The sequence below is a fragment of the Agrobacterium sp. ST15.13.013 genome, from assembly GCF_027956525.1.
In the GTDB taxonomy this organism is placed as follows: domain Bacteria; phylum Pseudomonadota; class Alphaproteobacteria; order Rhizobiales; family Rhizobiaceae; genus Agrobacterium; species Agrobacterium salinitolerans.
In genome coordinates this window covers 1-57,315 of the sequence record NZ_JAQKGP010000029.1, presented here as the reverse complement: position 1 = coordinate 57,315, position 57,315 = coordinate 1, and the positions used below count along the sequence as shown (strand labels likewise).

Annotated in this window: 51 protein-coding genes, 1 other RNA gene and 1 riboswitch; of the genes, 25 read left to right on the top strand and 27 right to left on the bottom strand. The window is 59.2% G+C overall.

All coding sequences use genetic code 11. The features are described from left to right. Positions 1-10 precede the first annotated feature (10 nt). A riboswitch (cobalamin riboswitch) is annotated at positions 11-234 on the top strand. A 256-nt stretch (positions 235-490) separates the two neighbouring features. The 4 genes from nrdH to nrdF are packed head-to-tail and all read left to right on the top strand — an operon-like array spanning position 491 to position 4,288. Next, positions 491-712 (top strand): glutaredoxin-like protein NrdH, encoded by a 222-nt coding sequence (nrdH, locus tag PL597_RS22485; RefSeq protein WP_020011298.1) that lies wholly within the window; start codon positions 491-493, stop codon positions 710-712. 12 nt (positions 713-724) lie between these two features. After that, positions 725-1,123, top strand: coding sequence for a class Ib ribonucleoside-diphosphate reductase assembly flavoprotein NrdI (gene nrdI, locus PL597_RS22480; RefSeq protein WP_020812691.1), 399 nt, complete (start codon positions 725-727; stop codon positions 1,121-1,123). Then, positions 1,111-3,297: a class 1b ribonucleoside-diphosphate reductase subunit alpha gene (gene nrdE, locus PL597_RS22475; RefSeq protein WP_269825325.1), complete on the top strand. Its 2,187-nt coding sequence runs from the start codon at positions 1,111-1,113 to the stop codon at positions 3,295-3,297. The genes nrdI and nrdE overlap by 13 nt, the downstream gene beginning before the upstream one ends. 16 nt (positions 3,298-3,313) lie before the next feature. After that, positions 3,314-4,288, top strand: a complete 975-nt coding sequence (gene nrdF / locus PL597_RS22470) for a class 1b ribonucleoside-diphosphate reductase subunit beta (RefSeq protein ID WP_271366282.1) — start codon at positions 3,314-3,316, stop codon at positions 4,286-4,288. Between the two features lie 29 nt (positions 4,289-4,317). Here nrdF and PL597_RS22465 read toward each other — a convergent pair whose 3' ends face one another. Then, on the bottom strand, positions 4,318-5,430 hold the full coding sequence (locus PL597_RS22465; protein WP_271366281.1) for an alpha/beta hydrolase: 1,113 nt from the start codon (positions 5,428-5,430) through the stop codon (positions 4,318-4,320). Positions 5,431-5,581: 151 nt separating this feature from the next. Here PL597_RS22465 and recF point away from each other — a divergent pair, with 151 nt between their 5' ends. The 3 genes from recF to PL597_RS22450 are packed head-to-tail and all read left to right on the top strand — an operon-like array spanning position 5,582 to position 7,972. Then, positions 5,582-6,709, top strand: a complete 1,128-nt coding sequence (gene recF, locus PL597_RS22460; RefSeq protein WP_137409535.1) for a DNA replication/repair protein RecF — start codon at positions 5,582-5,584, stop codon at positions 6,707-6,709. Positions 6,710-6,731: 22 nt separating this feature from the next. Beyond that, the gene (locus PL597_RS22455) at positions 6,732-7,499 is read left to right on the top strand and encodes a molybdopterin-synthase adenylyltransferase MoeB (RefSeq protein WP_271366279.1); all 768 of its coding nucleotides are present in this window, start codon (positions 6,732-6,734) and stop codon (positions 7,497-7,499) included. Further along, the gene (locus PL597_RS22450) at positions 7,496-7,972 is read left to right on the top strand and encodes a GNAT family N-acetyltransferase (protein WP_142914234.1); all 477 of its coding nucleotides are present in this window, start codon (positions 7,496-7,498) and stop codon (positions 7,970-7,972) included. The genes PL597_RS22455 and PL597_RS22450 overlap by 4 nt, the downstream gene beginning before the upstream one ends. Before the next feature lie 6 nt (positions 7,973-7,978). On the opposite strand, the gene PL597_RS22445 is transcribed toward PL597_RS22450, so the two are convergent. Continuing rightward, positions 7,979-8,983, bottom strand: a complete 1,005-nt coding sequence (locus PL597_RS22445; RefSeq protein WP_077983282.1) for a 2-hydroxyacid dehydrogenase — start codon at positions 8,981-8,983, stop codon at positions 7,979-7,981. Between the two features lie 180 nt (positions 8,984-9,163). On the opposite strand from PL597_RS22445, the gene PL597_RS22440 reads away from it, so the two are divergent. Next, on the top strand, positions 9,164-9,697 hold the full coding sequence (locus PL597_RS22440) for an SH3 domain-containing protein (RefSeq protein ID WP_169538602.1): 534 nt from the start codon (positions 9,164-9,166) through the stop codon (positions 9,695-9,697). On the opposite strand, the gene PL597_RS22435 is transcribed toward PL597_RS22440, so the two are convergent. Then, positions 9,690-10,682 carry an adenosine kinase gene (locus PL597_RS22435; RefSeq protein ID WP_271366278.1) on the bottom strand — a complete coding sequence of 331 codons (993 nt, stop codon included), beginning with the start codon at positions 10,680-10,682 and terminating at the stop codon, positions 9,690-9,692. The two genes, PL597_RS22440 and PL597_RS22435, sit on opposite strands and share 8 nt — an antisense overlap. A 478-nt stretch (positions 10,683-11,160) precedes the next feature. On the opposite strand from PL597_RS22435, the gene PL597_RS22430 reads away from it, so the two are divergent. Then, positions 11,161-12,105, top strand: a complete 945-nt coding sequence (locus PL597_RS22430; RefSeq protein ID WP_077983301.1) for an AEC family transporter — start codon at positions 11,161-11,163, stop codon at positions 12,103-12,105. Between the two features lie 17 nt (positions 12,106-12,122). Here the strand turns inward: PL597_RS22430 and PL597_RS22425 are convergent, their stop codons facing one another. The 9 genes from PL597_RS22425 to rimP form a co-directional block, all read right to left on the bottom strand. Then, the gene (locus PL597_RS22425) at positions 12,123-13,139 is read right to left on the bottom strand and encodes a class I SAM-dependent methyltransferase (protein ID WP_269826208.1); all 1,017 of its coding nucleotides are present in this window, start codon (positions 13,137-13,139) and stop codon (positions 12,123-12,125) included. A gap of 75 nt (positions 13,140-13,214) precedes the next feature. Then, positions 13,215-15,362 carry a polyribonucleotide nucleotidyltransferase gene (pnp, locus tag PL597_RS22420; RefSeq protein WP_077983279.1) on the bottom strand — a complete coding sequence of 716 codons (2,148 nt, stop codon included), beginning with the start codon at positions 15,360-15,362 and terminating at the stop codon, positions 13,215-13,217. 279 nt (positions 15,363-15,641) lie between these two features. Further along, complete coding sequence (gene rpsO, locus PL597_RS22415) at positions 15,642-15,911, bottom strand: 30S ribosomal protein S15 (RefSeq protein WP_003492949.1); 270 nt, start codon at positions 15,909-15,911, stop codon at positions 15,642-15,644. Positions 15,912-16,075: 164 nt separating this feature from the next. Beyond that, positions 16,076-17,023, bottom strand: a complete 948-nt coding sequence (truB, locus tag PL597_RS22410; RefSeq protein WP_271366277.1) for a tRNA pseudouridine(55) synthase TruB — start codon at positions 17,021-17,023, stop codon at positions 16,076-16,078. A gap of 3 nt (positions 17,024-17,026) precedes the next feature. Next, positions 17,027-17,443: a 30S ribosome-binding factor RbfA gene (rbfA, locus tag PL597_RS22405; RefSeq protein WP_004439055.1), complete on the bottom strand. Its 417-nt coding sequence runs from the start codon at positions 17,441-17,443 to the stop codon at positions 17,027-17,029. Between the two features lie 135 nt (positions 17,444-17,578). Beyond that, on the bottom strand, positions 17,579-20,317 hold the full coding sequence (gene infB, locus PL597_RS22400; RefSeq protein ID WP_142914230.1) for a translation initiation factor IF-2: 2,739 nt from the start codon (positions 20,315-20,317) through the stop codon (positions 17,579-17,581). Positions 20,318-20,419: 102 nt separating this feature from the next. Beyond that, positions 20,420-21,121: an RNA-binding protein gene (locus PL597_RS22395; RefSeq protein ID WP_077983275.1), complete on the bottom strand. Its 702-nt coding sequence runs from the start codon at positions 21,119-21,121 to the stop codon at positions 20,420-20,422. Beyond that, complete coding sequence (gene nusA, locus PL597_RS22390; protein ID WP_077983274.1) at positions 21,118-22,734, bottom strand: transcription termination factor NusA; 1,617 nt, start codon at positions 22,732-22,734, stop codon at positions 21,118-21,120. The genes PL597_RS22395 and nusA overlap by 4 nt, the downstream gene beginning before the upstream one ends. A gap of 63 nt (positions 22,735-22,797) precedes the next feature. Further along, entirely contained in the window at positions 22,798-23,394 is a 597-nt protein-coding gene (gene rimP / locus PL597_RS22385; RefSeq protein WP_077983273.1) for a ribosome maturation factor RimP, read from the bottom strand. A 286-nt stretch (positions 23,395-23,680) separates the two neighbouring features. On the opposite strand from rimP, the gene PL597_RS22380 reads away from it, so the two are divergent. Next, entirely contained in the window at positions 23,681-25,309 is a 1,629-nt protein-coding gene (locus PL597_RS22380; RefSeq protein WP_271366276.1) for an MFS transporter, read from the top strand. A gap of 22 nt (positions 25,310-25,331) precedes the next feature. Here PL597_RS22380 and PL597_RS22375 read toward each other — a convergent pair whose 3' ends face one another. Both PL597_RS22375 and recR read right to left on the bottom strand, forming a co-directional pair. Next, entirely contained in the window at positions 25,332-26,597 is a 1,266-nt protein-coding gene (locus tag PL597_RS22375) for a lytic murein transglycosylase (RefSeq protein ID WP_271366275.1), read from the bottom strand. Positions 26,598-26,634: 37 nt separating this feature from the next. Next, complete coding sequence (gene recR, locus PL597_RS22370) at positions 26,635-27,240, bottom strand: recombination mediator RecR (protein ID WP_077983270.1); 606 nt, start codon at positions 27,238-27,240, stop codon at positions 26,635-26,637. 37 nt (positions 27,241-27,277) lie between these two features. Between recR and PL597_RS22365 the strand changes: the two genes are divergently transcribed. Further along, positions 27,278-27,913, top strand: a complete 636-nt coding sequence (locus PL597_RS22365; RefSeq protein ID WP_271366273.1) for an MOSC domain-containing protein — start codon at positions 27,278-27,280, stop codon at positions 27,911-27,913. A gap of 55 nt (positions 27,914-27,968) precedes the next feature. Here PL597_RS22365 and PL597_RS22360 read toward each other — a convergent pair whose 3' ends face one another. The 3 genes from PL597_RS22360 to ffs form a co-directional block, all read right to left on the bottom strand. Beyond that, entirely contained in the window at positions 27,969-28,292 is a 324-nt protein-coding gene (locus PL597_RS22360) for a YbaB/EbfC family nucleoid-associated protein (RefSeq protein ID WP_271366272.1), read from the bottom strand. Positions 28,293-28,316: 24 nt separating this feature from the next. Then, positions 28,317-30,191 (bottom strand): DNA polymerase III subunit gamma/tau, encoded by a 1,875-nt coding sequence (locus PL597_RS22355; protein WP_271366270.1) that lies wholly within the window; start codon positions 30,189-30,191, stop codon positions 28,317-28,319. A gap of 79 nt (positions 30,192-30,270) precedes the next feature. Beyond that, positions 30,271-30,367: signal recognition particle sRNA small type (ffs, locus tag PL597_RS22350), an RNA gene on the bottom strand. A gap of 64 nt (positions 30,368-30,431) precedes the next feature. On the opposite strand from ffs, the gene PL597_RS22345 reads away from it, so the two are divergent. Together PL597_RS22345 and nudC are read left to right on the top strand one after the other, a co-directional pair. Beyond that, positions 30,432-30,860, top strand: coding sequence for an HIT domain-containing protein (locus PL597_RS22345; RefSeq protein ID WP_162520627.1), 429 nt, complete (start codon positions 30,432-30,434; stop codon positions 30,858-30,860). 2 nt (positions 30,861-30,862) lie between these two features. After that, positions 30,863-31,822, top strand: a complete 960-nt coding sequence (gene nudC, locus PL597_RS22340; RefSeq protein WP_162854311.1) for an NAD(+) diphosphatase — start codon at positions 30,863-30,865, stop codon at positions 31,820-31,822. A gap of 15 nt (positions 31,823-31,837) precedes the next feature. On the opposite strand, the gene PL597_RS22335 is transcribed toward nudC, so the two are convergent. Then, positions 31,838-32,701: a prephenate dehydratase gene (locus tag PL597_RS22335; protein WP_080791958.1), complete on the bottom strand. Its 864-nt coding sequence runs from the start codon at positions 32,699-32,701 to the stop codon at positions 31,838-31,840. Between the two features lie 11 nt (positions 32,702-32,712). After that, on the bottom strand, positions 32,713-33,468 hold the full coding sequence (locus PL597_RS22330; RefSeq protein ID WP_271366268.1) for a 3-deoxy-manno-octulosonate cytidylyltransferase: 756 nt from the start codon (positions 33,466-33,468) through the stop codon (positions 32,713-32,715). A 150-nt stretch (positions 33,469-33,618) separates the two neighbouring features. On the opposite strand from PL597_RS22330, the gene PL597_RS22325 reads away from it, so the two are divergent. After that, positions 33,619-34,194, top strand: a complete 576-nt coding sequence (locus tag PL597_RS22325; RefSeq protein WP_080791954.1) for a c-type cytochrome — start codon at positions 33,619-33,621, stop codon at positions 34,192-34,194. Positions 34,195-34,275: 81 nt separating this feature from the next. On the opposite strand, the gene PL597_RS22320 is transcribed toward PL597_RS22325, so the two are convergent. From PL597_RS22320 to PL597_RS22310, 3 genes are all read right to left on the bottom strand, one after another. Then, entirely contained in the window at positions 34,276-35,004 is a 729-nt protein-coding gene (locus PL597_RS22320) for a sugar transferase (RefSeq protein ID WP_080791952.1), read from the bottom strand. Positions 35,005-35,291: 287 nt separating this feature from the next. After that, positions 35,292-37,586 carry a transglycosylase domain-containing protein gene (locus PL597_RS22315; RefSeq protein ID WP_271366266.1) on the bottom strand — a complete coding sequence of 765 codons (2,295 nt, stop codon included), beginning with the start codon at positions 37,584-37,586 and terminating at the stop codon, positions 35,292-35,294. A 146-nt stretch (positions 37,587-37,732) separates the two neighbouring features. Then, on the bottom strand, positions 37,733-38,191 hold the full coding sequence (locus PL597_RS22310; protein ID WP_077984594.1) for a YbaK/EbsC family protein: 459 nt from the start codon (positions 38,189-38,191) through the stop codon (positions 37,733-37,735). A gap of 459 nt (positions 38,192-38,650) precedes the next feature. Between PL597_RS22310 and PL597_RS22305 the strand changes: the two genes are divergently transcribed. Then, a complete protein-coding gene (locus PL597_RS22305; protein WP_003492998.1) occupies positions 38,651-38,860 on the top strand; it encodes a cold-shock protein in 210 nt (69 codons plus the stop codon). 408 nt (positions 38,861-39,268) lie between these two features. Here the strand turns inward: PL597_RS22305 and PL597_RS22300 are convergent, their stop codons facing one another. The 3 genes from PL597_RS22300 to PL597_RS22290 all read right to left on the bottom strand — a co-directional run bounded on the left by PL597_RS22300 (position 39,269) and on the right by PL597_RS22290 (position 41,958). Further along, complete coding sequence (locus tag PL597_RS22300) at positions 39,269-40,660, bottom strand: dipeptidase (protein ID WP_271366265.1); 1,392 nt, start codon at positions 40,658-40,660, stop codon at positions 39,269-39,271. Positions 40,661-40,826: 166 nt separating this feature from the next. Beyond that, positions 40,827-41,261, bottom strand: coding sequence for a MarR family winged helix-turn-helix transcriptional regulator (locus tag PL597_RS22295; protein ID WP_162520634.1), 435 nt, complete (start codon positions 41,259-41,261; stop codon positions 40,827-40,829). Positions 41,262-41,577: 316 nt separating this feature from the next. Further along, positions 41,578-41,958 (bottom strand): hypothetical protein, encoded by a 381-nt coding sequence (locus PL597_RS22290; RefSeq protein WP_271366263.1) that lies wholly within the window; start codon positions 41,956-41,958, stop codon positions 41,578-41,580. A 90-nt stretch (positions 41,959-42,048) separates the two neighbouring features. Between PL597_RS22290 and polA the strand changes: the two genes are divergently transcribed. The 10 genes from polA (at position 42,049) to PL597_RS22240 (ending at position 53,722) form a co-directional block, all read left to right on the top strand. Next, on the top strand, positions 42,049-45,033 hold the full coding sequence (gene polA, locus PL597_RS22285; protein WP_271366286.1) for a DNA polymerase I: 2,985 nt from the start codon (positions 42,049-42,051) through the stop codon (positions 45,031-45,033). Positions 45,034-45,108: 75 nt separating this feature from the next. Next, on the top strand, positions 45,109-45,849 hold the full coding sequence (locus PL597_RS22280; protein WP_271366262.1) for a DUF1868 domain-containing protein: 741 nt from the start codon (positions 45,109-45,111) through the stop codon (positions 45,847-45,849). 171 nt (positions 45,850-46,020) lie between these two features. After that, positions 46,021-46,206 (top strand): 50S ribosomal protein L32, encoded by a 186-nt coding sequence (gene rpmF, locus PL597_RS22275; protein WP_003507205.1) that lies wholly within the window; start codon positions 46,021-46,023, stop codon positions 46,204-46,206. Between the two features lie 186 nt (positions 46,207-46,392). Beyond that, positions 46,393-48,195, top strand: coding sequence for a sensor histidine kinase (locus PL597_RS22270; protein WP_271366261.1), 1,803 nt, complete (start codon positions 46,393-46,395; stop codon positions 48,193-48,195). Continuing rightward, positions 48,192-49,538, top strand: coding sequence for a sigma-54-dependent transcriptional regulator (locus tag PL597_RS22265; protein ID WP_271366260.1), 1,347 nt, complete (start codon positions 48,192-48,194; stop codon positions 49,536-49,538). The genes PL597_RS22270 and PL597_RS22265 overlap by 4 nt, the downstream gene beginning before the upstream one ends. 197 nt (positions 49,539-49,735) lie before the next feature. Then, positions 49,736-50,719 carry a tripartite tricarboxylate transporter substrate-binding protein gene (locus PL597_RS22260; protein ID WP_077984628.1) on the top strand — a complete coding sequence of 328 codons (984 nt, stop codon included), beginning with the start codon at positions 49,736-49,738 and terminating at the stop codon, positions 50,717-50,719. A gap of 100 nt (positions 50,720-50,819) precedes the next feature. Beyond that, the gene (locus tag PL597_RS22255; protein ID WP_269824898.1) at positions 50,820-51,281 is read left to right on the top strand and encodes a tripartite tricarboxylate transporter TctB family protein; all 462 of its coding nucleotides are present in this window, start codon (positions 50,820-50,822) and stop codon (positions 51,279-51,281) included. Positions 51,282-51,290: 9 nt separating this feature from the next. Beyond that, a complete protein-coding gene (locus PL597_RS22250; protein WP_142914269.1) occupies positions 51,291-52,796 on the top strand; it encodes a tripartite tricarboxylate transporter permease in 1,506 nt (501 codons plus the stop codon). Between the two features lie 148 nt (positions 52,797-52,944). Continuing rightward, the gene (locus PL597_RS22245; RefSeq protein ID WP_077984626.1) at positions 52,945-53,157 is read left to right on the top strand and encodes a SlyX family protein; all 213 of its coding nucleotides are present in this window, start codon (positions 52,945-52,947) and stop codon (positions 53,155-53,157) included. 13 nt (positions 53,158-53,170) lie between these two features. Further along, a complete protein-coding gene (locus tag PL597_RS22240; RefSeq protein WP_137409551.1) occupies positions 53,171-53,722 on the top strand; it encodes a DUF924 family protein in 552 nt (183 codons plus the stop codon). Positions 53,723-53,789: 67 nt separating this feature from the next. Here the strand turns inward: PL597_RS22240 and dnaJ are convergent, their stop codons facing one another. Then, on the bottom strand, positions 53,790-54,923 hold the full coding sequence (dnaJ, locus tag PL597_RS22235; protein ID WP_077984581.1) for a molecular chaperone DnaJ: 1,134 nt from the start codon (positions 54,921-54,923) through the stop codon (positions 53,790-53,792). A 90-nt stretch (positions 54,924-55,013) separates the two neighbouring features. Next, complete coding sequence (gene dnaK, locus PL597_RS22230; protein ID WP_077984580.1) at positions 55,014-56,915, bottom strand: molecular chaperone DnaK; 1,902 nt, start codon at positions 56,913-56,915, stop codon at positions 55,014-55,016. Positions 56,916-57,315 lie beyond the last annotated feature (400 nt).

Genomic DNA, 57,315 nt, shown 5'->3' with positions numbered 1-57,315 from the left:
ATCCTCATATACTATATGTGGTGTTCGAGGTTCTTCCGATTCGCAAGGATTGGGAGCTAAGACGGGAATTCGGTGCGTGACGCCATCAGGGCGAAGCAAGGCCGAAACTGCCCCCGCAACTGTAAGCGGCGAGCATCGTTCCGATTTGGGTCACTGGAGCTTAGCGCACCGGGAAGGCTGGAATAGATGTTGTGACCCGCAAGTCAGGAGACCTGCCTTGAGCGCAAACGTCCACGGGCGGGGTGTCCGGAGGAAGGTGTCTGACGCAAATGATTTGCGTGCGCCCTTTTCTGCCCCCTCCAGAACAAGCTTCGGGGTGAAGTCATGCCAGTGCATTTGTTTGAGTTGCTGCGCTCGTCGGCGTAGACAGTGATTTTACGCGGCTAAAAGCTGCGCATGCCCACCCTAATGAAAGATCCATCGCCGCCCGATTGTGATTGCAATCGGCAATGTTGAGCCGTGTCCGAAACCGGCTTCGAGAGAGGAAATTATGACCGTCACCGTTTACAGCAAGCCGGCCTGCGTCCAATGCACTGCCACTTACCGCGCCCTCGACCGCATCGGCGTTCCCTATGAGATCATCGATATTTCCGAAGATGCTGACGCGCTCGATCATGTTCGTGGCCTCGGTTACATGCAGGTTCCGGTGGTCGTTGCCGGCGAACGCCATTGGGCGGGTTTCCGGCCGGATATGATCGGCGCGATCAGCTGAGGCGGCAGGGCGATGGGCCTGATCGTCTATTATTCCAGCCGTTCTGAAAACACCCATCGTTTCCTTCTGAAACTGGGACGGCGATTGTTTCGCCTGCCGCTTGGCGTTGAGGAAGATGTTCCCCACGTGTCCGAGCCCTATGTGCTCGTCACCCCCACCTATGGGGGTGGCGGTACAAAAGGGGCCGTGCCGAAACCGGTCATCCGGTTTTTGAACGAGCCCTCCAACCGAAATCTCATTCGCGGCGTCATCGCGGCGGGCAACACGAATTTTGGCGCAGCTTTCGCATCCGCCGGAGATATCGTCTCGCGTAAATGCGCTGTGCCGTTTCTCTATCGTTTCGAGCTTCTCGGCACGGAAGAAGATGTCGCCAACGTCAAACATGGATTGGAACGATTTTGGACACGCTGACCTCAAGCGCGCTGCGCAAGGATGCCAAACAGCCCGTAGCCGCAAGCCAGAAACCGGTTGATGCGGCTCTGGACTACCACGCGCTGAACGCGATGTTGAACCTTTATGACGAGAACGGGAAAATCCAGCTCGACAAGGATCGCCTGGCTGCCCGGCAATATTTTCTCCAGCACGTCAACCAGAACACTGTGTTTTTCCATAATCTCAGGGAAAAGCTCGATTATCTGGTGGCGGAAGGATATTACGAGCAGGAGGTACTGGACCAGTACTCCTTCAATTTCGTTCGCGACCTCTATGACGAAGCCTATGCCCGGAAATTCCGCTTTCCGACATTTCTTGGGGCGTTCAAATATTATACCTCCTACACGCTGAAGACTTTCGACGGAAAACGTTACCTCGAGCGTTACGAGGATCGCGTCTGCATGGTGGCGCTGGCCCTTGCGCGCGGTGATGAGCAGCTTGCCCGCAATCTGGTCGATGAGATCATTTCCGGCCGCTTCCAGCCGGCAACCCCAACATTCCTCAACGCCGGCAAGAAGAGCCGCGGCGAGCTGGTCTCGTGTTTTCTGCTGCGTGTGGAAGACAATATGGAAAGCATCGGCCGCTCCATCAATTCGGCGTTGCAGCTTTCCAAGCGCGGCGGCGGCGTGGCCCTGTCCTTGACCAATATTCGCGAAGCCGGCGCGCCGATCAAGCAGATCGAAAACCAGTCATCCGGCGTCATTCCCGTGATGAAGCTGCTGGAAGACAGCTTTTCCTATGCCAACCAGCTTGGCGCGCGCCAGGGTGCCGGCGCGGTCTATCTGCACGCCCACCACCCGGATATCATGCGCTTCCTCGACACCAAGCGCGAAAATGCCGACGAGAAAATCCGCATCAAGACGCTGTCGCTCGGCGTGGTGATCCCCGATATCACCTTCGAACTCGCCCGCAATAATGAGGATATGTATCTGTTTTCGCCCTATGATGTGGAGCGGATCTATGGCGTGCCTTTCACCGAAATCTCGGTCACCGAAAAATACCATGAAATGGTAGCCGACAGCCGCATCCGTAAGAAGAAGATCAAGGCGCGCGAATTCTTTCAGGTGATCGCCGAAATCCAGTTCGAGAGCGGTTACCCCTACATCATGTTCGAAGATACGGTGAACCGCGCCAATCCGATTGCCGGCCGTATCAGCATGAGCAATCTCTGCTCGGAAATCCTGCAGGTCAGCGAAGCCAGCGAGTTCAACGCCGATCTCTCCTATAGCCAAATGGGCAAGGATATTTCCTGCAATCTCGGCTCGCTCAACATTGCTGCGGCAATGGATTCGGCCGATTTCGGCAAGACCATCGAGACCTCCATCCGGGCGCTGACGGCGGTATCGGATATGAGCCACATTTCCTCCGTTCCCTCGGTGGAAAAGGGCAATGATGCGAGCCACGCTATCGGCCTCGGCCAGATGAACCTGCACGGTTATCTGGCGCGCGAACGCATCTTTTATGGCTCCGAAGAAGGCGTCGATTTCACCAATATCTACTTCTATACCGTCACCTATCACGCCATCCGTGCCAGCAATCGGCTGGCCGTAGAACGGGGCCAGAGCTTCAAGGGCTTTGAGAACTCCAAATATGCCTCGGGCGACTATTTCGACAAATATACCGAAAAGGAATGGCTGCCCGCGACGGAAAAGGTCCGTGAGCTCTTCGAAAAGGCCGGCATTGCCATTCCGACACAGGACGACTGGAAGGCACTGAAGCAGAACGTGATGGCATCAGGTCTCTATAACCAGAACCTGCAGGCCGTACCGCCAACGGGTTCGATCTCCTATATCAACCACTCCACATCCTCCATTCATCCGATTGTCTCGAAGATCGAAATCCGCAAAGAGGGCAAGATCGGCCGCGTTTATTATCCGGCTTCCTATCTCTCGAACGACAATCTTGAATATTATCAGGATGCCTATGAGATCGGCCCGGAAAAGATCATCGACACCTATGCGGCGGCCACCCAGCATGTCGATCAGGGCCTGTCGCTGACGCTGTTCTTCCGCGATACGGCCACGACGCGCGATATCAACCGGGCGCAGATCTACGCCTGGAAGAAGGGCATCAAGACCATCTACTACATTCGGTTGCGCCAGATGGCGCTGGAAGGCACGCAGGTTCAGGGCTGCGTTTCCTGCACGCTCTGATTTGAGGGACAAAAGAATGAATATCGCCGTAAAACCCGCGTCCCGCATCCGCGCGGTCAACTGGAACCGCATTGAGGACGACAAGGACCTTGAAGTCTGGAACCGCCTGACCTCGAATTTCTGGCTACCGGAAAAGGTGCCGCTCTCCAACGATATCCCCTCCTGGGGGACGTTGAAGCCGGAAGAGCAGAAACTGACGATCCGTGTCTTCACCGGGCTGACATTGCTCGACACCATCCAGAACGGCGTCGGCGCCGTGCGCCTGATGCCGGATTCGGCGACGCCGCATGAGGAGGCCGTGCTTTCGAATATCTCCTTCATGGAGGCGGTGCACGCCCGTTCCTATTCGTCGATTTTCTCGACTCTGTGCTCCACGCCTGACGTTGACGACGCCTATCGCTGGTCGGAGGAAAACGAGTTTCTGCAACGCAAGTCCGCGATCATCATGCGGGAATATGACAACGGCGATCCGCTGAAGAAAAAGATCGCCAGCGTCTTTCTGGAAAGCTTCCTGTTCTATTCCGGCTTCTACCTGCCGATGTTCTGGTCAAGCCGTGCCAAACTCACCAACACGGCAGACCTCATCCGCCTCATCATCCGCGATGAGGCCGTGCACGGCTATTATATCGGTTACAAGTTCCAGCGGGCGCTGGACCGCCTTGGCGAGACGCAAAGGCAAGAGATCAAGGACTTCGCTTTTGATCTCCTGCTCGAGCTTTACGACAACGAGGCGAAATATACCGAGGATCTCTATGACGGTGTCGGCCTGACGGAAGACGTCAAGCAGTTCCTGCATTACAACGCCAACAAGGCCCTGATGAATCTGGGTTATGAAGCGCTGTTTCCCGCCGAGGCCTGCCGGGTCAATCCGGCGATCCTTTCGGCGCTCTCGCCCAATGCCGATGAAAATCACGACTTCTTCTCAGGCTCCGGTTCGTCCTATGTCATCGGCAAGGCGGTCGCCACCGAGGATGAAGACTGGGATTTCTGAAGCCGGAACTGTCAGCACGAGCCCGCACACTATTGCGGGTTCACCACCTGGCTCGCAAGCCGGAAGGGGCTGGAGACGGTTGCGCCGATTGCATCGAACACGAAGGCGCCGGCGCGACCGAGGCCGTTTTGTCCATTGCTGTTGCGGCTCGTCTCCAGTTGCGGCACGAGCGACGCCAGTGCGGCATAGCGGTCATGATTGAGCGGGTCCGAGGCTTTCAGGTTGGAAATATCCACGAACTGGACACCTTCCTTCAACGCCGCGTCCTGCACCTTGGGATCGGTGACATCAAGTGCGCCAATCCGTGTCACGTCCGCACCCAGGATGGACGAAGCCTTGAGGGCGCGGTCATCCTTGGAGACCAGGACCGTGAGCGGCGGATTGAGCCTTCCGACCACCTCGATCTGCTTGCGGAAAACATCGGCATCGATATCGGGTGCGGCCAGCACCACCTGCAGCTTGGCGATAACGTCATTTCGGCCCTCGAAGCGCAGCTGTCGCAGCGCCTCCATGACCAGCCAGCCGCCCATGCTGTGACCGAAGACGAAGATGTTCTTGCGTGGAGACTGGCGCGTAAGATCGGTCAGCAGATTGGCAAGGGCATCGCGCGAATAAGTCGCCGATTCTTTGTCCGCCACATAGCCTGTGACATTGGCCTGCGATGGCCAGGAAAAAACCAACGGTACGCCATCGAGATTGGCATCGGCAGCCATCTGCGCTGCGCGGAAAAGTGCCTCCTGATAGCTGTAGTTATAACCGTGCACAAAAAGCGCGATCTGCTTGCGGGATCGCGTAATATCGCCGAGGTCGCTGTTGAAACTCGCCCTATCCAGCATCTGCGCCTGTGTGACGACGAAATCCTTCTTGGCATCCGGTTTTCCAGTCGACCATTCGATTTTTCCGCTCTTGTGGGTCGGTGGTATCGAAATATCGAAGCGGGCATAATTCGGCTCGGCCGCGCGAAGGGCGCTGAACCCCTTTTTTGCCTCTTCGCTTTTTTCACGCGTACTCGCCACATAGGCCGTAACGATTTTAGCGTCCTTCGCCCTTGTATTGACGGCTTGCAGCACATCCGCTCCCGGCCGTCCGGCGCAGGATGACAGAAGGCTGATCATAAGAACGAAAGAAAGAATGAGGCGCATGGACGGGTTACCGGTGACAACGAAAGTCCATAAATAGCTGCCCGCTAAAAAAGTTGCCACTACTGAATAATTCGCGTGGTTTTGACGCTCGTCGATGGGCTCGGGCATTCGCCACCTTGCCATCCGGCCAGCTTCGTTTTAGGCCGTAAAGATGACGAACAAGGTGTCGCTTTCCCGACTTAAACTCACGGACTTCCGCAACTATGCGGCCGCCGCACTTGTGCTTGATGGGCGCCACGTGGTGCTGACCGGTGACAACGGTTCCGGCAAGACCAACCTTCTGGAGGCGGTTTCGTTTCTTTCGCCGGGACGTGGCCTGCGCCGTGCCGTCCTGTCCGACGTCACCCGCGTGGGTGCAGAGGCAACCGGGTTTTCGATCTTCGCCGATGTCGAGGGCATGGATGGTGAGGTCGCGATCGGCACCGGGATCGAAGGTGATGGCGAGGTGGTATCGCGTCGCCTGCGGCTGAACGGCACGCCGGTGAAGTCCGTCGATGAATTGACCGACCATTTGCGGGTTCTGTGGCTGACGCCTGCCATGGATGGCCTCTTTACCGGTTCGTCATCGGACCGCCGGCGTTTTCTCGACCGGCTGGTCCTGTCGCTCGATCCGGGTCACGGCCGGCGCGCAAGCGATTTCGAAAAGGCCATGCGTGGCCGCAACCGCCTGCTTTCGGAAGGCCGTTTTGATCCGGTCTGGCTGGATGGCATTGAAAAACAGATGGCGGAACTCGGCATCTCCATGGCGGTCGCCCGTTATGAAATGCTCGGCCTGCTGAAGACCCTGATCGAAGGAAGGGCTGGCAATGCAGCCTTCCCATCCGCGGCGCTGTCGCTTGCCGGCTTTATGGATGACAGGCTCAACCGTCCGGCTGTCGATCTGGAAGACGAATATGGTCTTATGCTGCGGGACGGCAGGTATCGGGACGCGGCCGCAGGCCGCACGCTGGAGGGGCCGCACCGTGTCGATCTTTTCGTGCGCCACGCGGAAAAGGACATGGAAGCCGAACGCTGTTCGACCGGAGAGCAAAAAGCGTTGTTGGTGGGGCTGGTGCTTGCCCATGCGCAACTGACAGCCAATATGACCGGTTATGCGCCGGTTCTATTGCTGGACGAAATTGCCGCCCATCTGGACGAGGGCAGGCGGGCCGCCCTGTTCGATCTCATCCACGCGCTGGGCGGTCAGAGTTTCATGACCGGAACGGATGCGGCCATGTTCTCCGCTCTCGGCGAGCGGGCACAGTTCTTTAATGTCTCCCATGGGGGCATCACGGCATGACGGCAGAGAAATGGAGTACGGCATGGACCCGCTGAGCCCGGAAGAAATCGAACGTTACAAGCGGCACATTCTGCTGCCGGAAATCGGTGGCACCGGGCAGCAACGGCTGAAGGCGGCACGGGTGCTGGTAATAGGCGCCGGCGGCCTCGGCGCTCCCGTCCTTCAATATCTTGCCGCCGCCGGTGTCGGCACGCTCGGCATGATCGATGATGATGTGGTCTCCCTCTCCAATCTCCAGCGGCAGGTGATCCATGACACCGGCACCATTGGCGAGTTGAAAACGGAAAGTGCCCGCCAGACTATCGCCCGGCTCAATCCGCATGTCCGCACGCTTATGTATGAAGAACGTTTCTCGCAGGTCTGGGCGCATGACCATCTGCAATCCTTCGATCTCCTTATAGACGGCTCGGATAATTTCGATACGCGTTATACGGCCGCCGATGCCGCGGAGGCTGCGAAAAGACCATTGGTAACGGGAGCTGTCGGCCGTTTTGATGGTTCGGTGACGGTGCTGAAACCCTATGGGACAAATACCGAGGGCGCTCGGCTGCCCGGCTATCGTGACCTGTTTCCGGAACCGCCGCCGCAGGGCCTCATTCCCAGTTGCGCGGAAACAGGCATTGTCGGCGCGCTGACGGGGGTTATCGGTACGCTTATGGCCATGGAGGCGATCAAGGTTATCACCGGTGCCGGAGAGCCGTTGATCGGTCGCCTGCTCCTCTATGACGCCCTGTCGGCCCGTTTCGAAACCGTGCGATACAAGCGGCGTCCAGGAGGGAAAAAACCATGACGGAGATTGTCAGGATCGGGGAGGAGTTCGATCGCTGGCAGGAATTGCTGGCGCTTATCGTGTCCTCCTTCGCTTATATGGATGGCGTCATCGACCCGCCGTCTTCGGCTCATCGCCTGACGCTGGAAAATCTTGCCGAGAAGGCGAGGGCGGAGATCGCTTTCGTGGCGCTTGATGGCGATGAGATTGTCGGTTGCCTATTTTGCCGACCGGAGCCGCCGGCCTGTCTTTATGTCGGCAAACTCTGTGTTTCCCCCAAAGCGCAGGGAAAGGGTATAGGCGGGATGCTGCTGGAGCAGGCCGAAGCGCTCGCCCGCGAATTGGCGTTACCGGCGCTGCGGCTGGAAACTCGCATCGAGCTTATCGCTAATCATACCAAATTCGCCGCCTGGGGTTTCGTCAAGACCGCCGAAAACGCCCATGCCGGCTATAATCGCACGACCTCGATCGAAATGACCAAATTCATCGGCTGAACCGGCTCAGTTCCGCCCCGGCAGCACCCGGTTCGGCGGACGGTGGCCGTCGAATAGCGTGCGGATGTTGATGATGACCTTATCACCCATCTCGATACGGCCCTCGATTGTTGCAGAGCCCATATGCGGAAGCAGCACGACCTTGCCTTCCTTGGCCAGCTTGATGAGCTTGGGGTTTACGGCAGGCTCGTTCTCATAGACATCGAGACCGGCGCCTGCGATCTTGTCTTCGCGCAGGCACTGGATCATCGCCGCCTCGTCGATAATATCGCCGCGCGCGGTATTGACGATGTAGCTGGTGGGCTGCATCAGGGCCAGCCGCCGGGCCGAGATCAGGTGATAGGTCGCGGGCGTCGAGGGGCAATTGACGGAGACGATATCCACCCGCGCCAGCATCTGGTCGAGACTGTCCCAATAGGTCGCTTCAAGCTCTGCTTCCGTTGCCGGATTGACGCGTTTGCGATTGTGATAATGAATGGAGAGGCCAAAGGCCTTGGCGCGCCGTGCCACCGCCGTTCCGATGCGGCCCATCCCGACAATGCCGATGCGCTTGCCGGAAATGCGCCGTCCCAGCATCCATGTCGGCGACCAGCCGAGCCACTCGTCCGCGCCATTGGCAAGCACCCGCGTGCCTTCGATCATGCGGCGCGGCACGGCGAGCACGAGAGCCATGGTGATGTCGGCGCTGTCCTCAGTCAGCACATTGGGCGTGTTGGTGACGGTAATGCCCTTTCGGGCCGCGGCATCCACATCCACATGGTCGATACCGTTGGAGAAGCTGGCGATGAGTTTCAGTTGCGGTCCTGCCTGCTCAATCATCGCTGCGGTGATGCGGTCGGTAACGGTGGGCACGAGCACGTCTACCCTTTGCATGGCGGCGACAAGCTCTGTCTCGCTGCGCGGCGTATCGTCTATATTCAGTTCGGCATCGAAGAGTTCGCGCATTCTGGTTTCGACGACGTCAGGCAATTTGCGGGTTATATAGACTGTCGGTCTCTTCTTGTGGGTCATCGTTTGCCGCTGCCTTGTTCAGAAGTCATTAACCAGAAAGAGCGATAATTTCTTTCAATCAGGGCGTTTCTACCAGACCCACCGGCGAAGACAAACAAAACTCGCTGAAGCTTGAGGCATGTGGAAACGAGCCTCCTTAAATATCATCCGGTTTGCAGAAGGCGGGAAACGGAAATGGGCATGCGCAGTGTGGTTTCTATCGTTTGCATTGCATTGTCTTTGGGCCTCTTCGGTGCGGCAACCGAAGTCATGGCGCAGGGCGCCGCCAAAGGCGCGAGCGGCCTGCCGCTGCCGCGTTTTGTCAGCCTGAAATCAAAGCGCGTCAATATGCGCATCGGCCCGAGTACGGATTATGCCGTGTCCTGGATGTATTTGAAATCGGGAATGCCGGTCGAAATCATCCAGGAATATGAAAACTGGCGGCGCATCCGCGATGCCGATGGTACGGAAGGCTGGGTCAATCAGGCCCTGCTCTCCGGTGAGCGAACGGCCGTTGCGGCCCCGTGGATGCGTGGCAAGGGCAAGGAAGTTTACGTGAACATGCGCCGCGAGGCGCAGTCGGGCGCTGCCGTTGTGGCGCGGCTTGAGCCGGGCGTCGTCTTCAGGATCGGCGAATGCAATGGCGACTGGTGCCGCGCCGAGGCCGGTCAGGCCTCGGGCTGGGTTTCGCAAGGTGAAATCTGGGGTGCTTACCCGGGCGAAGCCTTTAAATAAGGCCGTGCTTTTCGCCAAGCGCCTTGAGCGATGACATCGGGCGCGGGCCGATCTGCTGAATGACGGCGGCAGCCGCAAGGCAGCCAAGCTTGCCGCAATCTTCGAGCGAACGGTCCTGCGTATAGCCGAACAGGAAGCCTGCGGCGAAAAGATCGCCGGCGCCCGTCGTGTCGACAACGTCATGCACCGGATAGGCTTCAACCTTCACACGTTCCGTTCCGCGCAGGATGACGGCGCCTTCCTCGCTCATCGTCACCGCGGCGATCTTGCAGTCGGCGGCGATTCTGGTCAGTGCAAGCTCGAAGTCGTCGGTTTCGTAAAGCGAAAGCGCTTCCTGCTTGTTGGCGAAAACAATGTCCACCGTGCCGGAGCGCATCAGGTCCAGAAACTCGTCGCGATAGCGGCCGACGCAGAAGCTGTCGGAGAGAGTCATGGAGACTTCACGGCCATTCTCATGCGCAATGCGGGCGCATTCGCGAATGGCGTCCTTGGCACGCGGCGGGTCCCACAGGTAACCTTCGAAATAGGTAACCTTTGTCTCAGCCACCACATCTTCTTCCACGTCTTCCGGGCCGAGATCAACACAGGCGCCGAGATAGGTGTTCATCGAACGCTCGCCGTCTTCGGTCACGAAGATCATTGAGCGGGCGGTCGGCGGGAACGTGCCTTCCGGCTTGGTTTCGAAATAAACACCCTGTGCGCGGATATCGTGCTGGAAAATTTCCCCGAGCTGGTCTTCGGCCACCTTGCCGAAATAGGCGGCTCTGCCGCCGAAATTCGCCACGCCCGCCGCCGTGTTGCCAGCACTGCCGCCGGAGGCTTCAAGAGCCGGCCCCATCAGCGAATAAAGCAGCTCCGCCCGTTCCGCATCGATGAGGTTCATCGCGCCTTTGGTAATGGCATTGTCGTTGAGAAAGCGATCGTCGCAGCGGGAAATGATGTCGACGATGGCATTGCCGACAGTCAGTACGTCGAATTTCGTCATAGGCCCTATCCGTTTCGCACGGGGTGTGCGTATTTTTCGAAAGGTCTTAAACATTTCTGGCGGCAAGAAAAGCCCAAACAGAAAATATGCGGTTCCGCGCGAGGAGCGAAAACGCGTCATCTGCTTGTAATGTAGGTAGGTTATTTCATTTGTCAGAGCAAAAGGTGTGTGAATGCATACCGGAATGGAAGACATGATGGTCTTCTGGCTCAACCGTTATCTCCGCCACGGATGTACTGGCGGCATATAACGGACATAAAAGGCGGGGGAGACCCCGCTTTTTCTTTTTTAGTAACGTTAGGCCTTGCGGATTTTACGGGCCAAGATGAGCTTTCTACCCAAAGCGGCTCAAGAGTTTTGTCTTTCTTGGGCGCCATGTGGAGAAAACAAAGAGTGGGAGCGTTTTCGCGATTCCATTCCCGTGGAAAACGCTCTAAAGCGGATTATCTCCCGCAAAAGCCGCGAAAGCTTTCCCTCCATGTCTGCCGTTGCCGCGAATGTCGCCCCGATTTTCATTCTCATCCTTATCGGGTGGCTCACCGTCAAGGCGGGTCTGTTCAGGGCCGATGCCGGCGATATTCTCAGTGACTTCGTGTTCAAGATCGCGGTGCCGACATTGATCTTCCGCACGCTTGCGGAAGCGAATTTTCACGGCGCATCGCCGTTCCGGCTCTGGATCACCTATTTCGCCGGCGTGACCGTCACCTGGACGGTCGGGCATATCGTCACCCGTTATGTCTTCAGGCAGGATATGCGCATTGCCGTCATTGCCGGCATTTCCTCAGCATTTGCGAACAATATCTTCATCGGCCTGCCGTTGGTCGGACGCTCCGTCGGCGATGAGGGGCTGGTGGCTCTCTCCATCCTGCTCGCCATTCACCTGCCGGTGATGATGATCGCCGGCACGATCCTCATGGAAAACGCCACACACAAGGCGGTCGGCGGCGAAAGGCGCAGCATGGCTGCGGTGTTCAGGCAGGTGGGCCGCAATCTCATCACCAATCCGCTGGTGATCGGCCTTGTCATCGGGCTTTCGACCAATGTCTCCGGCGTCGCATTAACGCCCATTCTGAAAACCGTGGTCGATCAGATCGCGTCTATGGCGGGGCCGGCGGCGCTTATTTCGCTTGGCATGGCGCTGACCAAATACACCATTCGCGGCAATATGGGTATTGCCGTCACCATGACGGTGTTCAAGCTCCTGCTGCTGCCCGCCTGTGTGTGGGCAATGGGTCATGCGCTCGGTCTCAGCCGGGAATGGACGGCGGCGCTCGTGCTCACCTCGTCGGTGCCGACGGGAGTGAATGCCTGGCTTATCGCCAACCGCTTCGGCATCGGCCACAGCGTTGCCGCCTCCACCATCAGCATTTCCACAGCGACCGGCGTTCTTTCCGTGTCGCTATGGGCATGGCTGTTGAGCTGATTATTCCGCGGCCTTGATTATTTCTGGGCGCTCAGAATCTTGAAGCGGGCGTTGCGGCACACTTCAGTGCTGGTGCGGAATTCAGCCGCGAGCACCGGCTCATAGGGCATTCCGCGATTGGCGACCATCAGCAGCTTGCCGCCGCTGCGCAGCGCGCCGGCGGCAGCCTTGATGAAGGCCTGACCGAGGGCAGGTTCTGCTGCCTGTCCCGCCGCATGGAAAGGCGGGTTCATGATGATGAGGTCGTATTTTTCCTTCGGCGGCTCGTTTGCCAGATCCTGCCAGAAGAAGCGCGCCGTCAGCCGCGGATTGTTTTCGAGAAGATTGGTCTTTGCAAATTCCAGCGCGTTCCAGTCTGCTTCGAACAGATCGATACGGGCCGTGCGCGGCGATTTCTCGGCCAGCATGACGGAGAGGTAACCCCAGCCCGCGCCGAAATCGGCGGCGTTGCCGTCAAAATCGGTCGGCAGGCGCGATGCGAGCAGTTCCGAGCCGTCATCCACGCGGTCATGGGAAAACATGCCGGGGAGGGCGGTGAAGCGGCCTTCAACCGTTACCGGCCTCTGGGCGAGCTTCAATACGACGGCCGCAACATCGTCCGGTCGTTTGAACCAGAGCGCGACGCCATGGTATTTTGGTGTCGATTCCGCTTCGATGCCAAGTTTCGCCAACGTCTTGCGCAGCGTCACGATACCGTCTTCTTTCGATCCGGCTGCGACGATGAGGCCGCCGGCCTTTACGCGCGAAAGCGCTTCGGCGACGCGGTTTTCATTCTCGCCGCGATGTTTGCCGCAAAGCAGCAGAGCCACATCGTAATCTTCGCCCGAAATATCAGGAGTCACTTCTGCGCCTTGAGCCTGCAGAGCACGATAAAGCGGACGTAGATGTTGAACCGCGACGATCTCCGCGTCGAATCCATCCAGCCGCGGACCGGCTTCCGCTCCCAGAAACAGAACGCGTTCGCCCTCCTTCGGCATGGAAAGCATGTCCGAGGCAAAGGGGTGGAAAAGGGTTTTCACGGCGTCACGGCTCATGGGAGCATCCTCAAGGTCAAATAGAAAAAAGGCGCGGGCAAAACCCGCGCCTCGATAGGGTCTGGCGGGGCTGCCTTATTCGGCAGCGGCTTCGCCGTCTTCCTTCTTCTTGTCTGCAACGACTTCCTTGCCGGTCGCCTGGTCGACAACCTTCATGGACAGGCGAACCTTGCCGCGCTCGTCGAAGCCCATCAGCTTGACCCAGACCTTGTCGCCTTCCTTGACGACGTCGGAGGTCTTGGCAACACGCTCGGAAGCGAGCTGCGAGATGTGGACGAGGCCGTCACGCGCGCCGAAGAAGTTGACGAAAGCGCCGAAGTCAGCGGTCTTGACAACAGTGCCTTCATAGATGGCGCCGACTTCCGGTTCCGCAACGATCGAGTGGATCCACTTGCGGGCCGCTTCGATTTCCTTGCCGGAAGAAGAGGCGATCTTGACGGTGCCGTCGTCTTCGATGTTGATCTTCGCGCCGGTCTTTTCGACGATTTCGCGAATGACCTTGCCGCCGGAGCCGATGACTTCACGGATCTTGTCGACCGGAATGTTCATGACTTCGATGCGCGGTGCAAATTCGCCGAGCTGGCCGCGGCTCTCGGTGATGGCGTTGGCCATTTCGCCGAGAATGTGCTTGCGGCCACCCTGTGCCTGCTCGAGAGCGATCTTCATGATCTCTTCGGTGATACCGGCGATCTTGATGTCCATCTGAAGCGAGGTGATGCCGTCGGCCGTACCTGCGACCTTGAAGTCCATGTCGCCGAGGTGGTCTTCGTCACCGAGGATGTCGGAGAGAACCGCAAAGCGCTCGCCTTCGAGGATGAGGCCCATGGCGATACCGGCAACCGGCTTTGCCAGCGGAACGCCGGCGTCCATCAGTGCAAGCGAGGTGCCGCAAACGGTTGCCATCGACGAGGAGCCGTTGGACTCGGTGATTTCGGAAACAACGCGTAGCGTGTATGGGAACTGCTCTGCAGTCGGCAGCATCGGGCGGATAGCGCGCCATGCGAGCTTGCCGTGACCGATTTCGCGACGGCCCGGGGAACCCATGCGGCCTGTTTCGCCGACCGAGTAGGGCGGGAAGTTATAGTGCAGCAGGAAGCGTTCCTTGTACATGCCGGTGAGGCTGTCGACATACTGCTCGTCTTCGCCGGTGCCGAGGGTCGCAACAACGATCGCCTGGGTCTCGCCGCGGGTGAACAGCGCCGAACCGTGGGTACGCGGCAGCAGGCCAACTTCCGAAACGATCGGACGAACGGTCGACAGGTCGCGGCCGTCGATGCGGCTCTTGGTGTCCAGAACGTTCCAGCGAACGATCTTGGCCTGAAGGTGCTTGAAGACAGCGCCGATTTCTTCCGGCGTGTACTTGGCTTCGCCTTCTTCCGGCAGGAAGTGTGCCTTCACCTTGGCCTTGACGGCGTCGACGGCGGCGTAACGGGCGGCCTTTTCGGTGATCTTGTAGGCGGCGCGCAGTTCGGTTTCAGCAAGACCGAGCATTTCGTTTTCGAGAGCGGAAAAATCTTCCGGTTCGAATTCGCGCGGTTCCTTGGCGGCAACTTCGGCGAGCTTGATGATCGCGTCGATAACCGGCTGGAAGCCGCGATGACCGAACATGACGGCGCCGAGCATGATTTCTTCGTTGAGTTCCTTGGCCTCGGACTCAACCATCAAAACGGCGTCCTGCGTACCGGCAACGACGAGATCGAGAACAGACTCGTCCATTTCGTCCAGATGCGGGTTAAGGACATATTCACCGTTGATGTAGCCAACGCGCGCGCCGCCAACCGGGCCCATGAAGGGAACGCCAGAGAGCGTCAGCGCTGCGGAAGCCGCAACCATCGATAGGACGTCCGGATTGTTTTCCAGATCGTGCTGGATAACGGTGACGACGACCTGCGTGTCGTTCTTGTAGCCTTCAGGGAAGAGCGGGCGGATCGGGCGGTCGATCAGGCGCGAAACGAGGGTCTCGTTTTCGCTCGGGCGGCCTTCGCGCTTGAAGTAGCCGCCGGGGATCTTGCCGGCTGCGTAGGTCTTTTCCTGGTAGTTGACGGTGAGCGGGAAGAAGTCCTGGCCGGGCTTCGGAGACTTTGCGGAAACCACGGTCGCGAGAACCATCGTCTCGCCGTAGGTTGCGATGACGGCGCCGTCAGCCTGACGGGCAACCTTGCCGGTCTCGAGCTTCAGCGGGCGGCCTGCCCATTCGATTTCCACGGAGTGTTGATTGAACATATCTTGTCCTTGGTTGTGGCTGCCGCACCGGTATCGTGCCGGCGGTGGCAGCGCGGTGACGCAATCACGGGCAAGACAGCGGGAGGCTTTCGACAAGCAAGCATCCGGCAATCCTGCCCCATGACAGGTCTGCGGTTGAAAAAGGCGGCACCGGCCCATCCGGGTCACCCTTATCGTCCGGGGGCCACATCAGCGGCAAGCGCCCGGAAATTCATGTGGCCTCAAAAGACCGGATATAAAAACCGGCGGGCATCGTTGCGAAACCCGCCGGAGAAGTTATTAGCGGCGAATGCCGAGAGCACCGATCAGCTTGGAGTAACGGGCTTCGTCCTTCTTCTTCAGATAGTCGAGAAGCGAACGACGGCTCGAAACCAGCGTCAGAAGGCCACGACGGGAGTGGTTGTCCTTCTTGTGGTCCTTGAAGTGACCGGTCAGGTTGTTGATCCGCTCGGTCAGGATAGCGACCTGAACTTCCGGAGAACCGGTGTCGCCTTCCTTCGTGGCATATTCCTTGATGAGGGCGGCTTTGCGCTCTGCAGTAATCGACATCGGACGATCCTTTCTATTTTAAGGAAAAATGGGACGCCAAAGAGCCGGGATGTCGTCCAGCTCTGGCCATTCAGTAGCGCAGGCAAAGCCTAAGCTGGCGCTGCCTATAAACTATTCCGGGTGCAATGGAAAGAGGCGATTGATTCCCGCCCGCGCCGCCCGGCTCAGCCGAAAACCCGCTTCGGCCGGAACTCGCCTTCGCCGATCTCGCCGATGGCGACGAGCTTGCCATGCGCAGTGGCATAGGCTTCCGGATGGTTGGCGGGCGCGTCGCGCCCGCGCAGCAAGATGGGGTTGCCCATCTTCAGCCGGTGCGCCTGGTCGTCGTTGATGATGAGGCGGGGAAGGGCGGAAAGCGCCTCCGCCGTATCGATCAGATAGGCATCCAGCGCTTCCAACCGCTCGTCGCGGTCTTCCATGGCTTCCAGTGCCGTCAGCGTTTCGAGCGGCACCATCATCTCTTCGCTGAAGGGTGCGACCATGGTGCGGCGCAGTTCCGAGATATGGCCGAAACAGCCGAGATCGCGGCCCATGTCGCGCGCCAGCGCCCGCACATAGGTGCCCTTGCCGCACTCCACTTCAAAATGCGCTGTATCGGCATCGGGGCAGGCCAGCAGCGTCAGGCGATGGATTTCCACCTCGCGTGCGGGAATTTCCACGGTCTCGCCGTCTCGCGCCAGATCATAGGCACGCTCGCCGGCGATCTTGATGGCGGAAAATTGCGGCGGAGTCTGCATGATCACGCCGGTATAATGGGGTAGAATATCGCGGATTGCCTGTTCGTCCGGGCGCCGATCAGAGGAATCGACCACCTCGCCTTCCAGATCGTCGGTCGCGCGTTGCTCGCCCCAGGTCACGGTGAATTCGTAGATCTTCCGGCCGTCCATGACGTAAGGCACCGTCTTGGTGGCGTCACCGAGCGCGATCGGCAGCATGCCGGACGCGAGCGGATCGAGCGTGCCGGCATGGCCGGCCTTCTGGGCGTTGAACAGCCACTTGATCTTGGAAACGGCCTCGGTGGAGCCGAAATCGAGCGGTTTGTCGAGGATCAGCCAGCCCGAAATCGGACGGCCCTTGGGTTTGCGGTTCTGCTGTTTGCGTGGTTTGGACATGCTTCAGTTCTGTTCGTCGTCTTTTTCGTTTGAAGGCCCAAGATCGCGCTGCACTTCGGGTGAGCGCAGGAGCGCGTCGATCTTCTGGTAATTGTCGAAACTCGTATCGTCGCGGAAACGCAGTTCCGGCATGTATTTCATCTGCCGAAGCTGCGGTCCGAGGCGACCACGCATGAACTTGGCGTGGCGGTTGAGTGCCGTGATGATGTCGGTGTGATCGGCAACGCCAAGCGGCGTCACGTAGGCGGTAGCGATCTTGAGATCGGGAGACATTCGCACTTCCGAAATGGAAATGACGGTGCTTTCGATCAGATCGTCGCGGACTTCGCCGCGCTGGAGAATTTGTGTCAGGGCGGCGCGCACCTGTTCGCCAACGCGCAGCATGCGTTGGGAAGGGGCCGATGATGTAGCTTTTGCCATGGGTTATGCCTCAAACGGAGCGAGCGCCGGTTAAGCCGGCGCCCGACAGTAAAGTCCTGTTTTGCGGCGAGAACGCTCTTTGTTCTATCGCATTTCCGGACGGAAAACCGGGGATCCACTTTTCCTGGAAATGCTTTAGAGCGTTCTCGTGATGTGTTCGACGCGGAAGCACTCGATGGTGTCGCCGGCGCGGATGTCTTCGTAGTTTTCGAAGGCCATACCGCATTCCTGACCGACCGGCACTTCTGCCACTTCGTCCTTGAAGCGCTTGAGGGTCTTGAGCTTGCCTTCGTGGATGACGACGTTGTCGCGAACCAGACGAACACCTGCACCACGCTCCACCTTGCCTTCGACGACGCGGCAACCCGCGACCTTGCCGACCTTCGTGATGTTGAACACCTCGAGGATTTCGGCATTGCCGAGGAAGGTCTCGCGACGTTCCGGCGAAAGCAGGCCCGACATCGCCGCCTTCACGTCATCCACCAGATCGTAGATGATGTTGTAGTAGCGGATTTCGATACCGGCGCGTTCGGAGGCCGTACGGGCCTGTGCGTTGGCGCGAACGTTGAAGCCGATGATCGCGGCGTTGGAGGCCTCGGCAAGCGAGATATCCGATTCCGTGATGGCACCAGCGCCCGAGTGAACGATACGAGCGCGGACCTCGTCGGTGCCGAGCTTGTCGAGCGAAGCGATAATGGCTTCGACCGAGCCCTGCACGTCGGCCTTGATGACCAGCGGGAATTCCTTCATTCCCGAAGTCTGCAACTGGCTCATCATCTGTTCCAGCGAACCGCGCTGGCCCGTCTGACGGGCGACAGCCTTGTCGCGTGCCAGACGCTGGCGGTACTCGGAAATCTCGCGAGCACGGCTTTCGTTTTCGACAACCGCGAAACGGTCACCGGCAGATGGCGTGCCGGAAAGACCGAGAATCTCGACAGGCATAGCCGGACCGGCTTCCTTGACGTGCTCGCCCTTGTCGTTGACGAGGGCGCGAACGCGGCCCCACTGGTCACCGGCCACGATGATCTGACCGGGCTTCAGCGTGCCCTTCTGCACGAGAACTGTAGCGACGGCGCCGCGGCCGCGGTCGAGTTCCGCTTCGATGACGGTGCCTTCCGCGGTACGGTTCGGATCTGCCTTGAGGTCGAGAATTTCAGCCTGCAGCAGGATCGCTTCGAGCAGTTTGTCGAGACCAAGCAGTTTCTTGGCCGACACTTCCACGTCAAGCACTTCACCGCCCATCGATTCCACGAAGACTTCGTGCTGCAGGAGCTGCTGACGAACCTTTTCAGGGTTTGCCTCGTGCTTGTCGATCTTGTTGATCGCAACGACGATCGGAACACCCGCCGCCTTGGCATGGTTGATGGATTCGATCGTCTGCGGCATGACGCTGTCGTCTGCGGCGACCACCAGAACGGCAATATCCGTCGCCTGTGCACCACGGGCACGCATGGCCGTGAAGGCGGCGTGGCCGGGGGTGTCGATGAAGGTGATCTTCTGGCCGTTCTTCTCGACCTGATAAGCACCGATATGCTGGGTGATGCCACCGGCTTCACCGGCAACCACATTCGCCTGACGGATGGCGTCGAGCAGCGAGGTCTTGCCGTGGTCGACGTGACCCATGATGGTGACGACGGGCGGGCGGGAAACCATTTCGCCTTCATCGTCCGTCTGGTTGAAGATGCCTTCTTCGACGTCGGATTCGGAAACGCGCTTGACGGTATGGCCGAATTCGACCGCGATCAGTTCGGCCAGATCGGCGTCGATTACGTCGCCCGGCTTCATCATCTGGCCTTCCTTCATCAGGAACTTGATGACGTCGACGGCGCGTTCGGACATGCGCTGTGACAGTTCCTGAATGGTAATGGTTTCCGGCAGGATCACTTCGCGCATAACCTTTTCACGGGTTTCCTGCATCTGGCTGCGGCGGAATTTCTCCTGACGGCGGCGCATGGATGCCATGGAGCGGCCGCGCGGTGTGCCGTCTTCATCCAGATTGGACGAGGTGACCGTAAGCTTGCCGCGACGGCGTTCTTCTTCGGTCTTCAGGCGGGCGGCGGGCTTCGCAGGTGCAGGTGCTGCAACCTTGCCACGGACCGGCAGGTTACCACGGCGTGCACCGCGATCGTCCTCATCGTCGCCATCGGTGCGACGCCCACGCGGAGCGACGGTTTCCGTGGTTGCGCGACCAGGTGCGGCAGCGGCGGACTGAGGGCGAGCATCCGAGCGCGGCGCCGGCTGAGTGGCGATTGCCGGCTTTTCAGCGGCCTGTTCGGATTTCGCTTCCACGGCCGGCTGGCTTGCCGCCACCTTGGCGGCTTCGGCTTCCTCGGCGGCACGGCGCGCAGCTTCTTCCTTCTCGGCGGCAATGCGGCGTTCTTCCTCGACCTTGCGGCGGGCTTCGTCTTCGGCCCGCTGCTTGGCTTCGATCACGTCACGAGCCTGCGCTTCCATCAGCGCGCGGCGGCGGGCTTCCATCTCGCCTGCGGACAGATCGTGCAGGACGTTCCCGCGCGGACGCTCAGGCTGGCGCTGCTGCGGTGCGGACGAGCCGGGACGCTGCTGCGACTGGGAGGAACCTGGACGCTGCTGCTGGCCGCTGGGCTGGTGGATGCGCGGCTGCGGAGCCTGCGGACGCGGTGCTGCCGCGGGGGCAGGGGCGGCCGGCTTCGGAGCGGGCGCTGCGGTCGAATGAACCTGCTTCTCGTCTTCCGGACGCAGGGGGCGGCGCTTGCGTGTTTCCACGACAACCGCGTTCGTGCGACCTCGACCCATATCCTGCCGCACGGTGCCCTGATTCATCCCGCCCGGCTTGAGGGTGAGAGTCTTCTTAGGCTGTGCGTTAAGTGTCTTGTCGTCGTTGTTGTCGGTCATTCCGTTCCCGTTCCTTCGGACGAGAACCGGATGACGTCCATCAGGCCTCGTCGTTCAATTGCTGCATCGGAACGCGGCGACCGTTGATGTCGGTTAACCGCGTCATTGTTCTGTCCGGGCAGCGTCGCGTTCCGCCTGAGATTGGCCGCCAAGGCGGTACTGCTCAAGCATCGTTGCGCGCTTCACTACACCCTCACCCGCCTGCCCTGCAAGCGCGCAGGCATGGATAAAAGCATTCTGGCCCATCAACTCGTCCATTTCGGCTTCGCTAAAGAGCCGGAAGGACGGAATTTCATTGCCGGCATCGCTGCCGAGCGCCCAGGCCTTGCGGGCCTGGTCCAGTTTTCTGACGCCATCGGCCGCAGCATCGGTCGCGTGAAACACGGCAATCGCGTTCCCGGACCGGACGGCAGCATCGACTTTCGTCGCGCCGCTGATGAACTGGCCCGCCTTGCGCGCCATATTCATCATACCAGCCACATGCTGCGCCATCAGCCGGTCGAGAAGAGTAAGAAGCTCGGCCCCGGCCTTGACGTCGCGTTTGAGAGCCCGCGCGAAGAGCTTCTTCGCGATGGCCTTCTCGATCAGGGCGCGCTCGGGTGTCACCCAGCAACCGCGCCCCGGCAATTGGCGTTTCAGGTCCGGCACGACGTTGCCGTCCGGTCCTGCGACGAAGCGGATCAGCTCATCCGGCGATCCGCTCTGCCGTGTCACAATGCACATACGTCCATTGACGTCGCCCTTGATCCGCCCGTCGTCATCCGTTTCGGGCAGATCGTCCGGCTCATGCGCCTGCGATGTCATTCCTGTTCGGCGGTATCCGCCTCCTCGGCAGCTTCCGCATCGGCTTCTTGTTCGGAAGCGAGCTCTTCGGCGGTGATCCAGCCTGCCAGAAGGCGAGCCTGCACCACCATGTTTTCGGCCTCGACGCGCGAAACGTCGAGCTTGGAGAAGATGCCTTCGAACTTCTTCGTCTCGCCGTCCTTGCGCTCGCTCCAGCCAACCAGATCGTCCGCTGCACAGCCGGCAAAGTCCTCGATGGTCTTGATGCCGTCTTCACCGAGCGCAACCATCATCTGCGAAGTCAGGCCATCGATCTGGCGCAGCTCGTCGGAAACGCCGAGTTCCTTGCGCTTGGCATCCATTTCGGCTTCCAGGCGCTCCAGATATTCGCGGGCGCGGGTCTGGATCTCATCGGCGGTGTCTTCATCGAAGCCGTCGATCGAGGTAATTTCGTCGAGATCGACATAGGCCAGTTCTTCAACCTGCGCGAAGCCTTCCGAAGCCAGAACCTGGCCGACCATTTCGTCGACGTCGAGAGCTTCCATGAAGAGGGCCGTGCGCTCGTTGAATTCCTTCTGGCGACGCTCGGATTCTTCCTGTTCGGTCATGATGTCGATATCCCAGCCGGTCAGCTGCGATGCCAGACGCACGTTCTGACCGCGACGACCGATGGCAAGCGACAGCTGCTCGTCGGGAACAACCACTTCGATACGCTCGGATTCTTCATCCAGAACGACCTTGGCGACTTCCGCCGGCTGCAGGGCGTTGACGATGAAGGACGCCGGTTCCTGGCTCCACGGAATGATGTCGATCTTCTCACCCTGAAGTTCGCCGACAACGGCCTGGACGCGCGAACCGCGCATACCGACGCAGGCGCCGACCGGATCGATCGAGCTATCGTTCGAGATGACGGCGATCTTGGCGCGCGAACCGGGGTCACGGGCAACCGACTTGATCTGGATGATGCCGTCGTAGATTTCCGGGACTTCCATGGTGAAGAGCTTCACCATGAATTGCGGATGGGTGCGCGACAGGAAAATCTGCGGGCCACGCTGTTCGCGGCGAACGTCGTAGACGTAAGCGCGCACGCGGTCGCCGTAGCGCATGTTTTCGCGCGGGATCATCTCGTCGCGACGGATGATGCCTTCGCCACGGCCGAGATCGACGATGACATTGCCGTATTCGACGCGCTTGACGGTGCCGTTGACGATTTCGCCGATACGGTCCTTGAATTCGTCATACTGACGGTCGCGCTCGGCTTCACGTACCTTCTGCACGATCACCTGCTTGGCGGACTGGGCGGCGATACGGCCGAAATCCATCGGCGGCAGCGGATCGGCGATGAAGTCGCCGAGCTTGGCGTCGGGGTTGCGGTCGCGGGCGAGCTCCAGCGGGATCTGGGTCGAATAGTCCTCAGCCGCTTCGACCACTTCCAGAAGACGCTGCAGGCGGATTTCGCCGGTCTTGGAGTTGATGTCGGCGCGGATGTTGGTTTCCGAACCATAGCGCGAGCGGGCGGCTTTCTGGATAGCGTCGGCCATTGCGGCAAGCACGATTTCGCGGTCGATGACCTTTTCGCGCGCCACAGCATCGGCGATCTGCAGAAGCTCAAGCCGGTTAGCACTCACTGCCATTTTTTTATCTCCGTAAGTCGCATAATTGCGGGGATCGCCCGTTTCCCGGGCTTTACGTTGGAATTAGTCTTCGTCTGCTTCGTTTTCGTCGTTCTGGTTTGCGGCGGCGGCCTTTGCCGCCTTGTCTGCCCGCAGCGCATCACGAATAAGGTCGTCCGTCAGAATGAGCTTCGCATCCGAAAGCGCGGTGAACGGAACAATGACTGTCGGCTCTTCGCCATAAGCGATCTGGTCGCGTTCCAGCTTGAAACCGTCAGCATCAACCTCAACGATCTTGCCGCGAAACCGCTTGCGGTTCTCGACCAGAATGGAGGTTTCGACCTTCACCAGATGGCCCTGCCAGCGGGTGAAATCCGATTTGCGAACCATCGGCCGGTCGATACCGGGCGAGGAAACTTCGAGATGATACGCTTTATCGACCGGATCTTCCACATCAAGAACCGGTGAAATCGCCATCGAAATGGCTTCGCAGTCCTGAACGGTCATGGTTCCGTCTTCGCGCTCGGCCATCACCTGCAGCGTCATGCCGTTCTGGTTGGAGAGCCGCACGCGCACCAGAAGATAGCCCATGCCCGTCAGAACAGGCTCGATGATCTCGGCAATGCGCTGGTCGATGCCTGTTTCGGTTATCAGTCGCGGTTCTTGTGCGGTATCTGCCATCTGGCCTTCCGGTCTTTGATGTTCATCGGGCAGTCAGCCCGTGGTTTCCGGTTCGCCTAACGAAAAAGAGCGGAGCCTTGCGGCCCCACTCTTCATCAAGCGATCAAGAATTTCAAAGGTCATATAGACCTATTGGGGCAGGATTGCAAGGTTTTCGCAGGCGTCTGCGTTTCAGTAACGGTCCCGCCACATTTTCACCCTTACCATGCCGGAAAGGCTGGCATGATCGTCGGCACTGTCTATAGTTGCCGTTTGACAAATCGCAGTTGCATCAAGTGGACAGAGCGTGCCTGACCGTAAATCGCCACTCGCGCCTTTAAGGCATTTGACTTACAGACGAATCTGGATCGCCAGCCTTGCCTCGAACTTTGGCGGACTGATCCAGGCGGTGGGCGCCGCATGGATGATGACCTCGCTTTCGAGTTCGGAAAACATGATCGCGCTGGTGCAGGCCTCCACCTCTTTGCCGATCATGCTGTTCTCGCTGATTTCAGGCGCGCTGGCTGACAGTTTCGACCGTCGCCGCATTATGATTTCGGCGCAGCTGCTGATGCTGACGGCCTCCGTGCTGCTCACCGTCTTTGCCTGGTCTGGCTGGCTCACGCCCTGGCTGTTGCTGTTCTTCACCTTCATGATCGGTTGCGGCACGGCGCTCAACAATCCCTCTTGGCAGGCGTCGGTCGGCGAAATGGTGCCGCGTGAGGATCTGCCCGCCGCCGTGACGCTGAACAGCGTCGGCTTCAACATCACCCGCAGTGTCGGCCCGGCCATCGGTGGTATCATCGTCGCCGCCGCGGGTGCGGCTGCCGCGTTTTTCGTGAATGCGCTGAGCTATTTCACCCTGATCTACGCACTATTTCGCTGGCAACCGCCCAAATATGCCTCAACCCTGCCGCGTGAGCAGCTTCTGGCCGCCATCTCCGCCGGCATGCGGTATGTGGCGATGTCGCCCAATATCGGCAAGGTGCTGGTGCGCGGTTTTCTCTTCGGTCTTTCCGCCAGCGCCATCCTTGCCCTGATGCCCATTGTCGCCCGTGATCTGGTCGAGGGCGGCCCGCTGACCTACGGTGTCATGCTTGGCGCTTTCGGCGTCGGCGCGATTGGTGGAGCCCTTATCAGCGCCAGATTGCGCGAAGTCCTGTCCAGCGAATGGATCGTGCGCGTCGCCTTTTTAGGCTTCGCTTTCAGCGCTGGCGTAACGGCGGTCAGCACGAGCGCCATCATCACGTCGATTGTACTGACCATTGCCGGTGCGTGCTGGGTGCTGGCCCTGTCGCTCTTCAACACCATCGTCCAGCTCTCCACCCCACGCTGGGTGGTGGGCCGGGCACTGTCGCTTTACCAGACATTGACCTTTGGCGGCATCGCCGTCGGCAGCTGGCTGTGGGGTGAGTTGGCGGAAGATTATGGCATTTCCTATTCGCTTCTCTGTTCGTGCGTTTTGATGCTGCTCGGCGTTCTCGTCGGCCTCAAGCTCGCCATGCCGGCTTTCGCTTCGCTTAATCTCGATCCGCTCAACCGTTTCGTGGAGCCGCCGCTGAGGCTGGACGTCAAGCCGCGCAGCGGCCCGATCGCCATTCTCATCGATTATGAAATTCATGATGAAGATCTCGGCGAATTCCTGCCGCTGATGGCGGAGCGCCGCCGTATCCGCATCCGGGACGGTGCCCGCAACTGGAACCTGATGCGCGATCTCGAAAACCCCGATATCTGGACGGAAAGTTACCATGTGCCGACATGGGTGGAATATGTCCGTCACAACCACCGCCGTACCCAGGCGGATGCCGAGGCCTGGGACCGGCTGCTGGAGCTTCACCGTGGCAAGACGCGGCCGCGGGTGCATCGGATGATCGAACGGCAGACCATTCCGCCGACCGACGATATCTTCCACAAGCCGCATACCGACCAGCATTGAGAGACGATGGGCTGGCGGCGGATTATTTCAGCTTCGCCTTCAGCGTGGCATCGGGAAAACATGTCGGTGTGAGGCCGTTTTTCGACTGCCAGTCGCCGAGTGAGCGGCGCGTCTTGAAACCCGCCAGCCCGTCCGCCTTGCCGACATCGTAACCCTTGGCGACCAGCGCCTTCTGCATGGCCAACACGTCGGAGCGCAGCATCGACCCGACATTGCCCCAACCACCCTTGAACGGCCCTGCGCCATGGGCGATGCGATCGGCGAGATTGCCGATGAAGAGCGCGTAAAGATCGGAATTATTATATTCCTTGATGACGTAGAAATTCGGCGTCACCACAAATTCCGGCCCATGCCGCCCGGCCGGCACCAGCATCATGCCATCGGCGGTCAGGTCATTGGCAGGAAAGGCTTTTCCGGAAATACGGGTAATGCCCATCTTCGCCCAGTCGGCCACCGGCCGGGCCAGATCCGGGCCTTCCTGTGCGCAGGAAACATTGGCGGGGATGGAGACTTCGAAACCCCAGTCGCGATTGCGCTGCCAGCCACGCTCGGAAAGATAGTTCGCTATGGATGCCAGTGCATCCGGCACGGAATTCCAGATATCGCGGTGGCCATCACCATCGAAATCCACGGCATATTTCAGATAGCTTGATGGCATGAACTGCGGCTGGCCAAGCGCGCCGGCCCAGGAACCCATCATGCGTGATGCCGCGATATCGCCGCTTTCGACGATCTTCAGCGCGTCGATCAGTTCCGTTCGGAACATCTCCTTGCGGGTCGACATATAGGCTTTCGTGGCCAGCACATCGACCACCGAGTGCGGCAGTTTCGCACGGCCAAAACCGGATTCGCGGCCCCAGATCGCAACGACGATCTCGCCAGGCACACCATATTTCGCCTCTATCCTCCGCAGCGTCGCCGCATGCGTTGCCGCAAGCGAGCGGCCGGTGCCGGCAAGTCCCTGTAGTCGCTTTTCGGAGAAATAAGCGCCGGGCGATGAAAATTCCGCCTGGCTCTGGCTCTGCTCCTTTGGCGGCTTCTGGCCGGGAATGACGAGATCGGGCAGGTTCCAGCTGATGGAGAGGCCGCTGAGCGTGGCTTCAAGCGTCTTTTGCGAAATGCCGGCCTTGCGGGCTTCCGGCCAGATTTCCTTTTTCAGCCAGGCATTAAATTCGGCGTCATATCGGGCTGCCGCTGCTCCTGTCGGCGCCGACTGCGCCAAGGCCGTCGTTGCTGAAAAAACGGAAAGAAGTGCAGCCAGTACCTTCGGGGCAAAATGGTTTCGCATTCGGTCTCCTCTTTGAATGACGGGAGGGAGGTAGGCCTCAGATCGTCGTTCGCGCCCGAAGCGCCGCGGTCAATGTGCCCTCGTCGAGATAGTCAAGCTCGCCGCCCACAGGCACGCCATGTGCGAGCCTCGTGATCTTGATGCCGAGGTCGGAGAGGCGGTCGGTGATGTAGTGAGCGGTTGCCTGCCCCTCCACCGTCGCATTAACGGCGATGATAAGCTCGCGAATGCCGCCGGCGCTCACGCGGTCGATCAGGCCCTTGATATTCAGGTCCTCGGGCCCAACACCGTCGAGCGGCGACAGCGTGCCGCCCAGAACGTGGTAGGCGGTGTTCATCGCGCCCGCCCGCTCCAGCGCCCAGAGGTCAGACACGTCTTCCACCACGATGATGACGGACTGGTCGCGCCGGTCGTCGGCGCAGACGGTGCAGGGATCGATGGTATCGACATTGCCGCAGCAGGAGCAGATCTTCACCTTGTCATAGGCTTCGCCCATGGCATGGCCGAGCGGCCCGAGGAGCTGTTCCTTCTTTTTGATGAGATGCAACGCCGCCCGCCGTGCCGAGCGGGGCCCAAGCCCCGGCACTTTTGCCAGAAGCTGGATCAGTTTTTCAATTTCGGGACCGGTGACTCGTTTTGCCATGAGCGCTTTCTACTGCATAAATCGGGAAACGGGAATCATGAAGCTTGAAGGGCAGTCGATGAAAATCAGGGCGGTGTGTCGGGGCGAGGCAAAAAGCCTGCCGGGAAAGACGACGAAGACGGGCATCTTTAAACATGCCGTGAATGGCCCGGTCATGGTCGACGCGGAAGGCATTGTCAGTGATGCCGTGTGCAATCGCAAACACCATGGCGGGCCGGATCAGGCGATTTACGTCATGGGCTCGGTCGATCTCGAGTTTTGGTCGAGCACCCTGGGTTTTACGGTTGAACCCGGATTTTTCGGCGAGAACCTCGTGCTTGATGGTGTCGACAGCGCGAGACTGCATGTGGGCGACAGGTTTACGGCCAACGACATCGTGCTGGAGGTGACCGCTGCCCGCATCCCCTGCGCCACGCTGTCGGCCCGCATCGGCGATCCCGATTTTGCCCCGCGTTTCCGAGAGGCGGGCCAGCCGGGTTTTTATTGTCGGGTGCTGAAAGGTGGAATGCTTGCGGCCGGTGAGGAGGTGATGTTCGAACCCTATTCGGGAACGAAACTGCCGATACCGACTATCCTGCAGCGCTTCCGTCCCATGCAACTCAACGAAGCCGAACGCATGGCCTATCTTGAAACACCGATCGCAAGCCGGTTTCGTGCGATGCTGGAATCTTAAGGTCGCGTCGGGAGGATGGCGAAGGCTCAACGCCATCCTCTTCAGTTGGAATATCTCAGAAAGGCAGCTTCATGCCGGGCGGTAGCGGCAGACCTGCGGTCAGGTCAGCCATCTTTTCCTGGGCCTGCGCTTCGCCCTTTTCCTTGGCGTCCTTATGGGCGGCAACGATCAGATCCTCGAGGATTTCGACCTCTTCTTCCTTGAAGAGCGAAGGATCGATTTTCAGACCGCGCATTTCGCCCTTGCCGTTCAAAATGACGGTCACCAGACCGCCACCGGCCCGGCCTTCGATTTCGAGGGCGGCAATTTCCTGCTGCACCCTCTCCATCTTGGACTGCATTTCCTTGACCTTGCCCATCATACCCATGATGTCGCGCATGTGCCAATCTCCTGTTCTTCTTGTTTAAAACTCGATGTCGTCGCCGGGAAGGATGTCTCCTTCGCTCGATTCGGCAACCGATGGCGGGGCGATCTCTTCGGTCTCATCCTGTGCGGCGACGCGGATGCGCACGTCGGTGATTTTTGCGCCAGGAAACTGCGCCAGAATGGCGGCAACGTCAGGATCCTGACGCGCATCGACCAGGCGCGCATCGCGGGCATTGCCCTCCGCCTCGACCAAGGTCGGCTCACCTTGCTCCTTGCTGAGGCTGACGATCCAGTGGATACCGGTCCATTCCTTCAGCTTGACGCCAAGTTCACCGGGTAGCGAGCCGGGCGCACCTTCGCCGAGGCGCATATCGAGCCGGCCGGGCTCCAGCCGCACCAGCCGCACGAAGTTGCGTACCTTCGCCCGCATAACGGGATCGCGGTTTTTCTGGCAGAGATCGGCAATATCCTGCACCGAATTGACGGGAACCTTCGGCTCCGGCCGCTCTTCGGTTTTCGGGGTCGCGACCTGCATCTCCTGCGGCCGGCTATCTGGAACAGCGCGTAGCATGGTGGAGGGCTGCGGGCCCGCCTGCCTCGGGGCGGCAAAGTCTGCAGGTCTTGCCGCTGCCACGGTCTGCGCCGACGAATAGGCACGCGCGCCGCCGCCATTGCCACCGCCGGAAGCTGCGCCATTGGCGTAACCGCCGTCACCGCTGGAAAGCTCGAGCAGGCGCCGCGCCGCATCTTCCGGTGCCGGCAGGTTGGCGGCATGCGAAAGCCGAATCAGCACCATTTCAGCGGCACCCGCCGGGCGTGAGGCGTTTTCCGTTTCAGGAATGCCCTTCAGCAGCATCTGCCAGATGCGCGACAGCGCCGTCACCGCGATGGTTTCGGCAAACTCCGCGCCACGCACGCGCTCGATCTCGGAAAGCGAGGGATCTTCCGCCGCGTCAGGCACATATTTCATGCGGGTAACGAGATGGGTGAAATCGGCAAGATCGTTCAATACGACGACGGGGTTCGCGCCCGCCTCATATTGTCCGTTGAATTCCGAAAGGGCTGCCGCAACATCGCCTTTGACGACATGCTGGAAGAGATCGACAATGCGCGCCCGGTCGGCAAGGCCGAGCATGCCGCGCACCGCTTCGGCCTCCACACGGCCGCCGCCGTGGGCAATCGCCTGATCGAGCAGGGAAAGGCCGTCACGCGCGGAACCTTCGGCGGCGCGGGCGATCATCGACAGCGCCTGCGGATCGGCTTCGAAACCCTCCTTGCCCGCAATGGCGGTGAACAGTCCGACGAGATCGGCGGCGCTGATGCGACGCAGATCGAAGCGCTGGCAGCGCGACAGAACGGTGATCGGCACCTTGCGGATTTCGGTGGTCGCAAAGATGAATTTCACATGCTCCGGCGGCTCTTCCAAGGTCTTCAGAAGACCGTTGAAAGCCTGCGTCGACAGCATGTGCACTTCGTCGATGATATAGACCTTGTAGCGCGCCGAAACCGGGCGATAGCGAACCTGTTCGATGATCTCGCGAATATCGTCGATGCCGGTATGGGAGGCGGCGTCCATCTCGATCACGTCGACATGCCGGCCTTCCATGATCGCCTGACAATGTTCGCCGGGAATGCGAAGGTCGATGGTCGGCTTGTCGATGGTGTCGGTCTTGTAATTCAGCGCGCGGGCGAGAATGCGGGCCGTGGTCGTCTTGCCCACGCCGCGAACGCCGGTCAGCATGTAGGCCTGCGCGATGCGTCCGGTCTCGAACGCATTGGTCAGCGTGCGGACCATCGGTTCCTGGCCGACCATCAGATCGGAAAAATCCTTGGGGCGATATTTGCGCGCCAGTACCCGGTAGCCGGTCCCGACCTGGGATTCGCTTGATGTGGGGGGTACGGTGTCGCTCATCGCCTCGCCAGTTTGTTTTGCCAGTTATCTTGGGGCGCTGAACTGGCCCGGCGAAAGCTGAGCACGTCTTTTAAAAAAGGTGGGAGGCTGGCACGGCGACCCGTGCCGGGCTCGTTAGGGCTGCTTCCTTCCGGACCTGACCCGGTTGGCGAGTGGCTCGTCCACCACCAACCTCCCGGGCCACATATCGGCAATATCGAAAGCAAATGCAAGCCAAGCCTTCAAAAAACTGCTATCACAATGAAAACAAACATGGAGGACGCCTTGGAGACATTCCGGCTGGACGAGAGACTGGCGCGCGACAGCGTGCTTGTGACGCGTTTGGGACTATGTGAGCTGCGTTTGCAAAACGACAAACGCTGGCCCTGGCTGGTGCTGGTGCCGCAGCGGGATGGCGTCAGCGAATTGTTCGATCTCACCCCGCTTGATCAGGCCGTGCTGACATTCGAGACCAATCTCGTCGCCTCCGCCTTGAAAGAAGTTACCGGAGCCACCAAGATCAATGTCGGGGCGTTGGGCAATATCGTCCGGCAGCTGCATGTCCATATTATCGCCCGCAACGAAGGCGACACCTGCTGGCCGGGTCCCATCTGGGGTCACGGAACGCCTGTGCCCTATGCCGCGGGCGAAAAGGAAACTTTGATGAAAAAAATCTCCGGCGCGCTCTGATGATGTCAATGAAAATTTTTGAATCCACTGCCCCGCATCCCGAAGCAAGCCTGCTGACGGCCTTTTCCAAAAACGCCCTCGACCGTTTCGCTGAAAAGCGGACGGAGGAGTGCGTGGCCGATGCGCTGAAAGTCGACGGCACTCATATTTTTGCCTTCTCGGGCAATCGGCTTGTTCTGAAACATGACGAGCAGGTCATCGATCCCCTGTTTTCCGCCTATGAACTCGCCGAGTTGCAGCCGGATTTCGACAATGCCGTGCTGCTCGGATATCGCGAAACCGGCGAGCCGAGAATTGCGGTGCCGGTCGCCGTGGCCGAGGATGAGCTCGCGAGCCACTATAAACTCGCCGACGCCCGTACCCTTTATCGCGATCATCTTCTCGATGAGGAATTGCTGAGCGAGGTTGCCCAGGCCGTCAGCCTCACCCACTGGAACGCCGACAATCGATTTTGCGGTAAGTGCGGCGGTGCCATGGAGCTGCGCATCGGTGGCTACAAGCGTATCTGCGCCGCCTGCAACCACACGATTTTTCCCCGCACCGATCCTGTCGTCATCATGATGACGATCGATATCGAGCGTGATCTCTGCCTGCTTGGCCGCGGTGCGCATTTTGCACCGGGCATGTATTCGTGCCTTGCCGGTTTTGTGGAGCCGGGCGAAACCATCGAGCAGGCCGTCCGCCGCGAAACGCATGAGGAATCCGGTGTTGAAGTCGGTCGCGTGCGTTATCACGCGTCGCAGCCCTGGCCGATGCCGCATACGCTGATGATCGGCTGTTATGCAGAGGCGCTGTCTTTCGATATTGCCCGCGATGAGATCGAACTGGAGGATTGCCGCTGGTTCACACGGGCGGACGTCGCAAAGATGCTGGAGACTGCAACGGGTGAGGGCTTTTCCGCGCCTCCCGGCGGCGCCATCGCGCACCGGCTGATGCGCGACTGGGTGGAATGGACGAAATAATCGCGTTCGGCAGGCTCAACCCTGGTTGAGCTTGCCGCGCATCGCATGGCCCTTGTAGACGCCGAGAATGCGGACTTTTTCAGAGAAGAAGCGCAGCTCGTCCAGCGCATGCCGCACCGGCTCGTCATCGGGATGGCCTTCGATATCGGCATAAAACTGCGTCGCCACGAATTTACCGCCGAGCTGGTAGCTTTCGAGCTTTGTCATGTTGATGCCGTTCGTCGCGAAACCGCCCATGGCCTTGTAGAGCGCGGCCGGAATATTGCGAACATTGAAAACGAAGGTGGTGACGACGATTTCGTCGCTCGATTGACGCTTGGCCCAGTTTTCATCACGGGAAAGCACAACGAAACGCGTGACGTTGTTTTCCGAATCCTCGACGTTTTCAGCGAGAATATCGAGGCCGTAGAGGCTGGCGGCAAGGCGCGGCGCAAGGGCTGCCATGCTGCGGTCGCCCTTTTCAGATACCAGTCTCGCGGAGCCCGCCGTATCGCCGGCGATGACGGGCTTCCAGCCGTTCGAGCGGATGATTTTCCGGCATTGGCCCAGCGCGTGAATGTGGCTGTGGACGGTTCGGATCTCGTCCTTTTTCACGCCCGGCATCACCATCAGCTGAAAGCGGATCGGCATGAAATATTCGCCGATGATGTGCAGGCGCGATTCCGGCAGCAGGTGATGAATATCCGCAACGCGGCCGGCCAGCGTGTTTTCAATCGGGATCATGCCGAGATCGGCTTCGCCGTTTTCAATGGCGTTGAAGGCATCCTCGAATGTCGGGCAAGGCAAGGGTTCCATATCCGGGAACATGTCACGGCAGGCCATATCGGAATTCGCACCGAATTCGCCCTGGAAGGCAATGCGATTTGTGCTCAAGGTCATGGGACTTTCCGTTAGAGAGTTCTGCTTGCGAGGATTTTGCGGGCTTTTTCCAGATCGTGCGGCGTGTCGACACCGAGCGGCACGGAACTGACGATTTCCGCATCGATGCGCATGCCCGCTTCCAGCGCGCGCAGCTGTTCCAGCCTTTCGCGCTTTTCCAGCGACGAAGGCGGCAGGCTGACGAATGTCTCAAGTGCTGCACGGCGATAGGTGTAAAGCCCGATATGATGATAAAGCGGGCCATCGCCGTAAGGGGCGGTGGTGCGGGTAAAATAAAGCGCCCGCAGCCGTGTGTCGGAAAGCGGGCTGCCAACGACTTTCACGACGTTCGGATTGGTTTTTTCTTCCTCGTCGGTGATTTCGACCGTCAGTGTCGCAATATCGACGGCGGCATTTTCCAGCGGACGCAGCGACGCGCGGATCGTCTCCGCTTCGATGGTCGGAAGGTCGCCTTGGACATTGATGACATATTCCGCCTTGCCATAGGGATCGGCCTTTTGCAGCGCTTCGAAAATCCGGTCCGACCCTGACTGGTGGTCGTCGCGCGTCATCATCACGTCAAAACCGGCATTCTGAACGGCGGAAAATACCTGTTCGTCATCGACCGCAACAACGATTCGTTCGGCGCCTGCCTCGCGCGCCCGCAGGGCCACCTGCACGATCATCGGCTTGCCGCCAATGTCGGCGAGCGGCTTGCCCGGCAGGCGCGTGGATGCCATCCGCGCCGGTATGAGGACGACAGCTTTCTCGAAATCCCGATTCTTCATCCGACACCCTTCAAATCCCGCCCGAAAAGTGTCAAAACGTCACGGTGTGGGGACCATTATTCAAGTTGCGCAGGCTGTGCAAAAGCCATAGCTTTCGAGTAATTTCAAGATGCCCGGTTATATGGAGCGGATGCGAGGGAGCGCATATAGATGAATTCTTATGTTAATATGGGCGTTGGGGCGTTGCTGGGCACGGTTTTCGTTCTGATGTCGGTGTCGATTGCCTCTGAGGGCATTTTTCATGCGCCAGCGCCCGAGAAGGAAGGTTACGCCATTGCTGCGGCAGAGGGTGGCGGCGAAGCAGCTGGCGGAGAAGCCGCGGCAGCCGCGACGCCGATCGCGCAATTGCTTGCGAGCGCCGATGCCGCCAAGGGCGAGACGGTCTTCAAGAAATGTACGAGCTGTCATACCGGAGAGAGTGGTGGTGCAAACAAGGTCGGCCCCAATCTCTTCGATGTCGTAAACCGGCCGATCGCCAGCCACGAAGGTTTCAGCTATTCCGCAGGGATGAAGGATTTCTCCAAAGGCGGTTCCGTTCACTGGGATTACGATCATCTCAACTACTTCCTCGAAGCTCCGAAGAAACACGTTCCCGGCACGGCCATGGGCTTTGCAGGCGTGAAGAAGGAAACCGAAAGAGCCGATCTCATCGCTTATCTGCGCTCGCTGTCGGCAAACCCGGCACCTCTTCCGGATCCGAATGCAGCGCCCGCACCGATGAACTGATCGCCATGATGTTCAATGATAAAAGCCCGGCATCGCTGCCGGGCTTTCGTTTTTTACGACTGGACGAATGGCTCGTGAAAATCAGAAACCCTTGCCGCCGCGCAATTCGGAAATCACCGTTCCGACCATGATCTTGATATCCAGCCAGATCGAAAAATTGTCGACGTAATAAAGATCGGAGACGATTCGGGCGCGGGCCTTGTCGCTGCGATCCGTCGGGCCGCGCAATCCTCGCATCTGGGCAAGGCCGGTAATGCCCGGCCGCACCCTGTGCCGCATATGGTAGTGTGGCACAAGCTCTTCATAAAGACGACCGGCCGCCAGCATGCCGATGGCATGGCAGCGAGGCCCGACCAGTGACATATCGCCTTTCAGCACATTCAGAAGCTGCGGCAGTTCATCGATATTGGTGCGGCGAAGAATTGCGCCGATCCGGGTTATTCTGGGATCGTTCTTCACCGTCTGCGCCACACCGGTGGCATCACAAAGGTCGGTTCTCATGGAGCGGAATTTATAGACACGGATTTTCCGCCCGTTCATACCCCAGCGGACCTGCGAAAACAGGACCGGCCCCTTGCTGTCGAGTTTGACCATCACTGCGACGGTGAGCAACACCGGCGCGAGCGCGACAAGGGCGATGGACGCCCCTGCAATATCCATCGTTCTTTTGAGCGCGAACTGGCCGCGCAAAAATGCGGAGACGGTTTTTTCCGAAGAGGAAGGTTGCGTTTCCGGCGATTCGAAAGTTGTGGCTGCGGAATAGGAGGCACCGTAAAAAACGGCATGCGATGAGCCTTTAGTACCCAGCATAATATAGAGCCCTGAAAAGTTATTTTGATAGAAGAAAATTAATTTATATGAAGGATTAATAATTCATTTACCGTAAAAAGTCATGCGAAATGTAACCGCTCTGGCGCAAATGGCAATCTACGGTTAATGCGACTGCACGCGGATGTTGTAAGGGCTAGCATCCTCTCCGCTCGTGGCTGCGGAGAGGGCCTGTTGCATGGAACCAAATCCTGTAAAATCGGGAGTTTTCTGCAGCGATGGTGACATTGCCATCGACCCCGCGACCAGCGCCTGCCGCGTCTAAGTCGTTAGTTTCCCATGAGAATATCGAGCAGGGTCGTCTGCTTCGGTTGGGATGGCCTGTGATCGCCGATTTCGGCGGGTGGCACAGGCCCGTTGCCGGCTGAATAGCCGGGTTCGATATCGCGGGAAGGGATATTTGCCGGCGGCATCGGCACGCCCGGCTGATTTGGGTTTGGCGCAACCGGGGCCTGGGGGTAGGCATGGTTATCCGCAGTCCCGCCGCCGAGCGCATTGGAAATGATATCGCCGATGGAGGAGGGCGCGCTTTCCGGCGCCGGTTGCTGCATTTCCCCGAGCGGCGGAACACCCGATGCACCGAGGCCGAAGAGCGGCGAAGGCGACAGCCCCGAATGGGCGGCGGTCATGAAATCTTTCCAGGCCTTTGCGGGAAGGCCGCCGCCGGTGACCTTCTTCATTGATGTGCCGTCGTCATTGCCGAACCAGACACCTGTGGTCAGGTTGCTTGTATACCCGACAAAAAGGGCGTCGCGGAAGGACTGGGTCGTGCCCGATTTTCCAGCCGCCTGCCAGCCTTGAAGGCGCGCGGCCTTGCCGGTGCCTTCGGTGATGACGCGGGACAACATGCCGTTCATGGTCGCGGCGATCTCTTCGCTCAGCACACGCGGCGGATTGTCGTATTTGTTTTCGTAAAGCACCTTGCCGTCGGCATCGGTGATGCGTTTGACGATATGTGGTGTCGCCTTGTAGCCACCATTCATGAAGGGAGCATAGGAGGCCGTCAGCTCCATCAGCGACACTTCCGAGGTGCCGAGCGCGATGGAAGCATTGTTCTGCAGCTCGGATTCGATGCCCATGCGATGCGCCACCTGTGTCACACGATCAGGGCCGACTTCCATCACCAGCTGTGCGGCGATCGTGTTCAGCGAATTGGCAAGCGCAGTGGCGAGCGTGACTTCGCCGCGATATTTCTTCTCGTAATTTTCCGGTGTCCAGTTGCCGATGCGTACCGGCGCGTCATTGCGGATCGTGTAGGGGGTAAGCCCCGATTCGAGGGCGGCGACGTAAACGAAGGGCTTGAAGGCCGAGCCGGGTTGCCGTTTTGCCTTCACGGCGCGGTTGAACTGGCTTTCCGCATAATCCGCTCCACCGACGACCGCGCGGATCGCACCTGTACCATCGATGGAAACCAGCGCCGCCTGCGAAGCGCCCTGCTTCTTGCCGTCACCTTGCAGCACATGGGTAAGCGACTTCTCGGCGTCGCGTTCGAGATTGGGGTCGATGGTGGTATCGACAACGATGTCCTGCTTGACCTCGCCGACCAGGCTGCGCACTTCTTCCAGCACCATATCGGCGGCGTAATGCTCGGCGCCCGACCAGAAACGTTTCGCCTTGGTCGGGGGCTGCGACATGGCGGTCTTGATTTCGTCATCGGTGATGAAGCCGACATCGCGCATGGATTGCAGCACGACCTGCGCCCGTTCTTCCGCCGCCTGCGGATCGCGCGCCGGTGAAAGGCGTGAGGGGGCTTTGAGAAGCCCGGCGAGCATAGCCGCCTCGCCCAGATTGACGTCGCGCGCGGATTTGTTGAAGTAGCGCCTAGACGCCGCCTCGACGCCATAGGCGTTGGAGCCGAAATAGACGCGATTGAGATACATCGCGAGAATCTGGTCCTTGGTGAACTTGTGTTCCAGCCAGAAGGACAGCAGCACTTCCTGAACCTTGCGTTCCAGCGTCCTGTCCGGCGAAAGGAACAGGTTTTTCGCGAGCTGTTGCGTCAGAGTCGAGCCACCCTGCACGGCTCGCCCCGTCAGCACATTCGTGACGATGGCGCGTCCGAGGCCGAGCGGATCGACCCCGAAATGCGAATAAAACCGCCGATCCTCGATCGCCATGACGGCCTGCGGAATATAGGGCGACATATCTTCCAGCGCGAGCGCCTCGCCGCCGGTCGTGCCGCGATTGGCAAGCACGCTGCCGTTGACCGAAACGATCTTCACATTCGGCGGACGTTCGGGAATGGACCAGCTGCTGGCGCTCGGCATGCGCGCACCATAATAAAGGACAAGCCCGGCAACGCCGATACCGCCCCAGATGCCTAGCACGATGCACCAGTAGAAGAGGGAGCGGATGAAGCCCATGACGCCGCTACCGGAATTGCTAATGCGCTTTTCTTTCTTGCGGGAGGTGGTGCGACTGGATGCCGGCTTCGGGCTTTTGGCCTGCTGTTTTGTGGTTCCGCCAATGCGCTCGCTGGCGTCAAGACGCAGGTCATCGCCGGACTCGTGGAAATCCCCGAAGGAGGGTTCTACCCGTTCGCGTGATTTACCTTTGCCTGCCATCCAGCCGAAGTCGCTCCTATTTGCGAAACCGTGCACATCCCGTTCGGGTTTAAGGCGTCTATGCCTGCGCGATTCTTAATCCAGGATGAAGAGTTTAAATGCGGCAATTTAAGGCGGGGTTAAGTCTTGGCCGGATCACATCGGCGTCATTGGCAGACGTCGACCCATTCCGCTCCAGTCAATTCGGCCATAACCTCCGGCGAAATCTTCACCGCCGCATTGGTGGCACCGGCCGCGGGAACCACCTCGCGATAGTTTTTCAGCGATATGTCGCAAAACACCGGAAGCCGAGAAGGCAGGCCGAAAGGGCACACGCCGCCGATGGGATGGCTGGTCACGGCAACAACCTCTTCCGGGTCGAGCATGCGCGGCTTTACGCCGAAATGATCGCGGAATTTGCGGTTGTCGAGCCGCTTCGTGCCGGCGGCGACGACGAGAAGAATGGTTTCACCCGCCTTCAGGCAAATGGTCTTCGCAATCTGGTCAGGGTCGACACCATGCGCTTCGGCGGCCAAAGCGACTGTCGCCGAACTCGTTTCCGTTTCAATCACGGCAACCTCGGGTGACTTTTCGGTGAAAAAAGCTCTGACGGATTCGATAGACATGCGTGTTTATTAGGCGTTACGCGGAGAAGCTTCAAGTCGCCCCGGAATAGCTATGCAATATGCGCAATGCTGCGCTGCGATGAAACGTCTGTTTTTTAAGCTGGTATCCTGTATCTTCAAATCATCGAAGCGACGCACTCCTCCTCCCAGCGTCGCCCGATTGGACTGACAATACTCCTCCTCCCAATTGTCAGTCAGTTTCAAGAACCCGGCGCACCTCCTCCCGCGCCGGGTTTTTGCGTTCCTGGTCTGGCCCCTACTTAACCCTGACCAGTTGGCCGTGTTCAAAGAAACTTGACTTTCAGCCCCTTCCCACCTAGGTACTTCGCCATCGATATTTGTTTGACGACCAGAGCTTCGGCGTCTTTTTAGACGCTCACGACGATCTTTTCCTTCAAATTCGACCCAAGTCCGCACTGCTTGCAGTGCAAATACAATTGCCAACGGAAGGAAATCGTTATGGCGACTGGTACAGTAAAGTGGTTCAACGCAACCAAGGGCTACGGCTTCATTCAGCCTGACGACGGTTCGCAGGACGTATTCGTTCACATCTCCGCTGTTGAGCGTGCGGGCCTCACCGCCCTCAACGACGGCCAGAAGCTCTCCTACGAGCTGATGCAGGACCGCCGCTCGGGCAAGATGTCCGCAGGCAACCTCGTTGCTGCCTGATACGCGCTTTGGCCCGAAAGGGTCACTCGCATGAATGGAAAGGCCGGATTTCTCCGGCCTTTTTCTTTTGAAGGGCGCGGCGAACGGGCGGGCCTTGAAAAGGCGCGAGTGCATACCAATATATGGTTCAACAGTGTTTCAGATGAGAGCTGTCAGACGGGCATTTTGAAAGTGCCGCTGTTATCGCGTTAACCAAAGATTAACCGAAACAGCCGATCCTGATGGTGAAATGCAGCGGCCATGAAAGTGGACGCGCTCTGGAACATCACCGTTGAACGCTTTGACCACGGATGTACTGGCATTGACGGAAAACGGATGGAAAGGTCGGGCTTGCCCGGCCTTTTTGTTTTTGCGATGAGCAAACGGAAAGGGAGGAAGCGCCGGGTAACCGTGCTTCCTCTTTTTTTGTCATTTTGCCGCGAGCGCGTCCAGAATGCGGATCCAGGAGCGGATGCCCTTGTGGAAGGACTGCAGATCGTATTTTTCATTCGGCGAGTGAATGCGGTCGTCCGTCAGGCCGAAGCCGACAAGCAGCGAATCCATGCCCAGCATCGTCTGGAAATCGCCGACGATCGGGATCGAGCCGCCCATGCCGATGACAACGGCGGGTTTTGGCCACTCTTCCGAAAGCGCATTCTTGGCTTTGGTGAGCACGGACGAATCGTAGGACAGCTGGATGGCCGGTGATGCGCCATGTTCGTGGAACTCCACGGAGCAATCGACCGGAATCTTGGATCGCACATAGGCCCGGAAGCTGTCGCGAATGGCTGCGGGGTTCTGCTCGCCGACGAGGCGGAACGACACCTTGGCGGAGGCTTTCGCGGCGATCACGGTCTTGAAACCATCGCCGGTATAACCGCCGATAATGCCGTTGACTTCTGCCGTCGGGCGCGCCCAGGTCTGCTCCAGCACGGAACGGCCCTTTTCGCCCGAGGGAACAGAAAGGCCGACTTCGCCGAGAAAGGCTTCCGCCGTGCGGCCAAGCGTTTCCCAGGAGGCCTTGATGTTAGCAGGGGTTTCTTCCACACCGTCATAAAAACCGGCAAGCGTCACGCGGCCCGTCTCGTCATGCAGTCCGGCAAGGATATCGGTGAGGATGTGGATCGGGTTTGCGGCGGCGCCGCCAAAAAGGCCGGAATGCAGATCGCGATCAGCCGCAGTAACGATGATCTCTTCGCCGACCAGGCCGCGAAGGGCTGCGGCAATGGCGGGCGTATCCCGGTCCCACATGCCGGTATCGCAGACCAGCGCATAATCGGCCTTCAGTTCTTCCGCATTGGCTTCGAGGAAAGGCTTCAGCGACGGCGAGCCGGATTCTTCTTCGCCTTCAAAAAGAATGGTGACGCGCACCGGCAGGCCGCCCTTGACAGCCTTGTACGCCCGGCAGGCCTCCACGAAGGTCATCAGCTGGCCCTTGTCGTCTGCCGTTCCGCGTCCGGTAATCACCTGCCGGCCGGCGCCGATATCCTTGACCGCGGGTTCGAACGGATCGTTTTCCCAAAGCTCGAGCGGATCGACCGGCTGGACGTCATAATGGCCGTAGAAAAGTACATGCGGCGCGTCCTTGGTGGCCGCATCGTGATGCGCCACGACCATGGGGTGGCCGGCGGTATCGCGCACGGAGGCCGTAAAGCCGAGCGCCGAAAGCGTTCTGACCAGCCACTCCGCCGCCTTGCGGCATTCCGCCTTGTAAGCGGGGTCCGTCGAAATCGACGGAATGCGTACGAGCTCGAACAGTCGCTCAAGGCTGGAGGTGAGATTATCGTCGGCGGTGGAAAGAATGGGGGAAACGTCTGTCATCGCTGATCCTGTCATGTCTGTCGTGACCCGGCGATAAGACGAAACATCCGGGCATCGCGCATCGCGGGAAACAAGGGGGCCGGCGCGTCGTGAATCGGCAAACGTGCGGCCGCCGGAACGATAGAGCAGTTCAGGGAAAGTGCGAAGCGGTTTCGGGCTGTAAATGCTATTTCGCTTTTTTGGCGCTTTCGATCGCCCGGCGCATATATTCCAGCAGAAGCTGCCTCTCGAAACGCCGGAAATCCTTGAGCAACGCATCTTCGGTGGCTTCGGAGGCGGCAATGGCGTTGGCTTCCAGATCCCTGCCGCGCTGGGTCAGTTCGATGATCTGGGCACGGCGGTCGCTTGGATGGGATTTGCGGACGATCAGCCCATCGCGTTCCATGCGCGAGAGCGTATTGGCGAGCGTCGCCTGTTCGACATCGATCCGATCCAGCAATTGCCGCTGCGTCAGGCCGTCCTCATGCCAGAGTTCGATGAGGATGGGGAATTGCCCGGGCGAGAAACCCAGGGCGGCGGCTCTTTTCTGCAGCGCCATGGTGAATTCCCGCGCCATTCTCGAAGCGAGATAGATTGCCGATTCGTCCCGGGAAAAACCCATTCTTCCGCCCATAAAGCATCACGGCCGGCTCAGCCCGGCAATTCGATAGCGCGATATATATCGCATGATATGTTTAAGCCAGACCGAAATAGTGCATAAAACAAAACCGCCATGGCCGGGAGGGGTCGGCCATGGCGGTCATATTGGAGGACAAAGGCCCGGAGAGGGGGAAAGGCCTTTGTCCGGTCTGACGCGGCGGGGGACGAGCCAGCTATCAGACTACGGCGTGATCAGGCGCCGTCCACTAAGAAATGTGTCTCCAAATACGGCTTTTCAAGGGAAGAATGGATTACAAATCGGTAAGGTGTGGCGACGTTTAGCTGCGGTCCTCAATTTTGCGTTTTGCTCTCATCGCAAGGAGGAAATTCGTGCTTCCTGCAAGCAAAATGAAGGACGCAAAAAACATAAGCTGCGCGGCAAGGTCTCCCAGCGGGTGAAGCACCAACAAGAGGAACGCCGCGATCACTGCGGAGTTGAGAAAATGAAATTCCGCAGTTCCGAAGATGCTGCGTGTTGCATCAAGGCGTTGCGGAAAAAAGGCACGTAGGCCCCTGCTAGCCAGAAGAAAAAGCGGCGCTAGGAGAGATTTCTGAAAAATTGTTATCGTTTGATCTTCTTGGAGCCATGAGCAGACCACAACGATCGCGGTGAGGAGGACTGCTCCAAAATACGCCTGAAATATCGAAACTTTGGACATCCGCTTTTCCCTGGAAATCAACAAAGATATAGCCTCGCATCTGATCTCCACGATAGACCTTTCGCCTTCGGCGCGCTATCCATGCTACCCATGAAAAAAGGCGATCATCTCTTCCTCGTTGACGGCTCCGGTTTCATTTTCCGGGCCTTCCATGCCATCCCGCCGCTGAACCGCAAGTCGGACGGGCTGCCGGTCAACGCCGTCTCCGGCTTCTGCAACATGTTGTGGAAGCTCCTGAAGGATGCGCGCAATACCGATGTCGGCGTCACGCCGACCCATTTTGCTGTCATTTTCGACTATTCGTCGAAAACCTTTCGCAACGAGCTTTACGACCTCTACAAGGCCAACCGCACTGCGCCGCCGGAAGATCTGGTGCCGCAATTCGGCCTGATCCGTGAGGCGACGCGCTCCTTTAACCTTCCCTGCATTGAGACGGAAGGCTTTGAGGCGGACGATATCATCGCCACCTATGCCCGGCAGGCCGAGGCAATCGGAGCCGATGTCACCATCATCTCCTCCGACAAGGATCTGATGCAGCTCGTCACGGCTAATGTACATATGTACGACGCCATGAAGGACAAGCAGATCGGCGTTCCGGACGTTGTCGAGAAGTGGGGCGTAGGCCCGGAAAAGATGATCGACCTGCAGGCAATGACGGGCGATTCGACTGACAATGTTCCTGGCATTCCTGGCATCGGCCCGAAGACGGCGGCACAATTGCTGGAGGAATACGGCGATCTCGATACACTGCTGGCGCGGGCAGGCGAAATCAAGCAGCAGAAGCGCCGGGAAAATATCATCGCCAATGCGGAGCTTGCCCGCCTTTCTAGACAGCTCGTGGCACTCAGGACCGATGTGCCGCTGGATCAGTCTCTCGAAGCGCTGGTGCTCGAACCACAGAACGGCCCGAAACTGATCGCCTTCCTGAAAGCGATGGAGTTCACGACGCTGACACGCCGGGTTGCCGAGGCGACCGAAACCGACGCTTCCGCCATCGATGCCGCCAATGTGCCGGTACAATGGGGCGCCGAAGCCCATGGTCCCGATCTGGATGCGCCGGCTGCCGCCGTCGTTAAGGTTGGCGAAGCGGCCGCTGACGCGACGGGCGCTCCGCCAAGGAAAGCAACAGGTGAAGGCAGCGCGCCCGCCGATCTTGCCACAGCGCGACAGGCGCTTTTTTCCGCCGCCAAGATCGATACGACCGCCTATCTGACGATCAGGGACCTTGACACGCTCGACCGCTGGATCGCGGCGGCCCGGGAGACGGGTGTTGTTGCCTTCGATACGGAAACGACCTCGCTCGACCCGATGCAGGCGGAACTTGTCGGTTTTTCTCTGGCCATTGCCGATAACGGCAAGGATGCCACGGGCACCGATATCCGGGCCGCCTATGTTCCCTTGACGCACAAGACCGGCTCAGGTGGCGATCTCTTCAGTGATGGCATCAAGCTCGCCGAAGGGCAGGTGCCCTTTGCCGAAGCTCTGGAGCGTCTGAAGGACCTGCTTGAGGACGAGGCTGTCCTCAAGGTCGCGCAGAACCTCAAATACGATTACCTGCTGATGAAACGCCACGGCGTCGTCATGCAGAGCTTCGACGACACGATGCTGATTTCCTATGTGCTTGAGGCCGGAAAGGCCACACATGGCATGGATTCCCTGTCCGAACGCTGGCTCGGCCACACGCCTATTGCCTATAAGGACGTGACGGGATCGGGCAAGTCGAGCGTCACCTTCGATTTTGTTGATATCGACAAGGCAACCGCCTATGCGGCTGAGGATGCTGACGTCACGCTGCGGCTGTGGATGGCGCTTAAGCCCCGGCTTGTCTCGGAACGGCTGACCAAGGTTTATGAACGGCTGGAACGCCCCCTTGTGCCCGTACTGGCGCATATGGAGGAGCGCGGCATCACCGTGGACCGGCAGATACTGTCGCGCCTTTCCGGCGAACTTGCCCAAAAGGCTGCGAGCTTCGAAGAGGAAATCTACGAGCTGGCGGGCGAGCGTTTCAACATCGGTTCGCCAAAGCAACTCGGCGATATTCTGTTCGGCAGGATGGGTCTGCCCGGCGGCTCGAAAACCAAGACCGGCCAATGGTCAACATCGGCGCAGGTTCTGGAAGATCTGGCAGCGGAAGGTGCTGAACTGCCGCGCAAGATCGTCGACTGGCGACAGCTGACCAAGCTGAAATCCACCTATACCGATGCGCTGCCCGGTTATATCCATCCCGAGACGAAACGGGTGCACACTTCCTACGCGCTCGCCTCCACCACCACGGGGCGCCTCTCGTCCTCGGAGCCGAACCTTCAGAACATCCCGGTTCGCACGGCCGAAGGACGCAAGATCCGCACGGCCTTCATCACTACGCCAGGACACAAGCTTCTGTCGGCCGATTACAGCCAGATCGAGTTGCGTGTGCTTGCCCATGTCGCCGATATCCCGCAGCTTAGAAACGCCTTCGAAAACGGCATCGACATTCATGCGATGACCGCGTCGGAAATGTTCGGCGTGCCTGTCGAGGGTATGCCGTCGGAAGTGCGCCGCCGCGCCAAGGCCATCAACTTCGGCATCATCTACGGCATTTCCGCTTTCGGTCTCGCCAACCAGCTCAGCATCGCCCGCTCGGAAGCGGGGGACTACATCAAGAAATATTTCGAGCGTTTTCCCGGTATTCGCGACTACATGGAAGCAACCAAGGCCTTCGCCCGCGAAAACGGTTATGTCGAGACGATTTTCGGCCGTCGTGCCCATTATCCGGAAATCCGCTCTTCCAACCCGTCCGTGAAAGCTTTCAACGAACGTGCGGCCATCAACGCGCCGATCCAGGGCTCGGCCGCCGATATCATCCGCCGGGCCATGGTCCGCATCGAGCCGGCGCTGGAGGCGGAAAAGCTCTCCGCCCGCATGCTTTTGCAGGTGCATGACGAACTCATCTTCGAAGTCGAGGAAGCGGAAATCGAAAAGACCCTGCCTGTCGTCGTCTCTGTCATGGAGAATGCGGCCATGCCGGCCATTTCGATGAGGGTGCCGCTGAAAGTGGATGCACGCGCGGCCGACAATTGGGATGAGGCGCATTGATCGGCCTTTGAGCGGCGGATGTCATTACTTTGTCGCGTGCGGGGACTAGGGGAAACGTCTCACAAGGAGTTTCCCATGCACGCCCCGCTGGTCTCGAAAGATCTCGACTATATTTCCGTCGCCAACCACGATCAGCCGCCGCGCCATCTCGGCAGCCGCTTCAATGCGGATGGCGAGTTTCTGCCGGAGCCCGGCAATACCGTTGTAAGCCATCTCGCCAGCGGATCGCAGACCGAAAAAGCGATCATCGCAACCCGCCAGCGCTTTCTGGACATGCCGGAGGCGTCGCAGCTTGCCTTCACGCCGATTTCCAGCCTGCATATGACCGTGTTTCAGGGCATCATCGAGTTCCGCCGCGCCTTGCCCTACTGGCCGGAAAACATTCCTCTCGATACGCCGATTGACGTGATGACCGATTATTATCGCGACCGGCTCTTCGCCTTTCCGGCCCTGCCGGCATTCAACATGCAGGTGACGGGCCTGCGCCCGACGGGCCTTGTCATGAAGGGTGCTACGGCCGAGGATGACCGGATCGTGGCTCTCTGGCGGGATGAATTTGCCAAGTTGTTCGGCTATCGCCACCCGGATCATGAAACCTACGAATTTCACATCACCCTGTCTTACATCATCAGCTGGTTCGAGCCGGAATCCCTGCCGCGCTGGCAGGCCATGCTGGATGAAGAACTTGAAAAACTGCGCGCTGCCGCGCCGGTCATAGAGATGCGACCGCCAGCTTTCTGTGAATTCAAGGATATGAACCACTTCAAGGAACTCGTTGTTTTCGATAAACCCGCGCCTGTGATTCCCGATATCTGAGACAGGCCTGCCGCGCTGATTTCCCTGAATCGGAAAAAATGCGCATCAGGGCTGGTCAAAGCCCGTTTGGGCATGTATAAGCGCGCCAAATTTCCGATATCGAGACATCCGACATTCGGCCTTTGGTTCTGGCCGGTTCCGTTGTTTCGCCGCTTAAGTGGAGTAACAAAAATGGCTGTACCAAAAAGAAAAACAAGCCCGTCCAAGCGCGGTATGCGCCGCTCGGCTGACGGTCTCAAGTCTGCGACCTACGTTGAAGACAAGAACTCCGGCGAACTGCGCCGTCCGCACCATATCGATCTGAAGACCGGTATGTATCGCGGCCGTCAGGTTCTGACGCCGAAGGAAAGCGCATAAGCTTTTCTGAAAGCATCTATGCAAAAACCGGCCCCCGTGGCCGGTTTTTTTTTTTGAGGGCCGTTCTGCTGTCTTTTCCGCTCACTTGGAAAATTCGGCCACTCCTCCTACACTCTTTTAGAGAGAGCAGGTTTCGATGCCTGCAAAAGGCGGGGAGCTTCGGTGAAATATCGCTGGATTTTGTTGATGCTTCTCAGCCTCGGCCTCGGTTATGGCGCCGTGACCAGAGGTGGCGGCATTATTGCGGAAAGCTATTTCGGCGAAATGTCCGATCAGGGCCGCACCACTCTGCGGCTGGCCGTTTCCGCCCTCGGCGGGCTTTTGAGCCGCTACGAGCCGCTGCCGGCTCTGATCGCCGATCATGACGACATTGAGGAACTGGTCGCACATCCCAAGGATGCCGAACTGCGCCAGCGCGCCAATGTCTATCTCAAATCCATCAACACCCTGCTGGAATCCTCCGATATTTACATCATCACGCTGGATGGGGAGACAATCGCCGCCAGCAACTATGATGGTCCGACCAGCTTCGTCGGTGAGAATTTCAGCTACCGTCCCTATTTTCAGGACGCCGTCAAAGGTTTCCAGTCGCGGTTCTTCGCGCTTGGCACCACGTCCCACAAGCGTGGCTATTATTTTTCGGCGCCCATCCTTTTTAATGAGGAGATCAAGGGCGTCATCGTCTTTAAGGTCGACATTGAAGGCATAGAAGCCTCCTTCGGCAATGGCGAGAACCGAATTCTGGTATCGGACCCGGAAGGCATCATCTTCATGACTGGAACGCCGCAATGGCTTTATTCCGGCCTGATGCCGCTGACGCCCGAGAGGCTGGCGCGCACGGAGACTTCTCGCCGCTACGCCAATGCAACGCTGAAGGAGTTGCCGGTGAAAAACGGCAATTTTGGCTCCCATCAACTGATGACAATCACCCAAAATGACGGTGAAAGGGAATATATGGTCCTGTCGCAGCCGATGCCCGACGCGGGCTGGACAGTCAGTGTGCTGATGGACACGGGTTCCCTCCGAACGCAGGTGAAGACGGCGATGATAGCCATCATCCTCTGCCTGTGTCTTGCTGCCGCGCTGATCGCCGCCATGCTGCAAAGGCGTCGTCGTCTGCGCGAACGCCTGACCCATCAGGCGGAGGCGCAGGCGGAACTGGAACGCCGGGTGGAGGAGCGCACCGCCGATCTGGCGCGGGTCAATCAGGAGATCGAACACGAAGTCGCCGAGCGCCGCCAGACGGAAAAACAGTTGCGCAAGATGCAGAACGAGCTGGTGCAGGCGGGCAAGCTCGCAGCGCTCGGCCAGATGTCGGCGGCGTTGTCGCATGAGTTCAACCAGCCGCTCGCAGCCGCCAAGAATTATGCCGAAAACGCCTCGCTTCTCGTGGAACGAGGACGGCTGGAGGAGGTGACAGAAAACCTCAGGCGCATTTCGGGCCTTATCGACCGTATGGCCTCCATCAGCAAACATCTCAGGAATTTCGCCCGTAAACCCAATGAAAAAACGGCCGCGGTAAGTCTCGAAGCCGTCCTTCGCGATACGCTCGAAATCGTCGGCGCGCGGCTGAAGGCCGCCGATGCGGTGCTGGATGTGGATCTCGGTCGGGTTCCGCTTGCCGTGAAAGCCGGCCCGGTGCGGCTGCAGCAGGTGCTCGTCAACATCATCTCCAATGCTGCCGATGCGGTGGAGGGACGCGAGGAACGCCGCATTGCGCTGCGGGCCGTGCAGCACGGCCAGTCGGTGTCGATTTTCATTCGTGATCGCGGTCCGGGCGTGCCGGCGGCGATTTCAGAACGCATTTTCGATCCCTTCTTCACCACCAAGGGCGTGGGGCGCGGCCTCGGTCTTGGCCTGTCCATATCCTATAATATCATCAAGGATTTCGGCGGCCAGCTGCGCGTCAGAAACCATGAAGACGGCGGGGCGGAGTTCGAGATCGAATTGCCAGCCGCCGCGTGGCGCGTGGAGGCGGCTGCGGAATGACCATGTCGCGGGTTCTGTTGATCGATGATGAGGAAGAGCTGCGCTTTTCCACGGCGCAGGCGCTGGAGCTCTCAGGCTGTGACGTCGCGATGCTCGCAAGCGCCGAACATGCGCTCGAACTCATCGGCTACAGCTTCGACGGCGTGGTGGTCAGCGATATCAGGATGCCCGGCATGGATGGTATGACGCTGCTGCAGAAGGTGCGGGAGCTTGATGCGGAGATACCTGTCATCCTGATGACAGGCCATGGCGATGTGCAGCTCGCGGTCAACGCCATGCGCAACGGCGCTTATGATTTCATCGAAAAGCCGTTCACGCCGCAATATCTTGCCGGCATCATCAAAAGGGCCAATGATCGGCGGGCGCTGGTGCTGGAAAACCGCCGTCTCAAGGCGGTGGCAGGCAAGCATGACGATCTCGAAACACGCCTACCCGGCAGAACTCAGATCATGGTCGATCTGCGGTATCGTATCCGCGCTATCGGTGCGACGGACGCCGATACGCTGATCGTCGGTGACACGGGCGCCGGCAAGGAGGTCGTGGCGCGCGCGCTTCACGATATCAGCGCCAGGGCCAACCGGCCATTCGTGGCGATCAATTGCGCCGCCCTTCCGCAGACGTTGATCGAAAGCGAGTTGTTCGGTCATGAGGCAGGCGCCTTCCCCGGTGCGCTGCGCCCGCGCTACGGCAAGTTCGAACATGCTCGCGGCGGCACCATATTGCTGGATGAGATCGGCTCCATGCCCTTCGAATTGCAGGGCCGCTTCCTGCGTGTCTTGCAGGAACGGGTGATTACCCGTCTCGGCTCGAATGAAACGGTCGAACTCGATGTCCGTTTTATCGCCACCAGCAAGGTCGATCTGGAACAGGAAGTCGCGGCCGGTCGGTTCCGTGCGGATCTTCTTTATCGGCTCAACGTGGCGACACTTCTCGTGCCGTCGCTCTCGCAGCGCAGCGCAGATATACCGTTACTTTTCCTGCATCTCGTGCGGGAAGCCGCTGCCCGCTACGGGCGGGAAGACATGGAGGTGCCGCAAAGTCTGCTTTCGGCCGTCTCCCTGCGTGAGTGGCCGGGCAACGTGCGTGAACTGCGCAATGCCGCAGACCGTTTCGTTCTCGGTCTGGAAAGCGATGTGTCCGAAGCCTCCCTGCCGTTTCATGATGACGGAAAAGCAGCCCTTGCCACACGGGTTGCGGCTTATGAAAAAAGCCTGATCGCACACGCAATCGCCGTGCACGGCGGAAATCTGAAATCCGTTTATGAAAATCTCGGCATTTCGCGCAAAACGCTCTACGAAAAAATGCAGAAATACGGCCTGCACCGGCACATGACCGAGGTCTGATGGGTGGATTTCCACCCATAGATCATTCCTTATGGGTAGAAATCCACCCATTGCCGTCCGGGATGGCAATAAAAGCGCACCGCACGACAAGACCGCCATTGCTGAACGGTGATCCCGGATCGCAAATATCTCACCCCGGTCGCCATGGAGGAGCATGCGCGGCTGAAGTGGCGAACATTTTCATCCGGGAGGAATCGATGAAAATACTGAAGACAGTCACCGGCCTTGCTGCTGCCGCTGCCGTTTCCCTTTTTGCGCTGTCCGCATCCGCTCAGAACTATCCAGAGCGCAATATCACCATGGTCGTGCCCTTTTCCGCTGGCGGCCCCACGGATACGGTCGCGCGTCTTGTCGCTGAATCCATGTCGAAGGACCTCGGCCAGCAGATCATCGTCGAAAATGTCGGCGGCGCAGGCGGCACGCTGGGTGCTGGTCGCGTGGCATCGGCCGATCCGGACGGTTATACCGTTCTTCTCCACCATATCGGCATGGCGACCAGCGCCACGCTCTACCGCAAGCTCGCCTATGACACGCTGAACGCCTTTGAATATGTCGGTCTGGTCACCGAAGTGCCGATGACCATCCTGTCGCGCAAGACCCTCGAGACGACGGATCTGAAAAGTCTGATCGACTATGCCAAGGCGAACAAGGACAAGGTGACCGTCGCCAATGCCGGCATCGGCGCCGCCTCGCATCTGTGCGGCATGCTGTTCATGAGCGCCATAGAGACACCGCTTGTCACCGTTCCCTATAAGGGCACAGGTCCGGCCATGACCGATCTTCTCGGCGGCCAGGTCGACATCATGTGCGACCAGACCACCAACACCACCAAGCAGATTCAGGGCGGAACCGTGAAAGCCTATGCCGTAACCACGGCCAAGCGGCTGGACGTGCTTCCGGATGTGCCGACGGTTGTCGAAGCAGGCCTGCCGAAGCTCGAAGTAGGTATCTGGCACGGCATCTATACGCCGAAGGGCACGTCTGCCGAAATCAACGAAAAGCTCTCCAAATCGCTGCAGGCCGCGCTGAAGGACGAGAATGTCGTAGCTCGTTTTGCTGAACTCGGCACCACGCCTTCCTCTGAAAGCGATGCGACGCCTGCGGCGCTGAAGGCCAAGCTTGAAAGCGAAATCGCCCGCTGGAAGCCGGTGATCGAAGCTGCCGGCCAATATGCCGACTGATGGCTGAAAGAATTACCGGCGGCGTCATGCCGCCGGTTTTTTGCCATCGATTTAACGCGCGGGACGGTGGGTTGCCGGCCGCAGTGGAGGGGCATCTTTCATGAAGTCGTTTTTTATTGACCCTGCCGAAGCAGTCTGCGGGGCAATTTTTATCGGGCTTGGCGCATTTTTTGCCCTGCAGTCCTATGGGCTGGAGATTGGGAGCGCATTCCGAATGGGACCCGGCTATTTCCCGCTTGTTTTGGCGATCATTCTGGTCCTGCTGGGTGGGGTGATATTCATGCGGTCCACGCGCATACAGGGTGAGGCTATCGGCGCGATTGCCTGGCGGGGGATATTTTTCATTCTGCCCGCCCCGATCTTCTTCGGCCTCACTGTCCGGGGTCTCGGTTTCGTTCCGGCACTTTTTTTCAGCGCCCTCATCGCTTCCTTCGCCTCGCACAAGATGAGCCCGGTCATGGCGGTCATTCTTTCCGCGGCGATCACGGTCTTTTCCGTCGCTGTTTTTAACTACGGTCTCGGCCTGCCGTTCCAGCGCTTCGGTCCCTGGCTTAAATTTTGAGGTGCCGTGATGGATTTGCTCGATAATCTCGCTCTCGGTTTCGTCACGGCTTCTTCGCTGGCAAACCTGTTCTTCTGCCTTATCGGCGTGTTGCTCGGCACTTTGATCGGCGTGCTGCCCGGCATCGGTGCGACGGCGACCATCGCCATGCTGCTGCCGATTACCTTCCAGCTCGAACCGGTCTCGTCGCTGATCATGCTCGCCGGCATTTATTACGGTGCGCAATATGGCGGCTCGACCACGGCCATCCTGATCAACATGCCCGGCGAATCCTCCTCTGCCGTTACCGCCATCGATGGCTATCAGATGGCGCGCAAGGGCAAGGCGGGGGCTGCTCTTGCCATCGCCGCCATCGGCTCGTTCTTTGCCGGCACGGTATCCACCTTCCTTGTGGCGATCTTCGCGCCGCCCTTGACGGCGATCGCGCTGGAGTTCGGCGCGGCGGAATATTTCTCGCTGATGGTCGTGGGCCTCGTCTCATCCATTGCGCTCGCCCATGGCTCCATCGTCAAGGCTCTGGCCATGGTCGTGCTCGGCCTGCTGCTCGGTCTGGTCGGCACGGATATTTACAGCGGCACGCCGCGCTTCACTCTCGGTATTCGCGAATATGCCGACGGTCTGAACTTCGTGGCTGTGGCCGTTGGCGTCTTCGGTATCGCCGAGATCCTGCGCAATCTCGAAAACGAGCGGACCCGCTCTGTGCTGATCGCCAAAGTCAGCAGCCTGATGCCGTCGAAGGAGGACTTCAAGGCCATGATCGGTCCGGTGTTGCGCGGCACTGTCATCGGTTCGGCACTCGGTATTCTGCCGGGTGGTGGCGCCATCCTTGCGGCATTTGCATCCTATACGGTTGAAAAACGCGTCTCCAAGAACCCGAAAGAATTCGGGCATGGCGCGGTGGCCGGGGTGGCCGGTCCGGAATCCGCAAACAACGCGGGTGCGCAGACCTCCTTCATCCCGCTGCTCACGCTCGGCATTCCCGCCAATCCGGTCATGGCGCTGATGATTGGCGCGATGATCATTCAGGGTATCGTGCCGGGTCCGAACGTTGCGACCGAACAGCCGGCGCTGTTCTGGGGCATCATCGCCTCCATGTGGATCGGCAACCTGATGCTCGTCATCCTGAACCTGCCCCTGATCGGGCTGTGGGTGAAGCTTCTGACGGTGCCTTATTATGTGCTGTTCCCCATCATCATGGCCTTCTGCGCCATCGGGGTCTACAGCGTCAATTCCAACGTCTTCGATCTGTATGCCGTCGCCTTCTTCGGCTTCATTGGCTATGTGCTGGTGAAACTGCGCTGCGAACCTGCACCGTTGCTGCTGGGCTTCGTGCTCGGTCCGCTGCTGGAGGAGAACCTGCGGCGCGCCATGATCCTGTCGCGCGGCGATCCATCGACCTTCGTCACCCGGCCGATCAGCGCCACCCTGCTTTTCATCGCGTTGGCCGTGCTGATCGTCGTCTTTCTGCCCAGCGTGAAGAAGAAACGCGAAGAGGTTTTCGTAGAAGAAGACTGAGGAATGCCAAAGACTCGGATGCCGGCGATGGAAACACCGCCGGCTTTTTTCGTTTCCGGATCGCCATGACGAATTTGCTTCACCAAAGCGACATATGGTTGACTCCCAAGCTTTTACGCCCAAGGAAGGGCTGGAAAGAGAGGTCGATATGACGTCGGAAACCGAAAAACGCATCATCATACTCGAAGAAACGGCCGCGCATCAGGCGAAGGTGATAGAAGAACTCTCTGATCAGCTGGCGGAGCAGTGGAAGGTGGTGGAGCAGACCCGTGCCAAGCTGGACCGCCTGACGGAGAGGTTTCTGAGCCTCGAAGAGCAATCGCTGGACGCGCCTGCAATTACCCGGCCGCCGCATTATTGACAGGGAAGAGCCAATGAAAAACGACACCGCCGAGCTAGCCGCCGATATCGTCGATTTCTGGAAGAAGGCCGGACCGGAGAAGTGGTTCGACAAGGACGCCGCCTTCGATAACCGCTTTCACGACCGTTTCCGCGACGCCCATTTTGCGGCCGCAAGACGTGAATTGGACAACTGGCTGGAGGACGCGGAAAGCAGCCTCGCGCTGATGCTTCTGCTGGATCAGTTTCCGCGCAACTGCTTTCGCGGCACCGCGCACATGTATGCGACCGATCCTCTGGCGCGGCTTTTTGCCGATGAGGCCATCCACAGCGGGCATGATCAGGCGGTGAGTGAGGATTTGCGGGTGTTCTTCTATCTGCCCTTTTCCCATGCCGAAGATATCGAGGCCCAGCAGCGTGCCTGCGTCCTGAACCATCCGCTTGGCGGGCTTTATCTTCACCATGCCGAAGAACATCGCGATATCATCGAGCGTTTCGGCCGCTTTCCGCATCGTAACAAGATATTGTTGCGAGAAACGACACCGGAGGAGCGGCAATATCTGGAAGAGGGCGGCTTTTCCGGTTGAGCCAGAAACGAAAACGCCGCCAGTCCCTGATGGCGGCGGCGTTCTAAAAGCGGGGAAGCGGCAGCGATCAGCCGTCGAAGAATTCCTTCATCCGGGCAAAGAAGCCCGTCGATTCCGGATTATTCTCCTTGGAGGAGAGCTGCTCGAATTCCTGCAACAGCTCGCGCTGCCGCTTGCTGAGTTTCTGCGGCGTCTCGATCTGAATCTGGATATAAAGGTCGCCCGTCTGCGCTGAACGCAGCACCGGCATACCCTTGCCCTTCAGACGGAACTGCTTGCCCGGCTGGGTTCCTTCCGGAACCGTAACCCGCGATTTGGTGCCGTCGAGCGTCGTGACATCGAAAGTGCCGCCGAGCGCCGCCGTCGTCATGGAGATCGGCACGGTGCAATAAAGGTCGGCGCCGTCGCGCTGGAAGAATTCATGCGGACGCACGGACAGGAAGATGTAAAGATCGCCCGCCGGACCGCCGCGCATGCCAGCTTCGCCTTCGCCCTGCAGGCGAATGCGGGTGCCGTCTTCAATGCCCGAGGGAATGTTGACCGAGAGCGAGCGCTCTTCCGTTACACGGCCCTGACCATGGCACTTGCCGCACGGATCGGAGATCGTTTGCCCGCGGCCATGGCAGGTGGGGCAGGTGCGTTCCACCGAGAAGAAGCCCTGTGCTGCGCGCACGCGGCCGGAACCCTGACAGGTAGCGCAGGTCTTCGGCTGTGTACCTGGTTTGGCGCCAGAGCCCGAACAGACATCACAGGTGATCGAGGTAGGAACCCTGATCTGCGCCGTCTTGCCGGTGAAGGCCTCTTCCAGCGTGATTTCCATGTTGTAGCGAAGATCGGCGCCGCGTTCGCGCCCGCCGGAAGAGCGGCGCGCACGGCCACCACCCATCATCTCGCCGAAGATGTCCTCGAAGATGTCGGAGAAGCCGCCATTGGCGAAACCGCCGCCACCCATGCCGCCGCCGCCCATGCCGCCATTTTCAAATGCGGCGTGGCCGAAACGGTCATAGGCCGCTCGTTTCTGAGGGTCCTTCAACGTCTCGTATGCTTCGTTGATTTCCTTGAATTTCCGTTCGGAATCGGCATCGTCCGGGTTCTTGTCCGGATGGTATTTCATCGCGAGTTTGCGGAAGGCGCTTTTCAGCTCTTTTTCGTCCGCAGTCTTGCTGACGCCAAGTGTTTCGTAAAAGTCTGCTTTCGCCATTCAGTTAACAAGCCTCGCAAATGGATTTCCGGCTGCACGTCGGCAGCCGGATGTCTTGCATAAATTGTCAGGAGACGGAAAGTCACGCGATTAAGCGGACTTCTTGTCGTCCTTGATTTCTTCATAGTCGGCGTCGACGACGTCGTCCTTGCCTTCTTCGGAAGCATCGCCGGCCTCGGCCTGCTGCGCTTCGTAGATGGCCTGACCAAGCTTCATGGAAACTTCCATGAGGGTCTGGGTCTTGGCCTGAATGTCGTCTGCATCCGGCTCAGCGGCTTCGACGGCGGTCTTCAGGCTGGCAATGGCGTCTTCGATAGCCTTGCGGTCAGTTTCGGAAACCTTGTCGCCATATTCCTTCACCGACTTCTCGGTGGAGTGGATGAGGCTTTCGGCCTGGTTCTTGGCTTCCACACCCGCACGACGCTTCTTGTCGGCCTCGGCATTGGCTTCGGCGTCCTTCACCATCTTTTCGATGTCGGCGTCGGAGAGACCTCCGGAGGCCTGGATGCGGATCTGCTGTTCCTTGCCGGTGCCCTTGTCTTTCGCCGAAACCTGCACGATGCCGTTGGCGTCGATATCGAAGGTCACTTCGATCTGCGGAACGCCACGCGGTGCCGGCGGCAGGCCGACGAGGTCGAACTGGCCGAGCAGCTTGTTGTCCTGCGCCATTTCGCGCTCACCCTGCGAGACGCGGATGGTCACGGCCGACTGGTTGTCTTCGGCGGTCGAGAAGGTCTGGCTCTTCTTGGTCGGGATCGTCGTGTTGCGATCGATCAGACGGGTGAAAACGCCACCCAGCGTTTCGATGCCGAGCGACAGCGGGGTCACATCGAGCAGCAGAACGTCCTTGACGTCGCCCTGCAGAACGCCAGCCTGAATGGCGGCGCCCATGGCGACCACTTCATCCGGGTTCACGCCCTTGTGCGGCTCCTTGCCGAACAGCTGCTTGACGACTTCCTGCACCTTCGGCATGCGGCTCATGCCACCGACGAGAACGACTTCGTCGATCTCGGAAGCGGAAACGCCGGCATCCTTGAGCGCTGCCTTACACGGTGCGACGGTGCGCTGCACCAGATCGTCAACCAGGCTTTCGAATTTGGCGCGGGTCAGCTTCAGCGTCAGGTGCTTCGGACCGGAAGCATCGGCCGTGATGAACGGCAGGTTGATTTCGGTCTGCTGCGAGGAGGAAAGTTCGATCTTTGCCTTTTCGGCCGCTTCCTTGAGGCGCTGCAGAGCGAGCTTGTCGTTCTTCAGGTCGATACCCTGATCCTTCTTGAACTCGCCGGCCAGATATTCGACCAGACGCATGTCGAAGTCTTCACCGCCAAGGAAGGTATCGCCGTTGGTGGACTTCACTTCGAAGACGCCGTCGCCGATTTCCAGGACGGAAATATCGAAGGTACCGCCGCCAAGGTCGTAAACGGCGATGGTCTTGCCGTCCTTCTTGTCGAGGCCGTAAGCGAGTGCTGCCGCAGTCGGCTCGTTGATGATACGCAGGACGTCGAGACCTGCAATGCGGCCGGCATCCTTGGTTGCCTGGCGCTGCGCATCGTTGAAGTAGGCGGGAACGGTGATAACGGCCTTCTCGACCTTTTCACCGAGGTAAGATTCAGCCGTTTCCTTCATCTTCTGAAGGATCATCGCGGAAATCTGCGAAGGGGAATAGGGCTTGTCCTGCGCCTTCACCCATGCGTCGCCATTGTCACCCTTGACGATCTCGAAGGGAACAAGAGCCTTGTCCTTCTCGACGGTCGGGTCTTCATAACGGCGGCCGATCAGGCGCTTGACCGCAAACAGGGTGTTGGTCGGGTTGGTGACCGCCTGGCGCTTGGCCGGCTGGCCGACAAGGCGCTCGCCATCGTCGGAAAATGCCACCATGGACGGCGTGGTGCGCGCGCCTTCCGCGTTTTCAATTACTTTCGTGTCCTTGCCGTCCATCACTGCGACGCAGGAATTGGTCGTGCCAAGGTCGATACCGATTACTTTTGCCATGCTCTTCTCTCCTTGAAGCGAGCTGCCGGAACCCCGTGAGGCATTCTTGTGGCAACTCCTTGACTTGGATTTGCAGCCTTCGCTGCTGTTATGCGGCGTATATAAGGAGCGATTTTTCCTGCTGCAAGGCGCAAGACAGGGGGAAGCGCAGCAAAAAAGCGCAAGAAACCCCTGTCTGTGCAGAAGCATAGCCATCACGGCTTGCGGAAGCGGGAAAACGCGGCTCGGGCTCTACGCGGCGTTGCCGGTCGGCATCGCGGCGAGCGACCTGTTGAGACTGGATTTTAACGGTATCGGGGTGTGTCCGACTTGAGAGATAGGTGACGTTTTGTACCGGAGACATGGGTAACACTTTTCGCTTTGCGGGAGGTGTTGATGCCGTGGAGAGAGACTTCGGTTA

Coding starts and splice junctions, on each gene's coding strand:
- nrdH (WP_020011298.1), top strand. CDS start 491: ATGACCGTCACCGTTTACAGCAAGCCGGCCTGCGTCCAATGCACTGCC.
- nrdI (WP_020812691.1), top strand. CDS start 725: ATGGGCCTGATCGTCTATTATTCCAGCCGTTCTGAAAACACCCATCGT.
- nrdF (WP_271366282.1), top strand. CDS start 3,314: ATGAATATCGCCGTAAAACCCGCGTCCCGCATCCGCGCGGTCAACTGG.
- PL597_RS22465 (WP_271366281.1), bottom strand. CDS start 5,430: ATGCGCCTCATTCTTTCTTTCGTTCTTATGATCAGCCTTCTGTCATCC.
- recF (WP_137409535.1), top strand. CDS start 5,582: ATGACGAACAAGGTGTCGCTTTCCCGACTTAAACTCACGGACTTCCGC.
- PL597_RS22455 (WP_271366279.1), top strand. CDS start 6,732: ATGGACCCGCTGAGCCCGGAAGAAATCGAACGTTACAAGCGGCACATT.
- PL597_RS22450 (WP_142914234.1), top strand. CDS start 7,496: ATGACGGAGATTGTCAGGATCGGGGAGGAGTTCGATCGCTGGCAGGAA.
- PL597_RS22445 (WP_077983282.1), bottom strand. CDS start 8,983: ATGACCCACAAGAAGAGACCGACAGTCTATATAACCCGCAAATTGCCT.
- PL597_RS22440 (WP_169538602.1), top strand. CDS start 9,164: ATGCGCAGTGTGGTTTCTATCGTTTGCATTGCATTGTCTTTGGGCCTC.
- PL597_RS22435 (WP_271366278.1), bottom strand. CDS start 10,682: ATGACGAAATTCGACGTACTGACTGTCGGCAATGCCATCGTCGACATC.
- PL597_RS22430 (WP_077983301.1), top strand. CDS start 11,161: ATGTCTGCCGTTGCCGCGAATGTCGCCCCGATTTTCATTCTCATCCTT.
- PL597_RS22425 (WP_269826208.1), bottom strand. CDS start 13,139: ATGAGCCGTGACGCCGTGAAAACCCTTTTCCACCCCTTTGCCTCGGAC.
- pnp (WP_077983279.1), bottom strand. CDS start 15,362: ATGTTCAATCAACACTCCGTGGAAATCGAATGGGCAGGCCGCCCGCTG.
- rpsO (WP_003492949.1), bottom strand. CDS start 15,911: ATGTCGATTACTGCAGAGCGCAAAGCCGCCCTCATCAAGGAATATGCC.
- truB (WP_271366277.1), bottom strand. CDS start 17,023: ATGTCCAAACCACGCAAACAGCAGAACCGCAAACCCAAGGGCCGTCCG.
- rbfA (WP_004439055.1), bottom strand. CDS start 17,443: ATGGCAAAAGCTACATCATCGGCCCCTTCCCAACGCATGCTGCGCGTT.
- infB (WP_142914230.1), bottom strand. CDS start 20,317: ATGACCGACAACAACGACGACAAGACACTTAACGCACAGCCTAAGAAG.
- PL597_RS22395 (WP_077983275.1), bottom strand. CDS start 21,121: ATGACATCGCAGGCGCATGAGCCGGACGATCTGCCCGAAACGGATGAC.
- nusA (WP_077983274.1), bottom strand. CDS start 22,734: ATGGCAGTGAGTGCTAACCGGCTTGAGCTTCTGCAGATCGCCGATGCT.
- rimP (WP_077983273.1), bottom strand. CDS start 23,394: ATGGCAGATACCGCACAAGAACCGCGACTGATAACCGAAACAGGCATC.
- PL597_RS22375 (WP_271366275.1), bottom strand. CDS start 26,597: ATGCGAAACCATTTTGCCCCGAAGGTACTGGCTGCACTTCTTTCCGTT.
- recR (WP_077983270.1), bottom strand. CDS start 27,240: ATGGCAAAACGAGTCACCGGTCCCGAAATTGAAAAACTGATCCAGCTT.
- PL597_RS22365 (WP_271366273.1), top strand. CDS start 27,278: ATGAAGCTTGAAGGGCAGTCGATGAAAATCAGGGCGGTGTGTCGGGGC.
- PL597_RS22360 (WP_271366272.1), bottom strand. CDS start 28,292: ATGCGCGACATCATGGGTATGATGGGCAAGGTCAAGGAAATGCAGTCC.
- PL597_RS22355 (WP_271366270.1), bottom strand. CDS start 30,191: ATGAGCGACACCGTACCCCCCACATCAAGCGAATCCCAGGTCGGGACC.
- PL597_RS22345 (WP_162520627.1), top strand. CDS start 30,432: ATGAAAACAAACATGGAGGACGCCTTGGAGACATTCCGGCTGGACGAG.
- nudC (WP_162854311.1), top strand. CDS start 30,863: ATGTCAATGAAAATTTTTGAATCCACTGCCCCGCATCCCGAAGCAAGC.
- PL597_RS22335 (WP_080791958.1), bottom strand. CDS start 32,701: ATGACCTTGAGCACAAATCGCATTGCCTTCCAGGGCGAATTCGGTGCG.
- PL597_RS22330 (WP_271366268.1), bottom strand. CDS start 33,468: ATGAAGAATCGGGATTTCGAGAAAGCTGTCGTCCTCATACCGGCGCGG.
- PL597_RS22325 (WP_080791954.1), top strand. CDS start 33,619: ATGAATTCTTATGTTAATATGGGCGTTGGGGCGTTGCTGGGCACGGTT.
- PL597_RS22320 (WP_080791952.1), bottom strand. CDS start 35,004: ATGCTGGGTACTAAAGGCTCATCGCATGCCGTTTTTTACGGTGCCTCC.
- PL597_RS22315 (WP_271366266.1), bottom strand. CDS start 37,586: ATGGCAGGCAAAGGTAAATCACGCGAACGGGTAGAACCCTCCTTCGGG.
- PL597_RS22310 (WP_077984594.1), bottom strand. CDS start 38,191: ATGTCTATCGAATCCGTCAGAGCTTTTTTCACCGAAAAGTCACCCGAG.
- PL597_RS22305 (WP_003492998.1), top strand. CDS start 38,651: ATGGCGACTGGTACAGTAAAGTGGTTCAACGCAACCAAGGGCTACGGC.
- PL597_RS22300 (WP_271366265.1), bottom strand. CDS start 40,660: ATGACAGACGTTTCCCCCATTCTTTCCACCGCCGACGATAATCTCACC.
- PL597_RS22295 (WP_162520634.1), bottom strand. CDS start 41,261: ATGGGTTTTTCCCGGGACGAATCGGCAATCTATCTCGCTTCGAGAATG.
- PL597_RS22290 (WP_271366263.1), bottom strand. CDS start 41,958: ATGTCCAAAGTTTCGATATTTCAGGCGTATTTTGGAGCAGTCCTCCTC.
- polA (WP_271366286.1), top strand. CDS start 42,049: ATGAAAAAAGGCGATCATCTCTTCCTCGTTGACGGCTCCGGTTTCATT.
- PL597_RS22280 (WP_271366262.1), top strand. CDS start 45,109: ATGCACGCCCCGCTGGTCTCGAAAGATCTCGACTATATTTCCGTCGCC.
- rpmF (WP_003507205.1), top strand. CDS start 46,021: ATGGCTGTACCAAAAAGAAAAACAAGCCCGTCCAAGCGCGGTATGCGC.
- PL597_RS22270 (WP_271366261.1), top strand. CDS start 46,393: ATGCTTCTCAGCCTCGGCCTCGGTTATGGCGCCGTGACCAGAGGTGGC.
- PL597_RS22265 (WP_271366260.1), top strand. CDS start 48,192: ATGACCATGTCGCGGGTTCTGTTGATCGATGATGAGGAAGAGCTGCGC.
- PL597_RS22260 (WP_077984628.1), top strand. CDS start 49,736: ATGAAAATACTGAAGACAGTCACCGGCCTTGCTGCTGCCGCTGCCGTT.
- PL597_RS22255 (WP_269824898.1), top strand. CDS start 50,820: ATGAAGTCGTTTTTTATTGACCCTGCCGAAGCAGTCTGCGGGGCAATT.
- PL597_RS22250 (WP_142914269.1), top strand. CDS start 51,291: ATGGATTTGCTCGATAATCTCGCTCTCGGTTTCGTCACGGCTTCTTCG.
- PL597_RS22245 (WP_077984626.1), top strand. CDS start 52,945: ATGACGTCGGAAACCGAAAAACGCATCATCATACTCGAAGAAACGGCC.
- PL597_RS22240 (WP_137409551.1), top strand. CDS start 53,171: ATGAAAAACGACACCGCCGAGCTAGCCGCCGATATCGTCGATTTCTGG.
- dnaJ (WP_077984581.1), bottom strand. CDS start 54,923: ATGGCGAAAGCAGACTTTTACGAAACACTTGGCGTCAGCAAGACTGCG.
- dnaK (WP_077984580.1), bottom strand. CDS start 56,915: ATGGCAAAAGTAATCGGTATCGACCTTGGCACGACCAATTCCTGCGTC.